The 57,239-nt window shown below is 65.0% G+C and carries 51 protein-coding genes (2 of these 51 only partly in view); 29 read left to right on the forward strand and 22 right to left on the reverse strand.

Annotated elements, in window-relative coordinates:
* The 7 genes from K410_RS0119660 to K410_RS0119690 form a co-directional block, all read left to right on the forward strand.
* On the forward strand, positions 1-41 hold the 3' portion of the coding sequence (locus tag K410_RS0119660) for a hypothetical protein (RefSeq protein ID WP_028136462.1). The gene continues 226 nt to the left of window position 1, outside the view; only the last 41 of its 267 coding nucleotides appear in the window; its start codon lies beyond the left edge, outside the window; it ends in the stop codon at positions 39-41.
* Positions 42-917 carry a tyrosine-type recombinase/integrase gene (locus tag K410_RS0119665; protein ID WP_028136463.1) on the forward strand — a complete coding sequence of 292 codons (876 nt, stop codon included), beginning with the start codon at positions 42-44 and terminating at the stop codon, positions 915-917.
* A 487-nt stretch (positions 918-1,404) separates the two neighbouring features.
* On the forward strand, positions 1,405-1,611 hold the full coding sequence (locus tag K410_RS0119670) for a hypothetical protein (protein ID WP_028136464.1): 207 nt from the start codon (positions 1,405-1,407) through the stop codon (positions 1,609-1,611).
* On the forward strand, positions 1,604-2,368 hold the full coding sequence (locus tag K410_RS0119675) for a hypothetical protein (protein WP_028136465.1): 765 nt from the start codon (positions 1,604-1,606) through the stop codon (positions 2,366-2,368). Before K410_RS0119670 ends, K410_RS0119675 begins: the two co-directional genes overlap by 8 nt.
* On the forward strand, positions 2,362-4,719 hold the full coding sequence (locus tag K410_RS0119680) for an integrase catalytic domain-containing protein (protein ID WP_028136466.1): 2,358 nt from the start codon (positions 2,362-2,364) through the stop codon (positions 4,717-4,719). The genes K410_RS0119675 and K410_RS0119680 overlap by 7 nt, the downstream gene beginning before the upstream one ends.
* 6 nt (positions 4,720-4,725) lie before the next feature.
* Positions 4,726-5,721 (forward strand): ATP-binding protein, encoded by a 996-nt coding sequence (locus K410_RS0119685; protein WP_028136467.1) that lies wholly within the window; start codon positions 4,726-4,728, stop codon positions 5,719-5,721.
* Positions 5,722-5,731: 10 nt separating this feature from the next.
* A complete protein-coding gene (locus K410_RS0119690; RefSeq protein ID WP_028136468.1) occupies positions 5,732-6,787 on the forward strand; it encodes a TniQ family protein in 1,056 nt (351 codons plus the stop codon).
* Here K410_RS0119690 and K410_RS39665 read toward each other — a convergent pair.
* Positions 6,708-7,022, reverse strand: coding sequence for a hypothetical protein (locus K410_RS39665; protein WP_151650248.1), 315 nt, complete (start codon positions 7,020-7,022; stop codon positions 6,708-6,710). The two genes, K410_RS0119690 and K410_RS39665, sit on opposite strands and share 80 nt — an antisense overlap.
* Before the next feature lie 451 nt (positions 7,023-7,473).
* Complete coding sequence (locus K410_RS0119700; RefSeq protein WP_028136470.1) at positions 7,474-8,340, reverse strand: ferritin-like domain-containing protein; 867 nt, start codon at positions 8,338-8,340, stop codon at positions 7,474-7,476.
* A 178-nt stretch (positions 8,341-8,518) separates the two neighbouring features.
* On the opposite strand from K410_RS0119700, the gene K410_RS0119705 reads away from it, so the two are divergent.
* Genes K410_RS0119705 through K410_RS0119735 form a run of 7 tightly spaced genes read left to right on the forward strand, consistent with a single transcriptional unit; the run spans position 8,519 to position 17,467 of the window.
* Positions 8,519-10,813, forward strand: coding sequence for a NosR/NirI family protein (locus K410_RS0119705; protein WP_080672180.1), 2,295 nt, complete (start codon positions 8,519-8,521; stop codon positions 10,811-10,813).
* Between the two features lie 22 nt (positions 10,814-10,835).
* A complete protein-coding gene (nosZ, locus tag K410_RS0119710) occupies positions 10,836-12,782 on the forward strand; it encodes a TAT-dependent nitrous-oxide reductase (protein ID WP_028136472.1) in 1,947 nt (648 codons plus the stop codon).
* Positions 12,783-12,824: 42 nt separating this feature from the next.
* Positions 12,825-14,165, forward strand: coding sequence for a nitrous oxide reductase family maturation protein NosD (locus tag K410_RS0119715; protein WP_049820126.1), 1,341 nt, complete (start codon positions 12,825-12,827; stop codon positions 14,163-14,165).
* Positions 14,162-15,082, forward strand: coding sequence for an ABC transporter ATP-binding protein (locus tag K410_RS0119720; protein WP_028136474.1), 921 nt, complete (start codon positions 14,162-14,164; stop codon positions 15,080-15,082). The genes K410_RS0119715 and K410_RS0119720 overlap by 4 nt, the downstream gene beginning before the upstream one ends.
* Positions 15,079-15,906, forward strand: a complete 828-nt coding sequence (locus K410_RS0119725; RefSeq protein ID WP_028136475.1) for an ABC transporter permease subunit — start codon at positions 15,079-15,081, stop codon at positions 15,904-15,906. The genes K410_RS0119720 and K410_RS0119725 overlap by 4 nt, the downstream gene beginning before the upstream one ends.
* On the forward strand, positions 15,903-16,475 hold the full coding sequence (locus K410_RS0119730; RefSeq protein ID WP_028136476.1) for a nitrous oxide reductase accessory protein NosL: 573 nt from the start codon (positions 15,903-15,905) through the stop codon (positions 16,473-16,475). The genes K410_RS0119725 and K410_RS0119730 overlap by 4 nt, the downstream gene beginning before the upstream one ends.
* Positions 16,472-17,467, forward strand: a complete 996-nt coding sequence (locus K410_RS0119735) for an FAD:protein FMN transferase (protein WP_028136477.1) — start codon at positions 16,472-16,474, stop codon at positions 17,465-17,467. Before K410_RS0119730 ends, K410_RS0119735 begins: the two co-directional genes overlap by 4 nt.
* 34 nt (positions 17,468-17,501) lie before the next feature.
* Here the strand turns inward: K410_RS0119735 and K410_RS0119740 are convergent, their stop codons facing one another.
* The 3 genes from K410_RS0119740 to K410_RS0119750 all read right to left on the reverse strand — a co-directional run bounded on the left by K410_RS0119740 (position 17,502) and on the right by K410_RS0119750 (position 20,746).
* Positions 17,502-18,329, reverse strand: a complete 828-nt coding sequence (locus tag K410_RS0119740) for a hypothetical protein (protein WP_028136478.1) — start codon at positions 18,327-18,329, stop codon at positions 17,502-17,504.
* Between the two features lie 89 nt (positions 18,330-18,418).
* Positions 18,419-19,708 (reverse strand): siderophore utilization protein FsrB, encoded by a 1,290-nt coding sequence (fsrB, locus tag K410_RS0119745; protein ID WP_028136479.1) that lies wholly within the window; start codon positions 19,706-19,708, stop codon positions 18,419-18,421.
* 219 nt (positions 19,709-19,927) lie between these two features.
* Positions 19,928-20,746: a helix-turn-helix domain-containing protein gene (locus tag K410_RS0119750; RefSeq protein WP_245269410.1), complete on the reverse strand. Its 819-nt coding sequence runs from the start codon at positions 20,744-20,746 to the stop codon at positions 19,928-19,930.
* 310 nt (positions 20,747-21,056) lie between these two features.
* Between K410_RS0119750 and K410_RS0119755 the strand changes: the two genes are divergently transcribed.
* The 5 genes from K410_RS0119755 to K410_RS0119775 all read left to right on the forward strand — a co-directional run bounded on the left by K410_RS0119755 (position 21,057) and on the right by K410_RS0119775 (position 27,105).
* The gene (locus K410_RS0119755; protein ID WP_028136481.1) at positions 21,057-22,277 is read left to right on the forward strand and encodes an amino acid ABC transporter substrate-binding protein; all 1,221 of its coding nucleotides are present in this window, start codon (positions 21,057-21,059) and stop codon (positions 22,275-22,277) included.
* A gap of 63 nt (positions 22,278-22,340) precedes the next feature.
* The gene (locus K410_RS0119760; protein WP_028136482.1) at positions 22,341-23,216 is read left to right on the forward strand and encodes a branched-chain amino acid ABC transporter permease; all 876 of its coding nucleotides are present in this window, start codon (positions 22,341-22,343) and stop codon (positions 23,214-23,216) included.
* Positions 23,213-24,892, forward strand: a complete 1,680-nt coding sequence (locus tag K410_RS0119765) for a branched-chain amino acid ABC transporter ATP-binding protein/permease (protein WP_028136483.1) — start codon at positions 23,213-23,215, stop codon at positions 24,890-24,892. Before K410_RS0119760 ends, K410_RS0119765 begins: the two co-directional genes overlap by 4 nt.
* Positions 24,885-25,616: an ABC transporter ATP-binding protein gene (locus K410_RS0119770; RefSeq protein WP_028136484.1), complete on the forward strand. Its 732-nt coding sequence runs from the start codon at positions 24,885-24,887 to the stop codon at positions 25,614-25,616. Before K410_RS0119765 ends, K410_RS0119770 begins: the two co-directional genes overlap by 8 nt.
* A gap of 37 nt (positions 25,617-25,653) precedes the next feature.
* Entirely contained in the window at positions 25,654-27,105 is a 1,452-nt protein-coding gene (locus tag K410_RS0119775; RefSeq protein WP_028136485.1) for an aldehyde dehydrogenase, read from the forward strand.
* Positions 27,106-27,209: 104 nt separating this feature from the next.
* Here K410_RS0119775 and K410_RS0119780 read toward each other — a convergent pair whose 3' ends face one another.
* The 3 genes from K410_RS0119780 to K410_RS0119790 form a co-directional block, all read right to left on the reverse strand.
* Positions 27,210-29,504, reverse strand: a complete 2,295-nt coding sequence (locus K410_RS0119780) for a TonB-dependent siderophore receptor (RefSeq protein WP_491136923.1) — start codon at positions 29,502-29,504, stop codon at positions 27,210-27,212.
* 381 nt (positions 29,505-29,885) lie between these two features.
* Positions 29,886-31,013 (reverse strand): hypothetical protein, encoded by a 1,128-nt coding sequence (locus K410_RS0119785; RefSeq protein ID WP_155253508.1) that lies wholly within the window; start codon positions 31,011-31,013, stop codon positions 29,886-29,888.
* 141 nt (positions 31,014-31,154) lie between these two features.
* Entirely contained in the window at positions 31,155-31,961 is an 807-nt protein-coding gene (locus K410_RS0119790) for an enoyl-CoA hydratase/isomerase family protein (protein WP_028136488.1), read from the reverse strand.
* Positions 31,962-32,082: 121 nt separating this feature from the next.
* On the opposite strand from K410_RS0119790, the gene nthA reads away from it, so the two are divergent.
* The 3 genes from nthA to K410_RS0119805 are packed head-to-tail and all read left to right on the forward strand — an operon-like array spanning position 32,083 to position 33,745.
* Positions 32,083-32,712 (forward strand): nitrile hydratase subunit alpha, encoded by a 630-nt coding sequence (nthA, locus tag K410_RS0119795; protein WP_028136489.1) that lies wholly within the window; start codon positions 32,083-32,085, stop codon positions 32,710-32,712.
* On the forward strand, positions 32,709-33,368 hold the full coding sequence (nthB, locus tag K410_RS0119800; protein ID WP_028136490.1) for a nitrile hydratase subunit beta: 660 nt from the start codon (positions 32,709-32,711) through the stop codon (positions 33,366-33,368). The genes nthA and nthB overlap by 4 nt, the downstream gene beginning before the upstream one ends.
* Positions 33,368-33,745 carry a nitrile hydratase accessory protein gene (locus tag K410_RS0119805; protein ID WP_028136491.1) on the forward strand — a complete coding sequence of 126 codons (378 nt, stop codon included), beginning with the start codon at positions 33,368-33,370 and terminating at the stop codon, positions 33,743-33,745. The genes nthB and K410_RS0119805 overlap by 1 nt, the downstream gene beginning before the upstream one ends.
* 167 nt (positions 33,746-33,912) lie before the next feature.
* Here the strand turns inward: K410_RS0119805 and queC are convergent, their stop codons facing one another.
* A complete protein-coding gene (gene queC, locus K410_RS0119810) occupies positions 33,913-34,626 on the reverse strand; it encodes a 7-cyano-7-deazaguanine synthase QueC (RefSeq protein ID WP_028136492.1) in 714 nt (237 codons plus the stop codon).
* Between the two features lie 74 nt (positions 34,627-34,700).
* Between queC and K410_RS39670 the strand changes: the two genes are divergently transcribed.
* A complete protein-coding gene (locus K410_RS39670) occupies positions 34,701-35,366 on the forward strand; it encodes a hypothetical protein (protein ID WP_155253510.1) in 666 nt (221 codons plus the stop codon).
* A 28-nt stretch (positions 35,367-35,394) separates the two neighbouring features.
* Entirely contained in the window at positions 35,395-36,249 is an 855-nt protein-coding gene (gene mazG / locus K410_RS0119820; RefSeq protein WP_028136494.1) for a nucleoside triphosphate pyrophosphohydrolase, read from the forward strand.
* A gap of 57 nt (positions 36,250-36,306) precedes the next feature.
* Here mazG and hflX read toward each other — a convergent pair whose 3' ends face one another.
* The 4 genes from hflX to K410_RS0119840 form a co-directional block, all read right to left on the reverse strand.
* Positions 36,307-37,689, reverse strand: coding sequence for a GTPase HflX (gene hflX, locus K410_RS0119825; RefSeq protein ID WP_028136495.1), 1,383 nt, complete (start codon positions 37,687-37,689; stop codon positions 36,307-36,309).
* 11 nt (positions 37,690-37,700) lie between these two features.
* A complete protein-coding gene (hfq, locus tag K410_RS0119830) occupies positions 37,701-37,949 on the reverse strand; it encodes an RNA chaperone Hfq (RefSeq protein ID WP_007591126.1) in 249 nt (82 codons plus the stop codon).
* Positions 37,950-38,262: 313 nt separating this feature from the next.
* Entirely contained in the window at positions 38,263-39,633 is a 1,371-nt protein-coding gene (gene ntrX, locus K410_RS0119835) for a nitrogen assimilation response regulator NtrX (RefSeq protein ID WP_028136496.1), read from the reverse strand.
* A gap of 17 nt (positions 39,634-39,650) precedes the next feature.
* Positions 39,651-42,053, reverse strand: a complete 2,403-nt coding sequence (locus K410_RS0119840; protein ID WP_028136497.1) for a sensor histidine kinase NtrY-like — start codon at positions 42,051-42,053, stop codon at positions 39,651-39,653.
* Between the two features lie 177 nt (positions 42,054-42,230).
* On the opposite strand from K410_RS0119840, the gene K410_RS40420 reads away from it, so the two are divergent.
* Complete coding sequence (locus K410_RS40420) at positions 42,231-42,377, forward strand: hypothetical protein (protein ID WP_196236024.1); 147 nt, start codon at positions 42,231-42,233, stop codon at positions 42,375-42,377.
* 168 nt (positions 42,378-42,545) lie between these two features.
* On the opposite strand, the gene ntrC is transcribed toward K410_RS40420, so the two are convergent.
* Genes ntrC through dusB form a run of 3 tightly spaced genes read right to left on the reverse strand, consistent with a single transcriptional unit; the run spans position 42,546 to position 46,117 of the window.
* Complete coding sequence (gene ntrC, locus K410_RS0119850; RefSeq protein ID WP_028136498.1) at positions 42,546-43,988, reverse strand: nitrogen regulation protein NR(I); 1,443 nt, start codon at positions 43,986-43,988, stop codon at positions 42,546-42,548.
* 9 nt (positions 43,989-43,997) lie between these two features.
* Positions 43,998-45,167 (reverse strand): two-component system sensor histidine kinase NtrB, encoded by a 1,170-nt coding sequence (locus tag K410_RS0119855; protein WP_028136499.1) that lies wholly within the window; start codon positions 45,165-45,167, stop codon positions 43,998-44,000.
* On the reverse strand, positions 45,164-46,117 hold the full coding sequence (gene dusB, locus K410_RS0119860) for a tRNA dihydrouridine synthase DusB (protein WP_049820128.1): 954 nt from the start codon (positions 46,115-46,117) through the stop codon (positions 45,164-45,166). Before dusB ends, K410_RS0119855 begins: the two co-directional genes overlap by 4 nt.
* Positions 46,118-46,136: 19 nt before the next feature.
* Here dusB and K410_RS40425 point away from each other — a divergent pair, with 19 nt between their 5' ends.
* The 3 genes from K410_RS40425 to K410_RS0119870 are packed head-to-tail and all read left to right on the forward strand — an operon-like array spanning position 46,137 to position 48,236.
* A complete protein-coding gene (locus K410_RS40425) occupies positions 46,137-46,385 on the forward strand; it encodes a hypothetical protein (protein ID WP_196236062.1) in 249 nt (82 codons plus the stop codon).
* Positions 46,386-46,445: 60 nt separating this feature from the next.
* Entirely contained in the window at positions 46,446-47,627 is a 1,182-nt protein-coding gene (locus K410_RS0119865; protein ID WP_028136501.1) for a bifunctional 2-C-methyl-D-erythritol 4-phosphate cytidylyltransferase/2-C-methyl-D-erythritol 2,4-cyclodiphosphate synthase, read from the forward strand.
* Between the two features lie 3 nt (positions 47,628-47,630).
* A complete protein-coding gene (locus tag K410_RS0119870) occupies positions 47,631-48,236 on the forward strand; it encodes a CinA family protein (RefSeq protein WP_028136502.1) in 606 nt (201 codons plus the stop codon).
* A gap of 6 nt (positions 48,237-48,242) precedes the next feature.
* Here K410_RS0119870 and K410_RS0119875 read toward each other — a convergent pair whose 3' ends face one another.
* The 3 genes from K410_RS0119875 to lipA all read right to left on the reverse strand — a co-directional run bounded on the left by K410_RS0119875 (position 48,243) and on the right by lipA (position 51,444).
* Positions 48,243-49,022, reverse strand: coding sequence for a mechanosensitive ion channel family protein (locus K410_RS0119875; RefSeq protein ID WP_028136503.1), 780 nt, complete (start codon positions 49,020-49,022; stop codon positions 48,243-48,245).
* A gap of 988 nt (positions 49,023-50,010) precedes the next feature.
* Positions 50,011-50,481: a type II toxin-antitoxin system RatA family toxin gene (locus tag K410_RS0119880; protein ID WP_028136504.1), complete on the reverse strand. Its 471-nt coding sequence runs from the start codon at positions 50,479-50,481 to the stop codon at positions 50,011-50,013.
* Positions 50,482-50,487: 6 nt separating this feature from the next.
* On the reverse strand, positions 50,488-51,444 hold the full coding sequence (lipA, locus tag K410_RS0119885; RefSeq protein ID WP_028136505.1) for a lipoyl synthase: 957 nt from the start codon (positions 51,442-51,444) through the stop codon (positions 50,488-50,490).
* Between the two features lie 130 nt (positions 51,445-51,574).
* Here lipA and K410_RS0119890 point away from each other — a divergent pair, with 130 nt between their 5' ends.
* A complete protein-coding gene (locus tag K410_RS0119890; RefSeq protein WP_028136506.1) occupies positions 51,575-52,177 on the forward strand; it encodes a DNA-3-methyladenine glycosylase in 603 nt (200 codons plus the stop codon).
* A gap of 110 nt (positions 52,178-52,287) precedes the next feature.
* On the opposite strand, the gene K410_RS0119895 is transcribed toward K410_RS0119890, so the two are convergent.
* The 3 genes from K410_RS0119895 to K410_RS0119905 all read right to left on the reverse strand — a co-directional run.
* Entirely contained in the window at positions 52,288-55,164 is a 2,877-nt protein-coding gene (locus K410_RS0119895; RefSeq protein WP_028136507.1) for a valine--tRNA ligase, read from the reverse strand.
* A gap of 129 nt (positions 55,165-55,293) precedes the next feature.
* Entirely contained in the window at positions 55,294-56,064 is a 771-nt protein-coding gene (locus K410_RS0119900; RefSeq protein ID WP_028136508.1) for a PopZ family protein, read from the reverse strand.
* Between the two features lie 304 nt (positions 56,065-56,368).
* On the reverse strand, positions 56,369-57,239 hold the 3' portion of the coding sequence (locus K410_RS0119905; protein ID WP_028136509.1) for a TolC family outer membrane protein. 515 nt of this gene lie beyond the right edge of the window; the window shows 871 of its 1,386 coding nt (coding positions 516-1,386); the start codon falls outside the window, past its right edge; it ends in the stop codon at positions 56,369-56,371.

Here is a 57,239-nt window from a genome sequence, read left to right on the forward strand (position 1 = left end):
TAGTGGACGCCATCGAAAGCGCCGATTTCGTGGAGCTCTGAATGAAAATCCGGTCGCCCACGACGTCGCCATTTGCTCCGGAGAGCTCGGCCTGGTTGAACGGCTTGAGAGATGCGGATGCATCGGCGTCGACGATCGACTGCTATTCGCGGGACATTCGGGATCTTGCAGCTGCGCTCGGCTCCGACGGGGTAGCCGCGATCGCGCGGATCGACCAGTCGGTCGTCGATGGCATCGCGGCCACCTGGGCTGCGACCGGGACGGCGCAGTCCACCATCTTTAGACGCTTCTCCGCATTGCGAAGTTTTGCCCGCTTTCTCAGCCTGGAGCGTTCCTATGACTGCTCGAAGCTGCTGAGCTGCCGCTTTCCGCCCTGCGGCAGGGTCCGCCGCGTGGCCGTAAGCGACGACGTCATCGAGATCATGCTCGCAGCGCCAACGGGGGATTGCGACGAGTCATGGACATACGCGCGCGATCACGCTGCGCTTCGCTTGGCTGCATCATCCGGACTCACGACCGCCGAGATGGTCGGCTTGAATCGAGGCGACTACAATCCGCGGCTGTCCACGGTCAGGGTAACGGGCTCCCATCTTAACGGGCGGCCTGGCATCGTTTCGCCGGAGGCCAAGGAGTGGCTGGAGCGGTACCTGCGAGCACAGCCCTTCGAGCTTACGCCGAGCGCACCTTTGTTCGTTACGTCGCGGGGGACCCGCTTCAGCGCGAGATCGCTTCAACTGGCTTGCCGCCGGCTGCGACAGGCGACTGGAGTCGGTCCGGACGCCGTGCCTACGTCACTGCGCAACGCTCTCGCCGCGAACCTGGTCCGCTCCGGTGCGGCGCCCGAAGTGGTGGCAAAGACCTTGGGCATCGGCGTCGCCGCGGCGTGGCGCTACTTCGACGCGCCGGAGATGCTGTGATGTGCGCAGCGGCACGAATGCAGGAAAAACGCAAGAGCGCAAAATCTGGCGACAAACGTAGAGCGGTCCTGAGAATTTCTAGGAAATGCTCCGAAACGGCTCGAAGAAATCCACGGGATTCATTTCGCTAGGATTCCGGAAGGCCGATGGTATTCAATGAGATACGCCGCAGCGGCGACATCACGGGGATAGCGGAATGATCTAGTCAACGGACTATGCGCGACCGGAGCGGACTCCAGTCGCGCAGGTATCGAAGGATCTTCGGACCACGCCCGCAAAGCCGTTCCGAGAGATCCAAGTCCGCAAATCCGGACGAAAGTCCGGCATCGCTCGGCAGTAACGACCAAGAAGAACTCTTGGACGACAGGAGAATCGCACGTCCGATTCCAAGTCGCAAGCCCTTCTTGAATCCTTTCCGCCGAACAAAAGTCTCGCTGGGTATCGCTGCGCGAGTCCTTCGGACACGGCAAGAAAGGTCTGCGACAAGGTGCGTTCCGTCCATAACCATCTCTCCCCGATCGTCGAGCGCATCTTCGGTGCCATCGATCACGCGTTCGGAATCCCGACGCGGGTCTATCGCGACAACTCGCGCGAATTCTACAGCCTCAGCACTCTGGACTCTTTTGTCCAAGAGCAGGTCGATCTCGTTTGCGCAGACCTGCGCAAACGCCCCGACGAGGACACCGATGCCTAAGAAGATCGAGCGCGTCTGGACCGCCCTCTGCGACGGCGTCGAGGTCTTCCGCCTCGAAGCCAATGAGGCGACGCGCCGCGTGATCACTGGCCGCCGCAATCACGTCGTCGGCGGTCACTATTCGATGAAGATGAACGCCCACATCGTCCACGAAGGCGGCATCGAAGAGCGCTTCGTCCGGGTCTGCGACTACGTGCTCGGCGTCAAGCGGATCTGGGCCCAGCCGGAGACGATCCGGATGAACGTCTTTCCTGAGTTCGCGAACGAGATCTACACGCCCGACTTTCTCGTCGAGCACGACGCCGGCTTCGTCCGCTACGAAATCAAAGAGTGGCGCGAACTTCGTCCGCCGCGGCCGGCCGTCGGCGACGAAAAGGCGCAGAGGCGCTGGGATGACGCGGTCCTGCTCCGCGCGCGCCTCCGTCGCATCCGCGAGGCCTACCGGCGGGCTGGCCTTCCTTTCCGCGTCATCACGGAGCGCGGCATCGGCTTGCGTTGGGGGGATCGCGACGTCGTCGACGAGATCGCGGCCAACGACCGCTGGGACATCGAACCGGAGGAGCTCGACCGGCTCGTCACGGCGCTGAACGATGCCGGCGGCTCCCTGCCCCTGTCGCGCTGCCAAGCCCTCTTCGAGGAGGCGCCGCATCCGCGCGGCGTCGTGCTGTCGCGCATCCCGGAGCGCATCGTCTACATCGACCTATTCGCCCCGATCCGCCCCGAGACGATCGTCTACAAGGGAGCGATCTCATGCTGAAAATTCTCGATGCGAGGGAGGCCGCCGCCTTGTCCACGCCCGTGGACGAGGAACCGCGTCCCACCATCGACTACCTTCTCTTCGATAACTTGACGCCCAACCAGACTGTTCTCATCGACAGCAAACCTCACCAGTTCTTCAAGAAGATGGAGGGCGAAGGCCCCCACCTCCTCATCAACCACCATACCGGCGAGACCGCGCGCTTAACAACGACCCGGCTGATCGAGCTATTCCAGGAGGGGCGCTACTACAACCCTCTGAGGAAGCCGCCTCTGGTCGACGAGAAGAAGAGTATCGACGAAACACGCGCGTTGATCGGCAAGGTTTACCACACCCTCAACGCCAAGCCGCGCGGACGCGCGGCCGGCATCTGGCGTTACGTCGGCGCGTTCATCAACGAGATGCTCATCGCGCCGCCCGGGAAGCCGTTCTACCAGAACCATGCAAACGCTGAAGCGATCATAGAACGGGTCGACGGTACGATCGACCTCGAGAACCGGAAGCGGCCGCAAGGGAAGCAGATCAAGAAGCCCAAGAAGACGACGCGAACGGTTCTTCGCTGGGTGGCCGCCGAACTGGTGCACGGCATGCAGGAAGCCACCTTCGTGCACAAGAATGCGATCAAGTCCCGCGAGCAGAAGCTGCCCAAGGAGGTGTTTTCCATCATCTCCGCGACCATCCGTTACCTGGTCGAAATCTCGGCCGAGTTCGGCCCGACGAAGATTCAAATGTTCGCGAACCAGAGGATCGATGGCCGCAACGCGGAGATCCGGATCCGCAACGAAGAGATCAAAACGCTCATCGAGAACGGCGAACTTTCGGAAAGGCAGTTGCTCGATGAACTTCCGACCGTCGGTTTGACGACGGTACAGGTTCAGTACCGTCGTTTCGACGCGTGGATCAGGCTCGCAAAGGAGCAAGGTGTACAGGCTGCAGATCTTCAGTTCGGCGGCCAGGGAAGTTTCGAGCGTCCCAAACGCATCCTGGACGTTGTCGAGTACGATCACCACCAATTCGATTTCGCGGGCATCTTGGGCGAGACCCCGTTCGGTCGTGTCTGGTCGAAGGCCGGAATCGACAGGTTCTGGATTTGCCTCGGTTTGGATACCTACAGCGGGTACCCTGTCGGATTTTTTCCGTCGTTCGAACCAGGCGGGCTTTACCCAGCACTGGCCGCGATCGATCACGGGATCAAGGTCAAGACTTACGTCGATAAGCGATTTCCGCAGATTCGCGGATCTCTCCTGAGCTACGGCAAGCCAAGAAAGATCCGGTACGACAACGGGAAGGAGTTCGTTTCGGAACAGATGGCGCTGGCCTTGGCCCGCGTCAGGATCGGGTTCGAGATGGCGGTGCCCCATCAGCCGGACACCAAACCCTATGTGGAGCGGTTTTTCGGAACGCTCGAGTCGGATTTCGTGTCGTGGCTTAAGGGATCGACCGGATCCAGTCCGCAAAAGCGAGGCGCGCGCAAACCACTGCTCGACGCGTGCATCACGATCGACGACTTCATCATGCTGTTCCACCTCTGGCTGATCGAGGTCTACGCCCGGCGCAAGCAGGAAGGAATGGACTGGGACACTCCGGAAGAGCGGTGGCTCCGAGGTGCGTCGAGCGATTCTAGCCGCCCGCAGCCGCTCACCGCGGACGAAGCCAAGAAGTGGGACTTGATCCCGAGTTTGGAGTTGAAGCTTACCGCGGGCAAGGACGGCATCCTCTGGAACAACCTCGTCTATCAGTCACCGCAAATCCAGGCGATGCGAGCCCGATCGGGCAGCATGGGAAAGAGAAAGCGCACGAACACGCCAGTCACCGTGCGCATTCCGCTGGCGAACGTAGGCCGCTGCGTGGTGATCGATCACACTAGCCGCTTCCCCGGTAACGAACACCTCCCGGAGGAGTTCGTGGTGATGTCGACCGACGAGGAGGCGCACGGCCTCACAAAATTCCAGTGGGAGGCGCTGAGCAAACTGCGCCTCGCAAAGAAGCATGCCCCCACAGAGCATCCCTCCCACAGGGTCGGATTCAACCACCTCCTCGAGGAAGCACTGAAAGCTATGGGCGCGGTCCCGACCGGCGAGCGGCCTCCGGCGAAAGCCGTGCTCTCGAACGGGTACTATCCCCGTATAGCCGGTGTCCTCGGTCGAGGCGCCGAGGAGCATGCGCTCGCCGTCACCGATGAGTTGATCGAGAGGACCGGAATCTTCAGGCCGGCCTCCGCGACCGAAGAGGTTGTCCCGCCGCCTCCCGTTCATGCTGCTCGCGCAGAAGAGACATCCGCAAAGGATACGTCCGCACCGCGCAAGAAGCTCCGGTTCGGGGTGGACGCGCCGATCATCAGGTCGCAGTAAGCGCAAATGTCCGATCTGGAAAATATCCTCAATTCTCCGCTTGTTTTGAGCAAGCTCGACGACATTAGAGGCATCTTCGTGAGGCATACGAAGGCCGAAGAAGCGCGGGAGATGGTCTTGTTGTCGCTCGCGTTCGCCAAGCGCTTGCGCGAAAACTCGAGCACGTATCTCATCGGCTGGTCGCGTTGCGGAAAGAGTGAGATCGTCAAGCGAATGCTCACAGAACGCACCGGCAAGCCCGTATCGAAGGAAAAAATTCAGCTGCTTCAGGGCAACGGAAAGCGCTACCTGTACGTCGACCTCATGGGCGGATCGACGCCGCGGATATTGGCCCGGAAGATCAACTTTAAGATCTTCAACGATCGGCTCAGCCTGCGACTCGGCGAGGAGGAAGGCACCGACGCGCTCATCGCTAATCTCAATGACAACGAAGTGGACGCGGTCTTCCTAGATGAGGCGCAGAATCTCGCGGAGGACGGTGTGAAGAAGCTGGCGAGGTTCATTCTGGCGTTCGAGAACTCCTGCAACGCGCCCTTGTTCGTCGTGGGGCCCCCGGTCCTGACGAAGATGATGGTCAAGGCGGACGCGATGGGGCAGCGGTCCGGCGGCATGAAGATCCTTTCGCCCTTCGGCTTCGCGAACGACGCCCAACGGGAGGAACATGCGGCGTTTGTGGCCGCCTTCTCGGATGAGCTTCCCTTCGAATCGAACTGGTTTAAGGAGAACGAAGACGACCACCACATGCTGCGTGCGACGTTCTTCGCACAGCGCGGACGTCCCGGCCGACATTCGCTGCTGGTGGAGGCGGCGGTACCTCACGCCTTCATGCGGACCGGCGGGGTCGAGCCGAAGGAACTGACGAAAGAAGACATCGCCGCGGGTTTCGATCGCGTCTTTCTCAGCCAGGAGATCATGCAGGGCCGTAACCCATTTCGAGGCGAAGACTACAGCAGGCTTCCTTCGTTCCCGCTCAGCGTGGAACTGGAAGCGACCACCGAGTAGGTCCGACACGATGATTCCGAACACGCCGTGGCTCAAGACCGTATCGCAGTTCGACGACGAAGCCATCGCTTCCGTCGCGGTCCGGTTGGCTCCGATGGGGCGCATCGACGCCGACAAGCTGCTCCGGCTTCATCTCGACATGCCCTGGGAGTCAGTCTCGGCGATCGCCGGCAAACCCGAGGCAGTCGCCGAACTGGCAGCCTTGGGTTCGTTCGATCTCCAAAGGCTCTCGATCGGCGCTTATAAAATATTCAAAGATCGCATCGAATTCCTTGGTCGCGAACTGCCCGTGGGTTGGTTCTTGCCAGAGCGTCGTAGGGTCGCGCCCGCTCGTTTGGCCGCGGACGGCAACGATGCTCGCATCAGGAACCGCTGGCTTGTCTCGGCCTTTCCTTGCGACGTCGAGAGCGGCGAGGTGCTGCTCGACAGATGCCCGTCGTGCATCAACCTGTTGGGCTGGAGAAATATGACCAACGTTTGGTCCTGCCAGATCTGTGACTTCGACATGCGGACTGCGAGGCCAAAGGCCTGTCCGCATGAAATCGTCGCCGCTGCCAAGGAGCTGGCCGACTACATCTTTGACTATGATCTTAGATTGCCGGGTCCTCTCGGCGACCTGTCGTCGGTGGACATTCTCAAGCTCAGCGGATGGATGGCCTACTTTAGAGCTATTCCTCAGGAGCTCTTCCTCGGCATCACCGTGAAAAACGCCGCCGCAGGATTTTCGCAACTCAAGCGATGGCCTTGCTCGTTCGATGAGATTGTCCTCGACCTCCTCGGGGCCTCGACCGCAGCCGACCTGGCTGTCGGGGATACGATCTCGCGCTATAAGGCCGCCGCGGGGATCATGGCCTCCATCGACCGCCTGCCCTCGCTCAATGCCCGCGATATCCTGAAGTCACGCCTGATGGAACTTCTGCACCTCGGTCACGGCTTCGCCGAAGCCTTCCTCAACGTAACGGAACCGGTGCTGCCGCTCGGGCTCGCTATTTCAGGGCTCGACCGTCGACGATCGAGTAAAGCCGCTCGAGCCAAGACCGACCGAGGTCTAATCCCGTCGGATTGAACACGTAAACTTTGCCCTCGCGCGTCTCTTTCTCCGCAACCAGCCCGATGGTGTGCAGGATTTCCATCACCTCGACGATGCGAGCGGTGGAGGTGTCCAAGACCAGCAGCAGATCCCCACGCGAGCAAGGACCATGGGCCAAGGTTTCAAGGATCTTGCGGGTATTGACATTGGCGAGGGCCTGGAACACCCGCGTCAGAAAAAGCTGGTTGTTAGGATCGTCAAAGTCGACCATGCCAAACCTCTGTCGGTTAGCACGCCACGACTTCCGAGCGCGCTGCGGCCTAGCGAGACCGCGCTCTTAACCCGACCCTAAAGCGCCCGAAAGTCAACGGAACGGCCATCCGGGAGCCGGGAAAACCCACCTCTTTTGGACGTGTCAACAGTGCCAAAATGGAGTTTCAGAAATGACGGCAGTGCCAAATTTGAGTCTTGAGTGCCAAAATCTGCTAACTGCATGAAAAAAAAGACTGAACAAACCTAGGCACATAGCGTGTGGATAAATCGGCTCTAGTGCCAAAATCTAGCGCGGATTACACAGTGCCTGCCAAGACCTCGTGTCAAGACCTCGCGTGATGTCCCCCGCGGTTATGGACGTGCTCTGAATCGCAGGCTCCCGCTCCACTGCTCGGCCGCGTCGCTGTGCGACGACCAGCGCAGCAGCAGCCGCGGTTACCGCAAGCGCGTCACTCGGCCGCAAGCGAGCGCAGCCAGGCCAGTCTTGAGATCGCGCGCTCGGCAAATTGCTGCAGGCGTTCGAGGTCGGCCGCCGCGCTCGACCGCTCGGCGCCTTCGAGGTAACCGTCGACCAGCGCTTCGGCGATCTCCAATGGGCCTCTGCGGTCCATGGACGCCGGAAAGCTCCCAACGCCCGTGGTGGCGTCGGCCATCTCGACCGTCTGTTGGCGAATGTCCCGGATCCGGAGCGCCGCCGGCCCGCTCAGGCGTTGTTCCATCTCGCCGAGTTGTGCAACCAGGCGGCGCTCGAGCCGTGCCGCGTCGATGTCAGGCAACGCCGTCTCGGCATTGCTCCGGTCATGCTCGTGATGATAAGCGCGCCGCCGCTCCTTTCGCAGTGCGGCGACATGACCGAGTTCCTCCTTGGCCATTGCCTCCGACGCCTTCTTGACCTCAGTGTCGTGCGAGTAGGCGGCCAGATAGGACCAGAAAGCGAAAGCACGCTCCTCGTTGCGCACCGCGATGGCGAGCGCGCGGTATGGCGTCATCAATTGTGACGTTTTCACCTCGGCGGCAGCTTCCGGGGCGAGTGCTTCCGGCGCCTCCCAGCGCACCATGGCAGGATCCGGGCGTTTGCCGCGGCGCGATTGCGACCACTGCGTCACGCTGTCCACGTGCTCGCGCTCGGCGGCCGCGAGATGTGTGAACACCCCCGCCAGATCATCCTTGCCCTGCCCGCGCATCTCCTTGGCAAGAGAATCGTACTTGTCGGCGGCCTCCTGCTCCATTGCATGCGCTAGCGCAAAGAGCTCGTCGAGAGACTCCAATACACCGGCGGGCTCAACGCTGAGCAATGAAGTGCGCAAAAGCGGCATAGCAGGGTTCCCGACACAAACGGATGAGTAGGTTCCACGAGGAAACAAATATCTTGGTTCGGCTTGACACAGGTAGACGTGCGCGATGAGTGTGGCACGTCAGCGGCGACAAATCATCGAAGAAGAATCACAAAGCATGCGCAGCCCGGTTGGTCGCGCAGATGGCATTTGAATCGAGATGTCGAAGCGCCCGTATAACGAGATCACCCTAGCGAATCGTGCCGCGCTGGCGTTTGCCGGCCTGCTGCTGATATGCCTGACATATATTTCACCTGCGTACGCCGCCGGTGATTTGTCGACTTTCCTGCCGAAGCTAGCGCCTGCGGACTTCTTCGCGGGAGCGGATCGCTTCGGCCCCCCGCAAGGCGATCCGCCAATCGTCCCGGTCTACCGCGGCGACCAACTGCAGGGATTTGTCTTCCTCAACTCCGATTTCGCGAACTCAGTCGGCTATTCCGGCAAGCCGATCCACCTGCTGGCCGGGATCGACCCGAAGGGGGTCATCACCGGCATCAAGCTGGTCGATCACAAGGAGCCGATCGTGCTGGTCGGCATCCCGGAAGCGCGCATCGTCGCGGCCGTGAACGGGCTGATCGGCAAGGACATGAAGCCGGTCGCAAGTGGTGCCGAGCGGCCGCCGCAGGTCGACATCGTGAGCGGCGCAACCGTCACCGTGCTGGTGATGGGCGACAGTATCGTCCGCGCCGCATCCAAGCTCATCCGAAGCGGTCGCATCGGCGGCGGCGACGGCGCGGCGGTTTCGGCAGCCTTGCCCCCCGTCATCAAGACGCTCGATCTCGAACGCAGTGAAGTCCGCGACTGGGAAAGCCTCGTCGGCGACGGATCGATACGCCGGCTTCATCTCAGCATCGGCGACATCAACGATGCCTTTGCAAAGTCCGGAAGCGCCGCGGCGATCCAGTACCCCGAGCCGGGCGAGGCCGACGACACCTTCATCGACCTCTACGTCGCGCTCGTCAGCGCGCCCACGATCGGCCGCAGCCTGCTCGGCGAAGACGGCTACCGGCGGCTGAAGGACGGCCTGAAGCCCGGGCAGCAGGCGATCGTCGTCGCCGGCAACGGTCCCTACTCTTTCAAGGGCTCGGCCTATGTCCGCGGCGGCATCTTCGATCGCATCGAGATCCTGCAGGAAGGCAACAGCACCCGCTTCCGCGACCGTAACCACACCCGCCTTGGCGCACTGGACGCGGTCGGCGCGCCGGAGTTCAGGGAGGTCGGTCTGTTCGTCACCCCTCCCGAGTTCACCCTGGATCCGACGCAGCCGTGGCAGCTTCAGCTGCTGGTGCAGCGCAGCCTCGGCGGCCGCGACAAGGCATTCCTGACTTTCGACCTCGGCTACGCCCTGCCCGACAGCTACATCCGCCGCGAGCAGCGCGCGGTGACGGTGCCGGAGAGCGCGGCGCCGCCGGCCTCAAAGGCAAGTGCTGCGGCCGCACCGGCCGCGGACGCAGACGAGCCGCTCTGGATGCGGATCTGGCGGTCGAGCACGGTGTCGATCGGCATCACCGCATTCATGCTGGCCGCCCTCACCGGCATCTTCTTCTTCCAGAACCTCTTGGTGCGGCGGCCGGTATTGTACACATGGGTGCGACGCGGCTATCTCGCCTTCGTTCTGGTCTGGCTCGGCTGGTACGCCAACGCGCAGCTCTCGGTCGTCAACGTCGTCACCTTCACCAACGCGCTGGTGACAGGCTTCCGCTGGGAGTTCTTCCTCGCGGCTCCCCTGATCTTCATTTTGTGGGCTGCGACGGCCGGCGGGCTCCTGTTCTGGGGCCGCGGTCCCTTCTGCGGTTGGCTGTGTCCCTTTGGCGCACTCCAGGAGCTCACCAACACGGCCGCGAAATGGCTCAAGGTTCCGCAAATAACGGTGCCGTGGGGACTGCACGAGCGGCTGTGGCCGATCAAGTACATCATCTTCCTCGGTTTGTTCGGCCTGTCACTCTATTCGGTCGAGATGGCCGAGCGATTTGCCGAGGTCGAGCCGTTCAAGACCGCCATCATCCTGAAGTTTTCGCGGAGCTGGCCGTTCGTCGCCTACGCCGTCGCCCTGCTCGTTATCGGCCTGTTCATCGAGCGCTTCTTCTGCCGCTACCTCTGTCCACTCGGCGCGGCGCTTGCCATTCCCGGCCGCATGAGGACGTTCGAGTGGCTGCGGCGCTGGGAAGAATGCGGATCTCCCTGCCAACGCTGCGCCAAGGAATGCCCGGTGCAGTCGATCCATCCCGAGGGTCACATCAACGTCAATGAGTGCATCTACTGCATGCACTGCCAGGAACTCTATTACGACGACCATCGCTGCCCGCACATGATCCAGGTGCGGCTGAAGCGCGAGAAGTTCGCGGCCATGTCCTCGCCCTCGATGCGCGCGAGCGGCAAAGGTCCCGCAACCGTCATCACCGCCGGCGGCAAGCCTGTCGGCGCGTCGGCAGTCAACTCTCCACCACCAAACTGAACCGGAAGCCGAGGAGGTAATCATGAGCGAGAACGAAAAAACCAAGGGCGTCAGCCGACGTACCGTGCTGGGAACGACGGCGGCCGCAGCGGGCGTGGGCCTGGCCGGCGGAGTGACACTGAAAGATGGCGGCTTCGTCACACCTGCGGACGCGCAGACCAAGACGGCTGCACCGAAAGCGCCGGCGGCGAGGCCAGCCGTGCAGAAGACCGAGGTCGCGCCGGGAGAGCTCGACGAATATTACGTGTTCTTCTCCAGCGGCCAGTCCGGCGAGATGCGGGTCGTCGGCCTTCCGTCGATGCGCGAATTGATGCGCGTGCCGGTGTTCAACCGCTGCAGCGCGACCGGCTGGGGCCAGACCAACGAGAGCATCAAGGTCCTGACGGAGGGGATGCAGCCCGCGACCCGCGAATTCCTCAAGAACCGCGGCGGCACCTACCTGAACGGCGATCTCCACCACCCGCACATTTCGTTCACGGACGGCACCTATGACGGTCGCTATGCCTTCATGAACGACAAGGCCAACAGCCGCGTCGCGCGCGTGCGGCTCGACATCATGAAATGCGACAAGATCATCGAGCTGCCGAACCAGCACACCGTCCACGGCCTGCGCCTGCAGAAATATCCGCGCACCGGCTATGTCTTCGCCAACGGCGAGGATGGCGTGCCGCTGCCCAATGACGGCAAGGTCCTCGACGATCCCAAGCAGTATCGCTCCATCTTCAGCGCGATCGACGGCGACACGATGAAGGTGGCCTGGCAGGTGATCGTCAGCGGCAACCTCGACAACGTCGACGCCGACTACCAGGGCAAATACTGCTTCGCGACCTGCTACAACGGCGAGGAAGGCGTCACCCTCGCAGAAATGACCGCCAGCGAACAGGACTGGGTCGTCATCTTCAACATCAAGCGGATCGAAGAGGCCGTGAAGAAGGGCGACTTCAAGGAAATGAACGGCGTGCCCGTCATCGACGGCCGCAAGGGCTCGGCCTACACCCGCTACGTTCCGGTCTCGAACAATCCGCACGGCATGAACACCGCTCCCGACGGCATCCACATCGTGGCGGCCGGAAAGCTGTCGCCGACCGTGACCGTGATGGACGTCCGCAAGTTCGACGATCTGTTCGACGACAAGATCAAGCCGCGCGACGTCGTCGTAGCCGAGCCCGAGCTCGGCCTTGGTCCGCTGCACACCGCCTATGACGGCAAGGGCAACGCTTACACCACGCTGTTCCTCGACAGCCAGGTCTGCAAGTGGAACATCGAAGCCGCCAAGCGCGCCTTCAAGGGCGAGAAGGTCAATCCCATCCTCCAGAAGCTCGACGTGCACTATCAGCCCGGTCACAACCACACCTCGATGGGGCAGACCAAGGAGGCCGATGGAAAGTGGCTCATCTCGCTGAACAAGTTCTCGAAGGATCGCTTCCTGAACGTCGGCCCGCTCAAGCCGGAAAACGACCAGCTGATCGACATCTCAGGCGATCAGATGAAGCTGGTGCATGACGGCCCGAGCTTCGCCGAGCCGCATGACGCCACCATCGTCCACCGCTCCAAGATCAATCCGATCTCGATCTACGACCGCGCGGATCCGATCTTTGCGGATGCGGTCAAGCAGGCCAAAGCCGACGGCATCAACCTCGAGGCGGATTCGAAGGTCATTCGCGACGGCAACAAGGTGCGAGTCTACATGACGTCCACCGCCCCCGCCTATGGTCTCGATCAGTTCCAGGTCAGGCAGGGCGACGAGGTCACCGTCTTCGTCACCAATATCGATGCGGTCGAGGACCTCACGCACGGCTTCTGCATCGTCAACTACGGCATCAACATGGAGATCGGGCCGATGGCCACGGCGTCGGTGACCTTCACGGCCGACAAGCCAGGCGTCTACTGGTACTATTGCTCCTGGTTCTGCCACGCCATGCACATGGAGATGAAGGGCCGCATGTTCGTCGAGCCCAAATCCGTTTGAAGTCGGTCTGATCGGAGCGACCTCGTGGGTCCATTGTTACGCATGTTTCCGGCGGCGCTGGTCGCCGCCGGATTGTCGGGCTTCGCCAGTGCGGAGACGGTGACGGCTGCGCCCGGCCAGTCACTGCAAGCTGTGCTGGACGGCGCACGCGCCGGCGACGTCGTCGAACTCGCTCCGGGGCACTATCGCGGCTCGATCCGCATCGAGCGTCCCCTGCAGCTGGTCGGGAGCCGCGAGGCGGTGCTCGACGGCGACGGTGCCGGCAACGTCATCACGGTCAGCGCGCCCGACGTCACCATCCGCGGTCTGACCATCCGCGCCTCCGGCCGCGACCTGCAGGCCATGAATTCGGGGATCTTCCTGCAGAAGACGGCCGAGCGCGCGACCATCGAGAACAACCGGCTGGTGGACAACCTGTTCGGCATCTATGTGCACGGCGCCCAGGGCTCGCGGGTCGCCGGCAACGAGATCGAGGGACTGCGTGGCGGGCGGCTCAGCGAGGCCGGCAACGGCGTCTCGCTGTGGAATGCGCCCGACGTCACCATCGCCAACAACAATTTCCGCTACGGTCGCGACGGCATCTTCACTATTTCAAGCCGAAAGGACCGCTTCGTCGGAAACCGCTTCGAGCAGGTGCGCTTCGCGATCCATTACATGTACACCAACGACAGCGAAGTGAGCGGCAACGTCTCGATCGGCAACCATGTCGGTTACGCCATCATGTACTCGAACCGGCTGGTGATCCGCGACAACGTCTCCGATCACGATCGCGACTATGGGATGCTCTTCAACTACGCGAACTATGCCCAGATCGAGAACAACCGGGTGACGGGCGGCCCGCTGAACGCGCCGATGCAGAGCATGCAAGACAGCCCCGACGACGAGCGCGGCATGCTCCCGCAGCAAAAGCGGGAGAGCACTCTGAAGAGTGGCCCGGAGAAATGCGTGTTCATCTACAACACCAATCACAACAAATTCCGCGACAACTGGTTCGAGCGCTGCGCCATCGGCGTGCACTTCACGGCCGGGTCCGAAGGCAACGAAATCGCCGGCAATGCCTTCGTCGGCAATGCCAACCAGGTGAAATATGTCGGCACAAGGCACCTCGACTGGTCAACCGGCGGGCGCGGCAATTACTGGAGCGACAACCCGGCCTTCGACCTCAACGGCGACGGCATCGCCGACACGGCCTACCGGCCGAACGACCTCATCGACCGCGTGCTGTGGACGGCGCCCGCTGCGAAGGTCCTGATCAACAGCCCCGCCGTCCAGGTGATCCGCTGGGCGCAGGCGCAGTTTCCGGCGCTGCTGCCGGGCGGCGTGGTCGACAGCCGTCCGCTGGTATCGCCGCCGCGGAGCGCGGCTCCGAAGGAGACGCGATGACCGGCACGGTACGCGTCAGCGACGTCACCAAGCGGTATGGCCGGGTCGAGGCCGTGCGCGATGCCTCGTTCTCGCTTGCGCAGGGCGAGCTGGTCGCCTTGATCGGCCACAACGGCGCCGGCAAGACCACGCTGATGAAGCTCATGCTGGGGCTGATCCGGCCAACCAGCGGCTCCATCGAGGTTCTCGGAGACAATCCGGCCGCCGGCGAATTCGCCGGCCGGCGCCAGCTCGGCTACCTCCCAGAGAACGTCTCCTTCGACCCTGCCCTCACCGGCCGCGAGACACAGGCCTTCTACGCCCGGCTGAAGCGAGAGCCGACGGCCAAGGCGCTGGAGCTGCTCGATGCCGTCGGGCTGGGCGCCGCCAGCCGGCGCCGGGTGAGCACCTATTCGAAGGGCATGCGCCAACGGCTGGGGCTCGCGCAGGCGCTGCTTGGCACCCCGCGCGTGCTGCTGCTGGACGAGCCGACCACCGGCCTCGATCCGGAATTGCGGCAGACCTTCTACGACATCATCGCACGGCTCGCGGCCGGCGGCGCAACGGTGCTGCTGTCGTCGCATGCGCTCACCGAGCTCGAGGAGCGCGCCGGCCGGGTCATCATCATGAACCGCGGCATCAAGGTCGCGGACGGATCGATCGACGAGCTGCGTCGTCTCGCCCGGCTGCCCACCAGGATCCGTCTCAAGGTGGCAGGCCTCGCCCCGAGCGAGATGCCGGGCTGGGCTCCGCAGGATGCGACCTGCCGCCGCCTCAACGGCCACATCGTCGAGATCGACGCCGCGCCGGAGCGGAAGATCGAGCTGCTGCACCGCGCGACGGCCGCCGGCAATGCCGTCGAGGACGTCGACGTGGTGCCGCCGACCCTCGACGAGCTCTACGCTCACTTTCTTCGGCAATCGGAGCAGGCGCCATGAACGTCCTGATCATCGCCGCCAAGGAAATCCACCAGGCCATCCGCAATCGCTGGGTGCTTGCCGCAACGCTGCTGCTCGCCGGGCTTGCCCTGTCGCTCACCTTTCTCGGCAGCGCACCGACCGGGAACGTGGGCGTTCGCACGCTGGACGTGGTCGTCGTCAGCCTGTCGAGCCTGACGATCTTTCTGGTTCCGCTGATCGCGCTTCTGATCTCCCACGACGCCATCGTCGGCGAGATGGAGCGTGGGACGATGCTGTTGCTGCTGAGCTATCCGGTGGCGCGATGGCAGGTGCTGCTCGGCAAGTTCCTGGGCCACCTCGCCGTGCTCGCCTTTGCGACCTGCCTCGGTTACGGCGCGGCGGTCGGTGCGCTGGCGGCGACCGGCAGCCAGATCGATGGCGACAGCTTCCTGGCCTTCGCGGCCATGGTGGGTTCCTCGGTGCTGCTCGGCGCCGCTTTCGTCGCGATCGGATATCTGGTCAGCGCGCTCGTGCGCGACCGCGGCACGGCCGCCGGCATCTGCATCGGATTGTGGCTGCTGCTGGTGCTGATCTACGACATGGCGCTGCTCGGCGTGCTGGCGCTCGATCAGGGCCGCAGCATCTCGGCAGCGGTGCTCAACGCCATGCTGCTGGCGAACCCGACCGACGCCTACCGGCTGATCAACCTGACCGGCTTTGCCAATGTCAGTACCTTCGCCGGCATGGCCGGTCTTGCCCAGACCACGTCCCTGACGATTCCGGTCCTGCTGACCACCCTGCTCGGCTGGACGCTGCTGCCGCTGGGCCTGGCCGCGCTCGCCTTCTCGCGGAGGGAGCTATGAAGCGCCGAACGTTGCTTCTCGCCCTGCTCGTGCCGCTGGCGCTCGCCGGCTGCAACGAGAAGCAGGCTGCGCAGGTCCCGCCGCCGCATCGGATGACCGCGGAGGACATCGGTCATTACTGCGGCATGAACGTGCTCGAGCATCCGGGGCCGAAGGGCCACATCTTCGTCGCGAGTCTGATCCAGCCCGTCTGGTTCTCGTCGGTGCGCGACACCATCGCCTTCACCATGCTGCCGGACGAGCCCAAGGACATCCAGGCGATCTACGTGTCCGACATGGGCAAGGCGGCCGACTGGGACAAGCCCGGCGCCGACAACTGGATCGAGGCGCGCAAGGCGCTGTTCGTGATCGAGAGCCGGGTCAAGAGCGGCATGGGCGGCGACGAGGCCGTTCCGTTTTCGGAGCGGGCGGCGGCGGAGAAGTTCGCCGGTGAGAACGGCGGCAGGATCGTCGGCTTCGACGAGGTGCCGCGGGACTACGTCCTGGCGTCGGCACATGCCACCGGCGGCGCCGTGGCCGACCAAACCGCCGAGGGCTCGCCAAGCGGCCCACCGAGGAGGACGCCATGACGCGCAACCTGACGCGACGACGCTTCATCCGGATCAGCGCGGCGGCAGCGGGCCTCGGCGCATTGGCCGCCGGCCATCCCGTTCGTGCGGAGGTCGCGCCGGTGACCTGGCGCGGCACGATGCTGGGCGCGGTCGCGACGATGGAGATCCACGACGAAGATCGCAGCCGGGCGGAGCGGCTGATCGCGCTGGCCTGCGCCGAGGCGCGGCGACTCGAGCGGCTTTTCAGCCTTTACCTCGAGGATTCCGCCCTGATCGCGCTGAACCGCACCGGTGTCCTGATCGATCCCGCCGCCGAGATGGTCGATCTGCTGTCGGTCGCGCAGCGTTATGCCACGCTGACCGGCGGCCTGTTCGACGTCACCGTCCAGCCGCTGTGGGAGCTCTATGCCGGCCATTTCGCGCGAGATGACGCCGATCCGGCGGGGCCTCCGCCAGCCGCGGTCGAGGCCGCGCTGGCGCGCGTCGGCAGCCACCGGCTGTCGGTCAGCCGCAACCGGATCGTGATGCCCAGGGGCATGGCCGTGACCCTGAACGGGATCGCGCAAGGCTACGTCACGGACAAGGTCGTGGACCTGCTCCGGGCACATGGCGTCTTACACAGCCTGGTCGACATGGGCGAAGCGCGCGCGATCGGCTCGCGTCCGGACGGACACCCCTGGGAGGTCGGCATCGCCGATCCGGACGTCGTGGGTCAGACGAAAACCGTGCTGCCGATCGTCGATCGCGCCGTCTCCACCTCGGGCGGCTACGGCTGCCAGTTCGATTCCGGGGCGCGCTTCAACCATTTGTTCGATCCCAAATCGGGTGGCTGTGCGCGCCGCTATCGCAGCGTGACGGCGATTTCCCGCAGCGCGACCGCCGCGGACGCCTTGTCGACGGCGTTCAGCCTGATGCCGCAAGACGGGATCCGATCGTTGCTGCCGCGCGTCGATATCGACCGCGTGCACCTGATCGATTCGGCTGGCCGGGCTATCGAATTGTCGGCGTAAGCTGCGCCTGTTGTTTGCGTATGATCGTCACGCTTCAGCGCAGCGGCAGCAGATCCAGTTGGCTCTGCGCCTTCCTGACCGCGGCCGCGTACCAGCTCTGGCTCGGCGCTTCCTTGGCGAAGCATTTCGTGTAGGCGTCCATCGCCCGGTCCTCCCTGGCCATGTCGCCGCGCGGATCCTTCTTGTTGACGGGTTTCGCCATCATCTGCGTCCACACGCGTTCGCAGGCCGGGATCTCCGCCGTCTTCACGCCATCCGACGTGGCGAGGAAGAAGACCTTGTCGCCTTTGATCGCGACGACATCGATTTCATCCGGAGGCCCCTTCAGGCCGCCATTGCCGCGCAGGCCGAGCACCGCGACCGCCGCATTCGCCGATGCGGGCGCGGTGACCGGCAGCTCGGCATATTTGGCGAATGCCGCGTCCTGGATGGCATGGTAATAAAAGCGATCCGACTTGAACGCCGCGCCCGTTTCCTGCGGCATGCCGTCGTCGCGGTGCTCGCGCAGCCAATGGGTCAGCAGCGTGGTGGTCGTCACCACGGCCTGCGTTTTGTAGTCTTCGGTCGCGAAGCTCAGTCCGTCGAGATGGCCGAAACCGATGTCGCTCCGGAACAGCGTGTCGACGTTCGACCTGCCGTCCGCGGAAAATCCCTTGATCGCGACTGGTCCCACCAGGCCGCGCAGCACGCCTGCCAGCTCCTTCAGGGCGGCATCGTGCTGCTTGTAGATCACCTCGCTCTCCTTGGCCTTCGAGAACTTTGCGATGTAGCGATCGCGCAGGTCGAGATAGTGCCGCTCCGGCGGGGCCGCGTGGACGGGCATCGCGAGGAGGAGCAGGCAGAGCAAGGCAGGCAATCTCATTCAACGTCCGCGGATTGGAGGCGATCTGCCATCTTTGTGCGGCTGCGAGGCGCGAAGGTTCATCCGCAACGAACCGCGCTCTTCGCGCCCTACTCCGCCGGCGTCAGCTGCCGGGTCAGGCGCACCGCCGCGGTCTCGCGGACACGGACCCGGGCGCGGCGCTTGCGCCACCAGATCACGACGCCGGTGACCGAGAGCGCGGCGACCACGAGGCCCATGATCGAGATCAGGATGCGCCCGAACAAGCCGACGATGCGGCCCGAATGCAGCGGGAACTGCGCCTGGACGAAGATATCGGCGGCGGTGCCGACCCAGGGCAGCCGCTCGCCGATCGGGCGGCCGTCCTCGCTGTCGTAATAGAGCTGCGCCGGGCCGACGCCGCCGGCGCCGTGATCGTCGCCGGGATGGAAGAACGCGGCGGCATAGACGCCGTGGGCCGGGCCGTAATTGATCGAGCCGACCGGGATCGTCCAGCCCCGCGCCTTGCCGTCGGCGGCGGCGCGCGCGGCGATCTCGGCGAATGTCACCTTGGGCTCGATCGGATTGTCGAGATCGCGATAGGGCCGCTGCTCATAGGGCGTCGGCGTATAGTTCGACACCATCTTCATCAGCGGCGAGAACACCTCGAAATAGAGGTTCAGCGAAAACGCGGTGAAGGCGATGATGAAGAGCACGCCCCAGGTCCACAGGCTGAAGGCGCGATGGATGTCGAAATTGATCCGGTAGGCGCTGCCTGAGGTCTTGATGGTCCAGGCCGGTGCCCAACGCGCCCAGAAGCCACGCTCGAGCTGGCGCGTGACGCTAGGTGCCCGCGCCGCCTTGGCGCGCCTGCGCGAGGGCAGCGTCAGATAGAAGCCGACAAAGCAATCGATGGTCCAGATGATGGCGATGATCCCGAGCACGCGCATGCCCCAGCGATCGCTGCCCCAGAACTCCGGAATGTGCATCGTGTAGTGCAGCTTGTAGAGGAAGGAGACGAAATTCTCCCGCGTCACCGGCCACACCGCGCCCCAATAGCGCCGGCCAAGCTCCGCGCCGGTGTTGGGATCGAGAAAGACCTGGTTGTAGTCGAGCGCGTAGCGCTTGCCGGTCGCAGGATCGATCCGCGGCATGACGAAGAACCAAAGCGAGTGACCCTCCTCCGGCGTCATGAAGAGGTAGACGACCCGCGCGCGGGGATCGCGCTGCTCGATCGTCTTGGCGAGCTCGATCGAGGGGATCGCCGGGCCCTTGCTGGTGACGTCGAACAGATGGCTGTTCAGGATGTCGTCGAGCTCGTGATCCCAGGAGATGATCGCGCCGGTGATGCCGGAGAAGAACAGGAAGGCGGCCGTCAGCAGTCCCGCCCAGCGATGCAGTTTGCCGAATATCGCTCTCATCGCTCAGATCTCATTCCAACCGGGATCCGGGCCCTCAATTCCCGGAACCGTCTTCGCTCGAACCACCGGCAGCCGGTCTGCCTGCTGATGGCCCTGCGTCCATCGCCTAACGTACGGATCGCGTCAGTGCGAGTGCGGCAACATTAGAATCTATCGAGACTGGAAAACGAGCCCTGCGACAAGGCGCTCGGCGCGATCGGCCGCTCGCTTCTCAATCGCTCACGGCCAGTCGGCGAAATTCAGCGTCGGTCTCGATCGCCCGGCTCGCGCCCGTGCCACGACGCGCCGACGCCATACGCCCGGTGCCTCGCCGGTATGCTTGCGGAAGAAGCGGCTGAAATACGCGGTGTCCGTGAAGCCGAGCGCGAATGCGATCTGCTTGACGGCAATGGTTCCCGCCTCGAGCCGCGCCGCCGCCTCCTTGACGAGACGCTGCTGGATCAATTCGCTCGGCGAACGCTTCAGTTCGCGGCTGCACAGCGCGTGCAAGCGATCGGGCGTCATGCCGAGCAGCCTGGCGTAATCGCTGACGCGGAGGTGCTGCTGGTAGCGCTCCTCGAGCAGCCGGCGGAAGCGGCTCAGGATCTCTGCGCTGCTGCCCTCCTCGCTCCGATTGCCGTCGCCGGCGAACAGGCGCCAGAAGCGCAGCACGCACAGTGTCAGCTCGGCCGACATGATCGAGGCTGCACCACTGCGGGCGGGCGAGGCGATCTCGGCGGCGATCGCGGCGATGGAACGTGCCATCGTGGCGGCGAGGTCGGGCTCGACCAGCAGCGCCATGATGCCGCCGGCGCCCTCGAGCGCGAGATACGGCGCCTCCGCCGAAGGCGGGAGGTAGCGATGCCATGTGCCGGCCCGCAATTGCAGCAGCTCCGCGGTCGTCCCCGCCGAAACCTCCAGATAGTCGGCCGATCCCGCCGGGAGCCAGACCATTGCGGGCCCGGCCAACGCAATCGTCTTGCCGGCCCGAGCGATCTCGACGGTCCCGCCGCCGTGAAGGCAGAGCAGATGAATGAACGGCAGGGCCGCGTTTGACATCAGCATCCAGCGCCGCGCCGCATAATGCGATCTGATCAGCTCGGCACCGACGGGCACAGCCCCGCTCGCGCCGGCTGCCGCGGGCGGTCGGGTGGCCGCGACGCCTCGACGCAGCTGGCCATCGGGACCAGAAACGTCCAATCTTTCCCCGGATTTGTCCATTGTGCGAACAAAGCCCGGGATGCTTGCTAGGTCAAGTCCTGGTCGCGGTCGGCGCGATGACGCCATTCCGAAGAAATCAGGGCCAGAGGAAACGACCACTCACATCGATGCCGACAATCGCTTGAGTGCCACAGGAGGGAGACACGACATGTTTTCGACCAACCGTCGAACGTTACTTCGCGCCACCGGCCTTGCCGCTCTGACCGCGGCGCTGGGGATCTTTCCGCTTACCGCCGATGCGCAGGAGAAGATCCGGATCGGCTATGCCATCTCCAAGACCGGTCCCTATGCCGGCGGCGCCGGCATCACCACCCTGCCCAATTACGAATTGTGGGTGAAGGACGTGAATGCCGCCGGCGGCATCAAGCTCGGTGACAAGAAGCTGCCGATCGAGATCGTCGAATACGACGACCGCAGCAGTTCCGAAGAAGCCGTAAAGGCGATCGAGCGGCTCGCCAACCAGGACAAGGTCGACTTCATCCTGGCCCCCTGGGGCACCGGCCTCAACCTCGCGGTCGGACCGACGCTGAACCGTCTCGGCTACCCTCACCTCGCGGTCACGTCGGTGACGGACAAGGCGCCGGAACTCGCCAAGCGCTGGTCCAACGCGACGTTCTGGCTCGGCACCTCCGCGCAGATCTCCGAGGCGCTGGCCGATCTGCTGGGCAAGCTGAAGAGCGAAGGCAAGATCGGCGGGACCATCGCGATGGTCAGCATCGCCGATCAGTTCGGCATCGAGCTGTCCGCCGCCGCCCGCGCGGCTTTCAAGAAGCACGGCTTTACGCTCGGCTATGACAAGACCTATCCGATGGGGACGCAGGATCTCCAGCCGCTGCTGAAGGACGCCGTCGCATCCAACCCGGATACGTTCATCGCCTTCAGCTATCCGCCGGATACGATCGCGCTCACCGAGCAGGCGCAACTGCTGAAGTTCAACCCGAAGATCTTCTATGTCGGCGTCGGCACCGCCTTCCCGCTCTACAAGGGCAAGTTCGCCGCCAACAGCGACGGCGTGATGGGAATCGGCGGCTGGAACGCGGACTCGCCGCAGCTGAAGGACTATCTCGCGCGCCACAAGGCGGCGACCGGCAAGGAGCCGGATCGCTGGGCCAGCTCGATCACCTATGCAAGCCTCCAAGTGCTGCAGCAGGCGATCGAGAAGGTCGGCAAGCTCGATCGCGCCGCGGTCGCGGCGGAAATCCGCGCGGGCACGTTTGAGACCATCATCGGCAAGGTCAAGCTCAAGGACGGACTGCTCCAGGAGGTCTGGAGCGTCGGCCAGTGGCAGAACGGCGAGTTCTACGCGCTCGCGCCGACCTCGCAGCCGGGCGCGCGCGCCGCGGTCGTGCCCAAGCCGCAGTGGCAATAAGACCGGCCGGCAGGCCTTCGATCGCAAGGCCTGCCTGCCGTCCGCTCCGGGGGATGCCGCTTGATGCTGCTCGTCGATATCGTCCTGCCCGGCCTCGTGCTGGGCGGCATGTACGCGCTGATCGCGCTCGGGCTGACGCTGCAATATGGCGTGGCGCGGATCATGAACCTTTCCTACGGCGAGTCGCTGGTTGCGGCCGCTTTCGGCGCATTTTCGCTCTACAGCGGACTTGGACTGAGCCCGCTCGCGGCGCTGCTGCTGGCCGTTCCGGTCGCGATGGTGCTGAACTGGCTGCTCTATCGTTTCCTGCTGGAACGGCTGATGCGGCGGGGCAAGGATCGGGGCGCGCAGGAAATCGACAGCATCCTCGTCACCTTCGGCGTGTTGTTCGTCATCCAGGGGGCGATGCTGGTCGCCTTCGGAGGGCAGTATTACAGCTATAGCTATCTCTCGATTCCGTTGACGATCCTCGGATCGACGCTCGCGGTCAATCGCCTGGTCGCGCTGCTGTTCGCAGCCCTGGTCGGCGGCGCCGTCTATCTCGCTCTCACCCGCACCCGGATCGGCACGGCCGTCCGGGCCATCGCGGTCGACCCGAACGCGGCGCGTCTCGTCGGGATCGACGTGGCCGCGCTCTCGGGGCTGGCGTTCGCGTTCGGTGGTGGCCTCGTCGCCATCGGCGGCGTGCTCGTCAGCATGTTCCTCACCTTCAATGCCGCCATGGGGGTGGTCTTCACCATGAAGGCGCTGGTCGTCGTCATCATGGGAGGCGTCGGCAACGTCATGGGCGCGCTGGTCGCAGGCCTGCTGCTGGGAGTGGTCGAAACCGCAGTGGCGCGGCTGATCGATCCCGGCCTGACGCTGGCTGCCACCTACGCGCTGTTTCTCGGCGTGCTCGTGATCAGGCCGACCGGCCTGTTCGGGCGGGCCGCGTCATGACCTTGCCCGTCCGGATCCTGCTGTGGTGCGGCGGCCTCGCCCTCGCCGCTTGTCTCATCACCTACCCGCTCTATGCCAACGGCTATTATCTCGCGCTCGGCATCAGCGTCCTTTATTTCACGATCCTGGCGACCGCGTGGGCGATGTTCTCCGGCCCTACCCGTTACATCTCGCTCGCGACGGTCGCGTTCTTCGGCCTGGGTGCGTACACCGCCGCGGTGCTCGGCGAGACCATGTCCTGGCCGATCGTGCTGCTGGCCGCGGCCGGCATGGGCGCACTCACGGCCGCGATCACCGGACTGTCGACACTGCGCCTCTCCGGCATATATTTCGTGATCTTTTCCTTCGGCCTTGCCGAGCTGATCCGCCAGCTGGTGATCTGGTACGAGGTCAACATCCACAAATCGGTCGGCCGCTACCTGTTCAGCGCGGTCACGCAGGACATTCTTTACTGGCAGCTTCTTGGCCTCGCCGCGCTTGTCTTCCTGGTCGGCTGGCTGCTTGGACGATCCCGCTACGGGCTGGCGCTGCGCGCCATCGGCGCCGACGAGACCGCGGCCAGCCATTCCGGCATCGACGCCACGCGGGTCAAGCTCGGCGTGTTCATGCTGAGCGCGACCTTCATGACGATGACCGGCGCGGTGATGGCGCCGCGATGGACCTATATCGATCCCGCCATTGCGTTCAATCCGGCGATTTCCTTCCAGGTCGTGATCATGGCCTTGCTGGGCGGCGCCGGCTCGCTGTTCGGGCCCGTGCTCGGCGTCATCCCGCTGGTCCTGCTGTTCGAGGTGCTGACCGCGACGCTGCCCAACCATTTCAGCATCGTGCTCGGCATCATCTTCGTCCTCATCGTCATGGTGCTGCCGAACGGGGTGATCGGACTGCTCGGGGTTGGACGCCGGCGCGTCCCGGCCGACAGGCCCGCCACCGCGTCGGCCCGCACCAAGGATACACCGCTCCTCGCGGTCGACGGCGTCAGCAAGTCGTTCGGCGGGTTGCGCGCCGTGGACGGGGTCAGCTTTGCGATCGCCCCCGGCGAAATCGTCGGCATTATCGGCCCGAACGGCTCCGGCAAGACGACGCTGCTCAATACGCTGTCCGGTGCCTTGAAACCCTCGTCAGGCACGATCCGGCTCGCCGGCACCTTGCTCAACGGCCTGCCGGCGCATCAGATCGCGCGCCTCGGCCTCGCCCGCACCTTCCAATTGGTGCGCATCATGCCGGACCTGACCGTCGCCGAGAACGTGGCAGCCGCGCGGCTGTTCTCCGCAGCGCCCGGTCTTTCGACCGGTTCGGAGGCGGAAGCCGAGCTGCTCGACCTGGTCGGGCTCGGTGCGATGCGCGAGGCACCCGCGGGCGAGCTGACCTATATCGACCAGAAGCGTCTGGAGCTCGCCCGTGCGCTGGCGCTGCAGCCGCGCCTCGTGCTGCTCGATGAATGGTTGGCTGGCCTCAATCCGAGCGAGCTCGAGACAGGCATCGCGCTGATCGCCAAGCTGCGCGAGCGCGGCCTCACCGTCATCATGGTCGAGCATGTCATGGATGCGATCCGCGCGCTGTGCGGCCATTGCGTCGTGATGAATGCCGGCAAGGTGATCGCGCGCGGGACGCCGGACGCGGTGCTGTCCGATCCAAAGGTCGTCGCTGCCTATCTGGGGGACGACGATGCTTGAGGTCGCCGCGCTCTCCCATTTCTATGGCAAGCACCAGGCCCTGGCCGACGTCTCGCTGGGCATTAGTCAAGGCGAGATCGTCGCCATCCTCGGTGCCAACGGCGCGGGCAAGTCGACCCTGCTCAAGAGCATCGCCGGCCTGATCAGACCGGCACCCGGCGCGATAATCGCGTTCGACGGACAGAGCATCGCCGAGTTGCCGGCCCATCTGATCGTGGAGCGCGGTATAGCGCTCGTGCCGGAAGGCCGCGGCGTCTTCGGCGACCTCACGGTCGCGGAGAACCTGCAGCTTGGCGCTTATCCTGCCCGCGCCCGTGACGGCGAAGCGGACCGGCTCGCGCAGGTCCTGCAACTGTTCCCGCGCCTCGCCGAGCGCATGAGGCAGTCCGTCCGCACCATGAGCGGCGGCGAGCAGCAGATGGTGGCGATCGGCCGCGCGCTGATGTCGAACCCACTGCTGCTCCTGCTCGACGAGCCCTCGCTCGGCCTGTCGCCCCTGCTCAGCCGCGAGGTCTTTCGCGCATTGAAGCAGATCCGCGCCGGTGGCGTTGGCGTGTTGCTGGTTGAGCAGAACGCGCGCGCCAGTCTCGACATCGCCGATCGGGTCTACCTGATCGAGTCTGGTCGCAACACCGGCAGTGGAGCTGCTGATGCAATGAGGAACGATCCCGAGATCCAGCGCGCCTATCTCGGCAAGACGCGCGCCGCATCGTCCCCACAATGAACCCCAGCAACCCCTCCCGCAATTCTTGGAGAGCTCCATGAACGCCATCGACCTTCTGATCGCCGGCAAGGACCAGGCGGCCAGCAACCAGCGCACCTTTCAGCGCCACAACCCGATCTCGGGCGAGATCGCGACCATCGTCGCGGCGGCCTCGATCGACGACGCGATGCGCGCCGCGGACGCTGCGGCGGCCGCGTTTCCTGCCTGGTCGCAGCTTGCTCCGTCCGAGCGCCGCAAGCGGCTCAATGCAGCCGCCGACATCCTGGCGCGCCGGGCGGCGGAATTCACCGCTCTGATGGTGGCCGAGACCGGCGCCACCGCGGGCTGGGCCGGCTTCAACGTCCATCTGGCCGAGGGCATGCTGCGCGAAGCCGCGGCCATGACGACGCAGATATCAGGCGAAGTCATTCCGACCGACAAGCCCGACAACCTCGCCATGGCGTTTCGCCAGCCGGTCGGTGTCGTGCTCGGTATCGCGCCGTGGAATGCCCCCGTGATCCTCGGTGTGCGCTCGGTCGCGATGCCGCTCGCCTGCGGCAATACGGTGGTGCTGAAGGCGTCGGAAATGAGCCCCGGCGTGCATCGGCTGATCGGGAGCTGCCTGACTGAGGCCGGCCTCGGCGACGGCGTCGTCAATGTCGTGACCAACGCACCCGAAGATGCGCAGGCGGTGGTCGAAGCGTTGATCGCCCACCCCGCGATCCGCCGCGTCAACTTCACCGGCTCGACCCGCGTCGGCCGCCTCATCGCGCTGGCATGCGCAAAGCACCTGAAGCGCGCACTGCTGGAGCTTGGCGGCAAGGCCCCCCTCGTGATCCTCGACGATGCCGATCTCGACGCCGCCGTGAACGCGGCAGCGTTCGGCGCTTTCATGAACCAGGGCCAGATCTGCATGTCGACCGAGCGGATTGTCGTCGACGACAAGGTGGCGGACGCCTTCATCGCCAGGTTCGCCGCCAAGGCGAACAGCCTTCCCCATGGCGATCCCCGCAAGGGCAATGTCGTGCTCGGATCGCTCGTCAGCGGTGCGGCCTGTGACCGCGTCCGGGGCCTGATCGACGATGCGCTCGCCAAGGGCGCCGTGGTCGCGGCCGGCGGGCACGGCAGCGGCACCATCATGCCGGCCACGATCGTCGATCACGTCACGCCGGCAATGCGCATCTATGGTGAGGAGAGCTTTGGTCCGGTGGTGACCGTGGTCCGAGTCAGCGGAATAGACGAGGCGGTGCGCGTGGCCAATGACACCGAATACGGCCTCTCCTCGGCCGTGTTCGGCCGTGACATCGCCCGCGCCCTCGGCGTTGCCAAGCGGATCGAGGCGGGCATCTGCCACATCAACGCCCCGACCGTGCATGACGAACCGCAGATGCCGTTCGGCGGCACCAAGGCATCAGGTTACGGCCGCTTCGGCGGCAAGGCGGCAATCGACGAATTCACCGAGCTGCGCTGGATCACGGTGCAGACCGGGCCGCGGCACTATCCGTTCTGATCGCCGACTGGCCGCCTCCGTGGCAGTGCGGGCTGCCGGTCCCTCCTGCCGCATGGGCGGTACCGGATGGTCCGGCTCGTACGCCGGACCATCCGCATCCGACCTCACCAGCGGTAGGTCAGCTTGCCGATGGCTTTCCGTCCTTCGGCATACATGCAGCTGGACAGGCCGTAGCAGGCGGCGACATAACGCGTGTCCGCCAGATTGGTGACGTTCACCGACAGACGCCAATTGTCCCTGGTATAGGCAAGCAGCGCGTCCAGCACCGTGGCTGATCCCACCTTGAACGTGTTGGCCTCATCGCCCCAGGTGGCGCCGACGTAGCGGATGCCGCCGCCGAACTGCAAGCCCGCCAGCAGCCCGCTCTGGAGCGTGTAGTCGCTCCACAACGAAGCGCGGTTGAGCGGCACGGTGACCGGCGCCTTGCCGACATTGACCGGATCCTGCGTGACGACGGCATCGACATAGGCATAGGCGGCCCGCAGGTTCCAGCCGTCGGCGAGCGACATCGAGCCTTCGAGCTCGATGCCGCGCGATTTCACCTGCCCGATCTGTTCGTAGTAGGCGGCCGCAGGCACGTAGACGCCGACGTTGTCGCGCGTCAGGTCGAAGGCGGCGAAGGTGAACAGCGCGTTCCAGCCGAGCGGCTGGTACTTGACGCCGACCTCGTACTGCACGCCGGTCTCGGGATTGAGCAATTGTCCGGCCGGACCGGTCGCCAGCACCGGCAGGAACGATTCCGAATAGCTGAAATAGGGCGCGATGCCGCTGTCGAAATTGTACATGACGGCGGCACGGCCGGTGAAGGCCGAGGCATCCTTCGTGACCGACGACGGGGTGAATACATCGGTATCGACCTGGGTCGTCACGAAGTCCTCGCGACCTGCGAGCAGGAACGAGAGCCGGCCGAGCTTGATCTGATCCTGCGCGTAGAGGCCGAGCTGCGACTGCTTGACGCCCTTGTTGTCGTACATGCCGCCCATGGTCCAGTCGTAGCTGTAGACTGGGTTGAAGACGTTGATCTCCGGCGACGAGGTCGTGACGGCAAAGGCGGTGTCGCGGAACGTGGTGTTGCGATAGTCGAGCCCGACCAGGGTATTGTGGCTGAAGATGCCGGTGACGAACTTGCCCTGGAGCTGGTTGTCCACCGCGAAGGAGTTGATGTACGAGTTGCTGTAGCTGCCGAAGCGCCCGAGCTGTCCCGCCGCTTCATTGGTGTATCCGGTGCCGTAGAAGACCTTCTCCTCGTTGTGCTGATAGGCGTAGCGCAGGTTCTGCCGGAACGTGATGTTGTCGGTGAAATTGTGCGACAGCTGATAGCCGGCGGTCGCGATCTCGGTGTTGAACGCGTCGAAGCTCGGCACGCCCGCGAAGAACGAGACCGGGATGGTGCGGCCGTTGTTCGGCCAGACGGTGCCCGAGGCCGGCAGGAACTGAAGGCCCCACCCTGCCCGGTCGCGCTGAAAATTGGCGAGCAGGGTGATCGTCGTGTCCTCGTTCGGCTTGAACGTGACCGCGGGCGCGATGAAGACGCGGTTGTCCTTGGTGAAGTCGACCTGAGTCTCGCCGTCGCGGACGACGCCGGTCAGGCGCCACAGCACGGTGCCCTCCTTGTTGGCGGGACCGCCCATGTCGAACTGCCCCTGGTAGCGGTTGAAGCTGCCGCCGGAGATCGAGGCCTCGCCGAACTGCTGTGCGGTCGGCAGTTTCGTCACGTAGTTGAGGATGCCGCCGGTGCCGCTGCCGCCATACATCGCCGAGGACGGCCCCTTCAGCACTTCCAGGCGCTCGGCGCCGTAGGGATCGAGGCCGTTGAAGTGCACGTAATTGCTCGAGGGAATCCGCAGGCCGTCGATGTAAAGGCCGGACATGGTGGTGTCGAAGCCGCGAATCTGGAGCGCGCCGAAGCGAGTGTCGGAACCGCCATTGACGTCGCCGCTGACGCCGGCCGTGTAGCGCAGCGCCTCGCCGATCGAGACCGCGCCCTGGTTCCTGATCTGGTCGGTGGTGATCACAGAGACCGACTGCGGCGTTTCGATCAGCGGAATATCCGTCTTTGTGGCGGTACCGCTGCGCGTGGCAACGAAGCCGCGCACCGGACCATTGGCGCGTTCGCCCGTTGCACCGTTCGATGCTGCCGACTGTGTTGGCGCGGCCTGCTGCGCGGGAGACCGGCGATTGGCGCGCGAGGTCCGCGTCGCCGCCCTTCGCGACGAAGCGATCGCAGCGGGACGGGCCCGCTGAGCCGGCGCATCGACGGTGACGGCCGGAATCTGGGTCTGGGCCTCCGCGGACCCGACGGGAATGGCGAGACAGAGCGTGCTGACCGCTCCGAGGCAGAGAATCTGGATCTGGCGAGAACGCGTGTTGCCACGCGAAGAAGATTGGAAGTCGGTCACGTCGTTCGAAGCCCCCACGCACTGCCGGCTTTGCCGGTATCGTTCTTGATATTCCGCCCTAGCTCAGGCGGTTTCGGAGTGCGATAGGAACGCGGTTAGAATTTCTCCAGACCTGTGCGCAGCACCTGCGGTGAATGCGCTCAGCCGCGGCGAGAGGCGCGCAAATTTGGAATCTTTCTAGACGACGGTGGTCGACCGGCAAGGCGCGAGCACCAGGACATCGAAGGCGGACGCGGAGAACAAATCCTCTGCCATGACGCCGGCGCAACGCCGTCTGGTACTTCGACGCTCTGCTCAGCCAGCCTCGTGGCAACGGCCCCGCTCCAGCTTCAATACGCCAAGCTCAGGTTGGCGGCACGCTCGGGATCCGGCGGCTTTCTCTCAATCGTCGGTCTTCCAGAACGTGAAAGTCTCTTCCGGAATGTCTTTCATCGGAATCTTGACGGCGCGATTGAGCCACTCATATTCGCCGGTCTTGCTCTCGTACTCAGCGCGCCTCTTCTTGCTCAGGTTCTTCGGGCTGGCCCAGTGGTTGGCACCGTGGGTCGGATCGCTCTTCGGTTCATCCAGACGCGCGCGAACGGCCTCCAGACTCTCGGCCACGCTTCTGATGTACTTGACCTGATCGCTTTCTTTGGGATCATCGAATCGCTTCTCGCTCCGGGTGAAATCGCTGATCTCGGCTCCTCGTGGAGGCCGCAGGTCACCTTTTGTCAAATTGAGATAGGCGTAAGCGAGGCACTTCTTGATGTAGGGGTCCTCTCCCCTGGCTTCGTTCATGACGACGTCGGCAATCAGCTCCACCTTCTCGGGGTCACTCCGTCCCGCAACGGCGGCCGCGTGGGCCGCTGCGAGTCTGGCCGCAGCCTCCCCGTAGCGCGCCTTGTTGCTCTCGAGTTTGTCCAACGCCGCCTTGCGCCTCTTGATCTGGCCTTCATCGAGCTTGCCGCTTTCGTCCGTCTTGCCACCCTCGAGACGCACGAGGTCGTCGCTGTCGGTCTTGTGCTGCGCAGCCATCGACTGGAGCTTCTGATAGAGATTGTTGTATTGGACTTTGAGTGATGCGAGCTTTTCATTCTCCTCTGCGGTGCGGTTCTTGTTGCTCTCCAGAGCCTTGCGCTCGTTTGCGATCTCGTCAAACTGCGTCTCCAAGTGCCCATAGGCGTCCTCCCGCGCGCGGGCAGCATCGCGCTTGGCGGTGAGCTTTTGCAGCGCTTCGGCCTCCTTCTTGCACGCCGCTTCGCCCTGCGCCTCTTGTTCGGACAGCCAATTGTCATAGTGGCCGTAACCGTGCTTGGCGCACTGCGCACAGAGCGACCGGCTGCCGATGTCACCGCTGCTCCTGTTCTTCGCGAAAATCTTCGAGCCGGTCGGGCAATCATCCTGATTGTGATAAACGTCGCGATCTTCATCGGTGGTCGTGAAGTAGGGCGTCGTTCGTGCCATCTGCGCCTCCCCAAAAGAGGCGTGCCACGCGCGCCTCGGATAGACGAGCATCACGAGACGCACACAATTTTTCGTTGATTTCGATCAATGCCGGCGCGAGAACGCCGAACAGCGTCGTTCGATCCGGCGGATTTTACCTCCACCGGAGTCGAACATGCTGCCGCGGCGCGCCAGATAGTCGACGGCGCGCTGGACGAGCCTGAGCTATCGCCCCTTGAAGCGCGGCTTGCGCCGGCCCAGGAACGCCTCGACGCCCTCCTTGTGATCCTCGCTGAAGCTGGCGAGCGCGAACTGGTCGACGTCCATGTGGCTGGCGAGATCGTCCAGCGCATGCGCGAGCCGGTTGACGGTGAGCTTCGTCATCGCAACCGAGAGCGGCGGCTGCGCGGCGACCTTGCGGGCGAGCTCCATGGCGGCATCGAAGGCATGGCCGGGATCGGTCACCTGTTCCACCAGCCCCCATTCATAGGCCTCATCCGCCGAGATGCGCTGGTCGGCCAGGATCACCGCCTGCTTGGTGCGGGCGGGTCCGATCAGATGCAGCATGCGCGGGATGCTCTGCCAGCTCATGTTCATGCCGAGCCCGATCTCGGGCACGCGCAGATGCGCGTCGTGTCCCATCACGCGGAAATCGAGCGCCACGGCCAGCGCGACGCCGCCACCGACGCAAAAACCCTCGATCGCCGCGATCGTGATCTGCTCCATCTCCTGCCAGGCGTGCGTCAGGCGCGGCCCGAGCTTGAGGTGCCGGCGCAGCGTGCCGAGATCCATCTCCTTGCGCGAGCGGCCCTCGTCGTCCTTCAAGTCGAAGCCGGCGCTGAAGGCGCTGGTGCTGCCGGTCAGAACCACGACCGAGGTCGCCGCATCGTCTTCGAAGCTGCGCGCCGCCGCCGTGAGCTGGCGCAGTGCTTCCGGAGAGAGCGCGTTGATGCCATCGCCGCGGTCAAATCGCACCACCGCGATCCGTCCCTCCGGCCCGAGGCCCTTTTCGATCTTCACATAGTCGGTCACCAGCATCTCCCAATCAGCTTTGCGGCGACCCTAGCCTACATCCGGCCTCACGAACATGGGACCCGGCCGCGCTGTCCGGCATACTCGACAGGCCCAGGCCATTGCGCCTATCCTTGGCCCCATGAGCCACGATCACGACCATCATCACGATCACGACCATTCCGATCTGTCGGAGACCGAGCTGCGCGTGCGCGCGCTCGAGACCATCCTGACGGAAAAGGGCTATGTCGAACCTGCCGCGCTCGACGCCATCATCCAGGCCTACGAGACCAAGATCGGCCCGCACAACGGCGCATGCGTCGTCGCCAAGGCCTGGACCGATCCGGGCTTCAAGAAGGCCCTGCTGGAGGACGGCTCCAAGGCGATCGGCACGCTCGGCCATGTCAGCCGCGTCGGCGACCATCTCGTCGTTGTCGAGAATACGCCCGAGCGCCACAACATGGTCGTCTGCACGCTATGCTCCTGCTACCCCTGGGAAATGCTGGGACTGCCGCCGGTCTGGTACAAGGCCGCGCCCTACCGCTCGCGCGCGGTGAAGGACCCGCGCGGCGTGCTCGCCGATTTCGGCGTCACCCTGCCGAAAGACATTGAAATCCGGGTGTGGGATTCCACCGCCGAGACCCGCTTCCTGGTGCTGCCGATGCGCCCCGCGGGCACGGAGGGGTGGAGCGAGGAGCAACTCGCCGAGCTCGTCACCCGCGACTCCATGATCGGCACAGGCTTTCCCAGGACGCCGGGAGCGCCGTCATGAACGGCGTGCACGACATGGGCGGCATGGACGGGTTCGGCAAGGTCGAGCCCGAACCGAACGAGCCGATGTTCCACGAGGAATGGGAGTCACGTGTGCTCGCGATGGTGCGCGCGATGGGCGCGGCCGGCGCATTCAACATCGACACCTCGCGCTTCTATCGCGAGACCCTGCCGCCGCACGTCTATCTCTCGAGCTCCTATTACAAGAAATGGTTTCTCGGGCTGGAGGAGATGCTGATCGCGAAGGGCTACCTCACCCGCGAGGAAGTCGCCGCCGGCCACGCGATGCAGCCCGCAAAGGCGCTCAAGCACGGCAAGTTCGATCTTGGCCAGGTCGAGCGCATCATGGTGCGCGGCAAGTTCGACCGCCCGGCGCCCGCACCTGCCAGGTTCAAGATCGGCGATCGCGTGCGTGCCAAGAACATCCACCCCAAGACGCACACGCGGCTGCCGCGCTATGTCCGCGGCCATGTCGGGATCGTCGAGCTCAATCATGGCTGCCACGTGTTTCCCGATACGGCGGCGATGGAGCTCGGCGAGCATCCGCAATGGCTCTACACGGTCGTGTTCGAAGGCCGCGATCTCTGGGGCGAGGACGGCGATCCGACCCTGAAGGTCTCGATCGACGCCTTCGAGCCCTATCTGGATCCGGCGTGATGAGCAGCGCGCTTGCCGCTGCCGCGACGGCGGCCATTCCGAGCATTCCGCGCGACGACGACGGTCCGGTGTTCCGCGCGCCCTGGGAGGCCCATGCGTTCGCGATGGCCCTGACGCTGCACGAGCGCGGCGTGTTCACATGGCCGGAATGGGCAGCGGCCCTGGCCTCGGAGATCAAGCGGGCGCAGGCCGCGGGCGACCCTGATACGGGCGAGACCTATTACCTGCACTGGCTCGCCACGCTGGAAGGCCTGGTGGCAAGCAAAGGCGTCGCCTCATTGGACACGCTGCACCGCTACCGCGACGCCTGGGACCACGCCGCCGATCGCACGCCGCATGGCAGGCCGATCGAGCTGCGCCCGGAGGATTTCAGCTAGCTTGCGTACGCCCGTGTCCCGGACAAGATGCAACGCGTAAGCGTTGCTGCGCAGTGCCGGGACCCAGCCGGCGAGACGATGCCTTACCGAAACATGGGCCCCTCTGCAGCGCACCGCTGAAGGAGCGCTGCGCTGCGTCCGGGGCACGAGCGGAGTACGGCGCGGCCTCAGCGCACCGCCACGAACTCCCGCCACCCCTTTGCCCGCAGGCTGCACGCCGGACACTCGCCGCAGCCATAGCCCCACTCGTGCTGCGCGCCGCGCATCCCGAGATAGCAGGTGTGGGAGTGCTCGCGGATCAGATCGACCAGCCCCTCGCCACCGAGATCCTGCGCCAGCTGCCAGGTCGCGGCCTTGTCGATCCACATCAAGGGCGTATGGAGCTCGAACGTCCGGGCCATGCCGAGCGAGAGCGCCGTCTGCATGGCGCGGATGGTCTCGTCGCGGCAATCGGGATAGCCGGAATAATCCGTCTCGCACATGCCGCCGACGATGTGGGTGATGCCGCGCCGGTAGGCCAGCGCCGCCGCAAAGGTCAGGAACACCAGGTTACGCCCGGGCACGAAGGTGTTCGGCAGGCCGTCGGCGCCCATTGCGATCTCGACGTCGCGCGTCAGCGCGGTCTCGGACACCGCCGCCAGCGTCGGGATCGACAGGGTATGGCTGTCGCCGAGCTTTGCGGCCCAATCCGCGCGCAACGCCTTCACGCCGTCGAACAGCCGCTCGCGGCAGGCGAGCTCGATGGCGTGGCGCTGGCCGTAGTCGAAGCCCAGCGTCTCCACGTGCGAGAAGCGGCTGAGCGCCCAGGCAAGGCAGGTGGTGGAATCCTGCCCGCCGGAGAAAAGCACCAGGGCCGCTTGTGATGTAGATGTGTCCTTCATGGGCCTCAGGTAGTCCAGTTCGTCGACGCCATCAATTGCAAGGATCACACGTGACGTTCGCGCCGGAGGGATAGTTGCAGCTGCATGCTCGCGCTGGTAGCGTAGCGGAACTGCCATACGATGTGGAGATGGGCGGTGACATGGGTTATTTTCAAGGACTGACCAGCAGCAGTTTCAAGACCACCGAGGACGGACGCCGGCTGTTCTTTCCCTGGGGCGTTCTCGGCCGCGGCTACTTGGTCGGCTCAGAGGAGAAGTATGGGCGGCTCCGAAAGCAGATGAAGACCTATATCGTGGTTTCAGTCCTGCTGATCGTCGTCGCACCAAGCCTTTTTCGAGGATACAATCTCGGCGTCTCCGCGGCGCTGGCCGGCGTCTGCTTGGCATTTTATCTCACTTGGATGTGCATTCTGCTCCCCAGCTTGAACCCGACAGACGAAGGGCTGTCTTTTGAAGGAGAGCATGACGTCCCAGGCACGCGCCCATGGCCCGATCGTGCTCTGGCTCCTGACAATCGTGTCTTTGGTGCTCGTCGCCGGCGGAGTCCTGATGTTCGTCGCCCAGCCGGGCAGCAGACTAATTGCGCTCGCGCCAATCCTGTTTTTTGGATTTTGCGCGGCGATGTTCATTCGCATGCTCCTGCTTCGGCGGACGGTAGTCTGATCCCCATCAGGCGGCCGGTGGAAATTAGCCCACTTTCTACTTGTTCCGCTGGGATCGACGCGGTGCTTTTGGCATAAAGCCGGAAACGCGCAACTCCGGTGCCCAATGACCCCTTCCTGCGACATTTCCCGCCTGATCGAGATCATGGCCGCGCTGCGCACGCCGGTGACCGGCTGCCCCTGGGACCTCGAGCAGAATTTTGCGACCATCGCGCCCTACACGATCGAGGAAGCCTATGAGGTGGTGGACGCCATCACGCGCGGCGATCTCGACGATTTGCGCGAGGAGCTCGGCGACCTGCTGTTGCAGGTCGTGTTCCACGCCCAGATGGCGTCGGAGCAGAACGCCTTCGCGTTCGGCGACGTCGTCGAAGCCATCACGAGAAAGATGATCCGGCGCCATCCCCACGTCTTCGCCGACAAGGACGGCAACCTCGCCTCCTCTCACGTCAAGGAAGTCTGGGACCGCATCAAGGCCGAGGAAAAAGCCGAGCGCGCCGCGCGCCGGCCGCCGGAGGAGACACCGGCGCAGAAATCGCTGCTGTCAGGCGTGAAGGCGGGCCAGCCCGCGCTGACCCGCGCCATGGAGCTGCAGCGCAAGGCATCGACCGTCGGCTTCGACTGGAACGACCCGCGCGCGGTGCTGGCCAAGATCCGCGAGGAGGCCGACGAGATCGAGGCCGCACTCGACCGTGGCGACAAGCAGGAGCTGGCGGAGGAGACCGGCGACCTCATGTTCGCCCTCGTCAACCTCGCCCGTCACGTCGATGCCGATCCGGAAGCCGCGTTGCGTGCGACCAACGCAAAATTCGAGCGGCGCTTTGCCTATATCGAACGTGCGCTGGAGGCGCAGGGCCGCACGCTGGAGCAGGCCTCGCTGGCCGAGATGGACGCGCTGTGGAACGAGGCGAAGGGCGAGACGATGCCAACGTCGGACGGACGCAAGGAAGCCAGCCGCTAACTCCGCCGTCGTCCCGGACAAGCGCCTCAAGCGCGTGCAGATCCGGGACGACACCGCCTATGTCGCAAGATGCGGCACGGCATCGAACCTCGACACCACGATGTCCCGCTTGGTCTCGTCCACCCGCACCGTCATGTCGAAGCGGCCGTCGTGCAGCTCCTTCGACAGCACCTCGGCATTGCGGTGCAGCCAGCTGATGCCGGCGCCGTCGGCGGCGTCGATGGAGAGGTCGAGCGTGGTGCGCTTGGCGGCAAGGCGTTCCTCGATCGCGGCGAGCAATGCATCGACGCCCTCGCCCGTGACGGCGGAGACCAGCATGGCGGGGTGGTCCGCAGGCCGGCGCGCCGCGATGTTCAGCAGCTCCTCGCGCTGCTCGGCATCGTAACGGTCGATCTTGTTCCAGACCTCGATGATACGGCCTGAATCATCGGGGTTGATGCCGAGCTGGCGCAGCACTGCGTCGACGTCGCTCTGCTGGGCCTCGGCATCCTCATGCGAGATGTCGCGCACATGGAGAATGACGTCGGCCTCGAGCACCTCCTCCAGCGTGGCGCGAAAGGCGGCGACCAGCTGGGTCGGCAGGTTGGAGATGAAGCCGACCGTGTCCGACAGCATCGCCTTGCCGCCATGCGGCAGGTTGAGCGCGCGCAAGGTCGGATCGAGCGTCGCAAACAGCATGTCGGCGGCCTGCACGTCGGCGCGGGTCAGGCGGTTGAACAGCGTCGACTTGCCGGCATTGGTGTAGCCGACCAGCGCGACGACGCGATACGGCACGCGCTGACGTCCCGCACGATGCAGCCGCCGCGTCGCCTGCACCTTCTTCAGCTCGCCCTCGAGCTTGGAGATGCGCTCCTGGATAAGGCGGCGGTCCGCTTCGATCTGCGTCTCGCCGGGACCGCCCATGAAGCCGAAGCCGCCGCGCTGGCGCTCCAGATGGGTCCACGAGCGCACCAGGCGCGAGCGCTGGTAGTTGAGATGCGCGAGCTCGACCTGGAGCGAGCCTTCGCGCGTCTTGGCACGGCGGCCGAAGATTTCCAGGATGAGGCCGGTGCGATCGAGCACCTTGGCGTCCAGCTCCTTCTCGAGATTGCGCTGCTGGATCGGCGCCAGCGCGCAATCCATCACCACGAGCTCGACGTCGAGGGTCTTGATCAGGGCGGCGATCTCCTCGACCTTGCCCTTGCCGATATAGGTGGCGGGGCGGATCTGGCTGATAGGCGCGATGATGGCGTCGGCGACGACGAGATCGATCGCGCGCGCGAGGCCGGCGGCTTCCTCGAGCCGGGCCTCGACGTCACGCAAGACATGAGCTTCCGATTGCGCGTCGGCACTGCCAGCGCGCACTCGCAAATAGGGGCCGACGACAAGCACCCGCCCCGTTTGCTTAGCCCCTGCCGACCGCGGACGGTCGGCATCCCCGTCGAAATTCCGGGGTTCCAATCAGATCACTCTCAAGCCGGCTGATCCTCGCCGCCTTCGAACAGCTGGATCGGAGCGCCAGGCATGATGGTCGAGATCGCATGCTTGTAGACCAGCTGCGAATGACCGTCGCGCCGAAGCAGCAAACAGAAATTGTCGAACCAGGTCACGATGCCCTGGAGCTTCACTCCGTTGACCAGAAAGATCGTCAGTGGCGTCTTGGTTTTGCGAACGTGATTGAGGAAGGTGTCCTGTAGGTTTTGTGCGCGGTCTGCCGCCATTGTTCTTTTCTCGCTTTGAGTTTCTTTTTATTGCGCCGGTCGCGGCCCTCTTTGTGAGGTTCGGGGCCTCGCCCGGTTGCCGTTCCGTCATGAGATCCCCCTCGGACGGAACAGCTGTGCAATTAGAGGACAGGTGGGCCTATTAGGCAAGCCGCTTCACGTGGCAGCCCCCGCCTGATTGTCCCGAAAAAATACGGAAATCGATGATTTTTGCGCTTATCTCTCAGCTACCGCCGGCATGTTACGGCGCTAGATTCTTGTTTTCATGTCTCTTTCCGCATGTAAGCCGGCGGCCGCTTCGCGCGAAGAGGCGCTAGCCGACACCGAGCGCCTTCAACTTTCGATGCAGCGCCGACCGTTCCATGCCAACGAACTCGGCCGTACGAGAAATATTTCCTGAGAAACGGCTGATCTGTGCAATCAAATAGTCGCGCTCGAACACTTCGCGCGCCTCACGCAGCGGCAGGCCCATGATGTGCTCGCCATTGTTGCTGGTCGGCATCGCCGGCACCATGGAGCCGACGTCCTGTGGCAACATGTCCGCCGTGATGATGACCTCCGGCCCGCCTGCCGCGAGAATCATCACCCTCTCGACGTTGTTGCGGAGCTGGCGGACATTGCCTGGCCAGACATGCGATTGCAGCACGGCCATCGCGTCCTGCCCGATCTGCCGCTTCGGCAGGCCGCTGCCGGCCGAGATCTGCTCCATGAAATAGTCAATCAGTTCCGGGATGTCCTCGCGCCGTTCCGAGAGCGCGGGCACGCGGATCGGCACCACCGAGAGCCGGTGGTAGAGGTCCTCGCGGAAACGGCCGGCCGCGATCTCCTCTTCGAGGTTGCGCGCGGTCGAGGAGATGATGCGCACGTCGACCTGCACCTTGGCGGTGCCGCCGACGCGCTGGAACGACTGCTCCACCAGCACGCGCAGGATCTTGTTCTGGGTCTCGCGCGGCATGTCGGCGATCTCGTCGATGAACAGCGTGCCGCCGTGGGCTTCCTCGAGCGCGCCTGGCTTGCGCGGCTGCTCGCCGTTGGACTGCTCGATGCCGAACAGCTCGTGCTCCATGCGCTCGGGCGTGATCGCGGCGGCGTTGATGACGACGAAGGGACCGTCGGCACGGCCCGAGGCCGTGTGCAGCGTGCGTGCGGTCAATTCCTTGCCGGCGCCGGCGGGCCCGACGATCAGGATGCGGCTGTTGGCCTTGGCGGCGCGCTCGATGGTCTGGCGCAGCTGGTTCATGCTGGGCGAGCGGCCGACGAGTTGGCTCGCGCTCGGCGCGAGCTGCTTCAGCTCCTTGACCTCGCGCTTCAGCCGCGAGTTCTCCAGCGCCCGGGTCGCGACCAGGATCAAGCGGTCGGCCTTGAACGGCTTCTCGATGAAATCGTAGGCGCCGCGCTTGATCGCAGCGACCGCGGTCTCGATGTTGCCGTGGCCGGAGATCATCACGACCGGCAGGTCGGCGTTGTCTTTCTTGACCTGCTCCAGCAGCTGCAAGCCGTCGAGCTTGGAGCCTTGCAGCCAGATGTCGAGGAACACCAGGTGCGGCCTGCGGTTGGCGATCTCGGCGAGTGCCGTATCGCTGTCGCGTGCGGTTCGGGTCACGAAGCCCTCGTCCTCGAGAATGCCCGCAACGAGATCGCGAATATCGGCCTCATCATCGACAATCAGAATTTCACTTGCCATGGATCGCGCCTGTCATGTCAGCTGCCTGTTGAGGCTTCGATTTTCGTTGATTCATTGGTCTTTTCAGCGGGCTCTTTGGTTTCGGCCGCCGGCCCTTTTGTTTCCGGCGCCGCCTCTTTCGCCGGCCCCGTCACGGTGTCCTTGGTGATGTCCTTGGTGATGTCCTTGGCCGCCGACGCCTGCTCGGCGCCCTCGGTTTTGGCGGGTTGCCCGGAGATCGCAAAGCGCATCCGCATCCAGGCACCGCGCTGGCCCTCGCGGAAGTCGGAGGCATCCTTCAGCTCGATGCGTCCGCCATGGTCTTCCAGCACGCGGCCGACGATCGCAAGGCCAAGGCCGGTGCCCTTGGCCCGGGTCGTGACGTAGGGTTCGAGCAGCCGCGAGCGCGCGACCTTGGGCAGGCCGATGCCGTTGTCGATGACGTCGATCAGCACGTCATCGCCCTCGCGGGAGACGACGACGTCGATCCGGCCTTTGCCGAGCTCTTCCGGCGGGACCTGCTCGATCGCCTCGGTGGCGTTCTTGACGATGTTGGTGACCGCCTGCGAGATCAGCCGGCGGTCGAACTGGGCCCGGAGCGGATCCTGCTTGAACTCGGCCTCGATGTCGATCTCGGGATGGGCGACCTTCATCAGGAACACGGCCTGCCGCACGGTGTCGGCGACGTCCTCGCCCTCCATCACCGGCTTCGGCATCCGGGCAAAGCGCGAGAACTCGTCGACCATGCGGCGGATGTCGTCGACCTGGCGCACGATGGTGTCGGTGCACTGGTCGAAGATCTGCTTGTCCTTGGCCTCGGTGATGTCCTTGCCGAACTTGCGGCGGATGCGTTCGGCCGAGAGCTGGATCGGCGTCAACGGATTCTTGATCTCGTGGGCGATGCGGCGCGCCACGTCGCCCCAGGCCGAGGTGCGCTGCGCCGAGACCAGCTCGGTGATGTCGTCGAGCGTGATGATGTAGCTGTCGTGCGGCTGATTCTTCTCGGCGCTGACCCGGACCGACAGATTGCGTTCCTGCCCGTCGCGCGTGATCGTGATCTGGCCCTGCACCAGGCGCTGGGTCCCTTCCCGCGCCGCCTTCATCATCTCGTCGAGCTCGGGCAGCACGTCGGAGAGCGGATGGCCGAGCGTCTCGGATTCGGCGTGCCCGATCAGCTTCTCGGCCGAGCGGTTCAAAATGCCGACGCTGCCGGAGGCGTCGACGCCGATGATGCCGGCGCTCGCCGAGGACAGCACGGCCTCGATGAAGCGGCGGCGGCTGTCGATGAGGTCGCTGGCGTTGACGAGCTCGTCGCGCTGGCTGCGCAATTCCTGCGTCATCTTGTTGAAGGTCTCGCCAAGCTGGGCCAGATCGCCTTCGGACTGGTGCACCGGCACCTGGACATGGAGATCGCCGGTCGAGACCGTGTGGGCCGCGTTCATCAGCCGCCGGATCGGCGAGACCAGCGAGTTGGCGAAGTTGAGGCCGATCAGCACCGAGGCCATCAGGATGGTCAGCGCGATCACGGCGAACATCAGCGCGAAGGCGACCTGGATACCGAGCCGGCGCGACTCGATCTGGGCATATTCGGCGACGCTGACCTCGGTCTGCTTGAGCTGATTGACGACGTTGGGATCAAGCGGGCGGGCGACATAGAGGAAGGTGTCGTTGAACGCGCGCAACCGGATCACCGCGGCGACGAAGCTCGCATCGGGGAGCACCGCGATCTCGGGCTCGTTCTCGTTGACGTTGCTGAGGAAGTCGGGCGCCGGCGGCGAATAAGCCAGCCGCATGCCGGTGTCGGCGGATTCCAGGATGTTGGTGTTCTTGTCGATGATCATCGCGCCCGGCAGATTGCGCGAGCCGGCGCTGGCGGTCAGCATCTCGCGGAACGTGCGGCGATCCTGGTCGTAGAGCGGCCGGGCATGCGCGATGTCGTTGGCCATGCCGAGAATGTCGCCGCGGATCAGCTGGGCATGGTCCTGCATGTAGGCCCGCGCGATCGTCAGCGAGTTCTGGATCACCTGCTTGGTCGGCCCGGAGAACAGCCGGTCGAGGCCACGCTCGATGGTGACGTTGGCGACGATGGCGACCAGCACGGCCGGCAGCACCGCCACGATCGAGAACAGGCTGACGATCTGGACATGGAGGCGCGCCGCCGCCCGGCCCCGCCGCCGCGCCAGGATCAGCTGCCAGAGCTCGCGGACGATGATGCCGACCAGCAGCAGGATCGTGGCCGCGTTGATCAGATAAATCGAGCGGACGACCTCGGGCGTCGGCTCGATCCTGGTGAGGCCGGTCAGGACCAGGAAGGTCAGGAAGGCCGACAGCAGCGCCAGCGCCACGGCAAACGGAGCCAGCCAGCGTCGCGCCGACCAACGCCGGGGCTCTTCCGCTGGGGCCGTGTCAAAGTGTGCGGCCGAGGTCTCTGCGCTGGTCATTCCGGCAATGGCGATGCTGAAAAGGGGTCCGCGGGCGCGCGGATACTGATGTATTCGTACCACATTGTTGCCGAATTGCGACAATTCCGCGGCGCTTCCCAGCGACCGACATCTGCCATCCACAACCACATGCGGCCTGAACGGGAACGGAATCCGGCCATTCCGGCTTGACCCGGCATGGATAGATATTTTCTAGCGACGATGGTGTCGGCCGTTCTGCTGCTGATTGTGGCCGCCGACCTCTTGGTCAACGGCCTGGGCCTCCAGCCGCCGCTGCTGAATGTCGCCAGCGTCACGCCGGCATCGGCCCGGCTGGTCAGATAGTGCGACGCTGCGCCATGCGGCCGGATGACCAATTGATCAGGTCCGGCGGAACATTTCGGCCCCGTCCCGACTTCTGCTCACCGCGTCAGCCACAACGGCCAGCGCGATCCGGACAGGCTCAGCTCTGCCTTGGTAGGGGGAGCTGAGCCACCGTCGGTTCCGCGATGATTAGCCCCCGCTGCGATAGACCTGGATGTCGAGATCCCGGATCTTCTTGCGCAGCGTGTTGCGGTTGAGGCCGAGCAGGTCGGCGGCGCGGATCTGGTTGCCGCGGGTGGCCGCCAGCGCGGCCGTGAGCAGCGGCACTTCGATCTCCTTGAGGATGCGGTGATAGAGGCCGGGCGGCGGCACGCCGTTCGGAAAGCCTTGGAAGTGCGAGGACAGATAGGCCTCCACAGCGCCGCCGAGATTATCGACGCCCTGCTGGACCGCGGCGCCCGGGCTGACCGAGGGCGGCGCAAGCTCGCCGTCGATGACGGATGCCGTGATGACGTCCTGCGGATAAAGCGCGGCGAGACGCCGGGCGAGATTCTCCAGCTCGCGCACGTTGCCGGGCCAGCGGTGCTGCTTCAGCCGCTCCAGCGCCAGCGTGTCGAGCTTCTTCGGCGGCAGGCCGTCCTTCTCGGCCAGCGCAAAGAAGTGCCGCACCAGATCCGGCAGGTCCTCGATGCGCTCGCGCAAGGGAGGCAGCCGCAGCGGCACCACGTTGAGGCGGAAGAACAGATCTTCCCGGAACAGGCCCTGCTGGATCAGGACGCGCAGATCCTTGTTGGAGGCCGCGACGATGCGGACGTCGGTCTTGATCGGGGTGCGGCCGCCGACGGTGGTGTATTCGCCCTGCTGCAAGACGCGCAGCAATCGCGTCTGCGCCTCCATCGGCATGTCGCCGATCTCGTCGAGGAACAGCGTGCCGCCTTCGGCCTGCTCGAACCGGCCGGAGGCGCGCGTGTTGGCGCCGGTAAAGGCGCCGCGCTCATGCCCGAACAGCTCGGATTCGATGAGGTCGCGCGGGATCGCGGCCATGTTGACGGCGACGAACGGGCCGTTGCGGCGCTTGCCGTAATCATGCAGCGCGCGCGCCACCAGCTCCTTGCCGGTGCCGGACTCGCCCGTGATCATCACGGTGAGGTCGGTCTGCATCAGGCGTGCGAGCACGCGATAGATTTCCTGCATCGCCGGCGAGCGGCCGACCAGCGGGATCGCCTCCATCTCGGCGTCCTCGTCCGGCGTCGAGACACGCTCCTTCGGCTCGGCCAGCGCGCGGCCGACGATCGCGATCAGCTCCTTGAGGTCGAAGGGCTTCGGCAGATATTCGTAGGCCCCGCGCTCGGAGGCGCGGATCGCCGTCATGAAGGTGTTCTGCGCGCTCATGACGATGACGGGCAGATTCGGCCGCATCTTCTTGATCCGCGGCAGCAGGTCGAAGGCGTTTTCGTCCGGCATCACCACGTCGGTGATGACGAGATCGCCCTCGCCCTGGCTGACCCAGCGCCACAGCGTTGCGGCATTGCCGGTGAGCCTGACCTCATAGCCGGCCCGAGACAGCGCCTGATTGAGAACGGTGCGGATGGCGGTATCGTCATCAGCTACGAGAATGCTACCTGCGGGCATCGTTAATCCTCATTTCGCCCCCTGTGACACAGGCGACGACTTCCCGGCAGAGTCGGCGCGACTGCTTTGATCGGCATGTTTCGCCGATGTGGAATACATCGGCATCAGCACGCGGAAGGTGGTCCTGCGCGGCTGAGATTCGCATTCGATGATGCCCCCGTGATCGCCGACGATCTTGGCGACAAGCGCAAGACCCAGGCCCGAGCCGGTCTGCTTGGTGGTCACGAAGGGGTCGAACAGATTGGGCAGAAGATCGTCCGGCACGCCCGGTCCGTTATCCTTCACGCAGAATTCGAGCGGCAACGATACCCGGGATTTTTGACCGGGGACTGACAGGCGCACGCCGGGGCGGAACGCGGTGGTGAGCTGGATCTCGGCGTCGGGCACGTCGATCAGCGCCTCGGCGGCGTTCTTCACGAGGTTGAGGAACACCTGGATCAACTGGTCCTGGTTCGCCAGCACCGGCGGCAGCGAGGGGTCGTAATCTTCGATGAAGCGGATGTTGCGGGCAAAACCCGACTGCGCCAGCCGCTTCACGTGGTCGAGCACCGAATGGATGTTGACGGGACCGCGCACCACGGGACGCTCGTCGCCGAACACCTCCATGCGGTCGACCAGCGTCACGATGCGGTCGGCCTCGTCGCAGATCAGGCGCGTCAACATGCGGTCCTCGGACGAGGCCTGCTGCTCCAGCAACTGCGCCGCGCCGCGGATGCCGGACAGCGGATTCTTGATCTCGTGCGCCAGCATCGCGGCCAGCGCGATCACCGAGCGCGCCGCGCTGCGATGGGTGAGCTGGCGGTCCATCTTGTCGGCGATGGTGCGCTCCTGCAGCATCACCACGATATGGCCGGGGCGCTCGGTGAGCGGGGCGACATGGAGGTCGACTTGGCGGTCGCCGCCCATGCGCGGCGTGCCGAGATCGACCTTGTATTCGTTCACCGGCGAGTTCGACGCGCGCACCTGGTCGATCAGCGCCAGCAAGGGGCTGCCGAACGGCACCAGCTCCTTCAGCGACTGCCGCTTCAGGAATTGCGTCGAGATCTCGAAGAAGGCTTCGGTGGCGATGTTGGCTGCGACGATCTTGCCGTCCGGCCCGATCATCAGAACGGGATTGGGCAAGGCATCGAGCATTGCGTCGCTGTCGGATGGCCCGCGATGTTCGGCGGCTGTGCTCATGCAGCAGCGCTCCATGCGAAGTCGTCGAACGCATCCTGCAGCGACTGATGAACGAGGCGCGGATCCTCCGAGGTGAGGATCGTCTGCCGCCACCCTTTCAGCTTCTCGACGGACGCGCCGCTCGCCGCGGCTGCCACATCGAGCGCCCAGCCGAGATGCTTGCGGGCATGTCGCAGCCCGACGCGGAGACCATAGAGCGTGCAGACGCCCTCATAGAGCGTGCGGACGTAATGCAGCTGGGTTTCGAGCGCGGGCACAGCTTCTTCCGCCCCGCCCTTCAGGCGGCGGCCGATCTGGCCGGGCAGCCAGGGCTGACCCTGCGCGCCGCGGCCGATCATCACGGCGTCGGCGCCGGAGGCCTCGAGCGCCGCGCGCGCCCGCTCATAGGAGGTGATGTCGCCGTTGACGACGAGCGGAATGGCGATGGCCTCGCGCACGGCGCGGATGGCATCCCAATCGGCCTCGCCCTTGTAGAACTGGCTGCGGGTGCGGCCGTGGACCGTCACGAGCTTGACGCCGGCGGCCTCCGCGCGCCGCGCCAGCTCCGGTGCGTTGCGGCTGCGGTCGTCCCAGCCGAGCCGCATCTTCAGCGTCACCGGCACCTTCACCGCCGCGATGGTGGCATCGATCAGGCTGACGGCATGGTCGAGGTCGCGCATCAGGGCCGAGCCGGACTGGCCGCCGGTGACGTGGCGGGCCGGACAGCCCATGTTGATGTCGATGATGTCGGCGCCTTCGGCCTCGGCGATCCGGGCGCCCTCGGCCATCCAATGGGCCTCGCAGCCGGCGAGCTGGACCACGTGCGGACCAATTCCGGTGGCTTCGCAACGCAACCGGGACATCCAATGGCCGTTGGCGAGCTCGTCGCTGGCGGTCATTTCGGACACGACGAGACCGGCCCCAAGCTCCGCGGCCAGCCGGCGGACGGGCGAGTCGGTCACCCCCGACATCGGCGCCAGGAAGACCGGGATGGCGACATCAATATCGCCTATTTTCAACGGCTTAGAGCCGGATATTGCCGAACCGGTCACAGGGGTCTCGTGGACTGGGCAGGGCCTCATCGCGCCTGCCATGACCTATCTTGCGCACAATTCTTGTGCAGTCAAGCGCCATGCCTACAGTTTAGACAATTCTGGAGATCTTTCAAGTGCAGTGCAGCAAAATGCCGTTGCGAACAATCCGGGGAAACCCCCTTTTTTTGCGGGCCTGCCGTGCTAGAGGCATGCGGCAATCACCCCACTCCTCCGACTCCCATCACCAACTGAGTATTTGAGTCCTATGGCGAAATCACAGCGTACCGCGGTCGTCCTCGTCGCAGCCGGGCGTGGACTGCGTGCGGGCGCCGGCGGACCGAAGCAATATCGCGAGATCGGCGGCGTGCCCGTGATCTATCGCGCCATGGAAGCCTTCAGCCGCCACGCCGACGTGTTTGCGGTGCAGCCGGTGGTGAACCCCGACGACAGTGCCATGTTCACGGCTGCGGTCGCGGGACTCGAGCACGAGCCGCCGGCCCATGGCGGCGCGACGCGGCAGGCCTCGGTGCTTGCAGGCCTCGAAGCGCTCGCACAGCACAAGCCCGACATCGTGCTGATTCACGACGCCGCGCGGCCCTTCGTTTCGGAAGGATTGATCTCGCGCGCGATCGAGGCAGCGGGCCGAACCGGCGCCGCGATTCCCGTCGTCCCCGTCACCGATACGATCAAGGTCACCGGCGCCAGCGGGAATGTCGAGGGCACGCCGGACCGCGCCTCCTTGCGGATCGCGCAGACGCCGCAATCCTTTCGTTTCGACGTCATCCTCGAAGCGCATCGTCGCGCGGCGAAGGACGGGCGCAGCGACTTCACCGACGATGCCGCGATTGCCGAATGGGCGGGATTGACGGTTGCAACCTTTGAAGGCGATGTTGCCAACATGAAGCTCACCACACCCGAGGATTTCGTGCGCGAGGAAGCCCGCCTGGCGGCCCAGCTCGGCGATATCAGGACCGGCACCGGCTACGACGTGCACGCCTTCGGCGAAGGCGACCACGTCATGCTCTGCGGCGTGCGCGTGCCGCACACCAAGGGTTTTCTCGCCCATTCCGACGGCGATGTCGGCCTCCATGCGCTGGTCGATGCCATCCTCGGCGCGCTCGCCGACGGCGACATCGGCTCGCACTTCCCGCCGAGCGATCCGAAGTGGAAGGGCGCCTCCTCCGACCAGTTCCTGAAATACGCCATCGAGCGCGTCACGGCGCGCGGCGGGCGTATCGCCAATCTCGAGGTCACCATGATCTGCGAGCGGCCGAAGATCGGCCCTTTGCGCGACACCATGCGCGCGAGCATCGCCGAGATTTCCGGCGTCGACATCTCGCGCGTCGCGGTGAAGGCGACGACCAGCGAGCGGCTCGGCTTCACCGGTCGCGAGGAAGGCATCGCCGCCACCGCGAGCGCCACCATTCGTCTGCCCTGGAGCGTCTAGGCCATGGGCGGCAGCGACGCACGCGCCCTCTCCCGCTCGCTGCTCGATCTGTGCCGGATGCGCAAGCTGACGGTCGCGACCGCTGAATCCTGCACCGGCGGCCTCGTCGCCGCCGCGCTGACCGACATCCCCGGCTCGTCCGACGTGATCGATCGCGGCTTCGTCACCTATTCCAACGACGCCAAGCGCGCCATGCTCGGCGTCGAGGCCGGCACGCTCGCCACTTTCGGCGCGGTCAGCAAGGAGACCGCAACCGCCATGGCGATCGGCGCGCTGGAGCGCGCCGATGTCGACCTTGCAGTCGCCATCACCGGGATCGCCGGCCCGGGCGGCGCCACGCCCGGCAAGCCGGTCGGCCTCGTGCACTTTGCCGCCGCCGCGCGCGACGGCCGCATCATCCACCGCGAGCACCGCTTCGGCGCGATCGGTCGCACCGCCGTGCGTCAGCGCTCCGTCGTCGAGGCGCTGCGCATGCTCATGGATCTGGCCCGCGGCCCACAGGCCCAGACCAAGCCGCGCGCCGCCGCGACCCGCCTGCGCCCGCGCGTCACCCGCTCGCCGCGCCGGCACGTTGTGAAGCGCAGGCCGCCGCGCTCGCCGCGGGGCTAATGCGGCTCATGCCGCCGCGAGCAGTGCGCTCGCCCGATCGAGCACACACTGCTTGACCGCGTCAGCGTGCGACGGTTTTGCCTTTGCGCTGACCGTCAATTCCAGGATCGGTGCCGCGGGATTGGCGACATCCAGTACCTTCGTGACGGAAACGGCAGGTTGCGAATGATCTTCGATGCGCGAGTCGTTGCGTAATTCCTCGAGGATACGATCGGCCAGCGCATTGGCCGCGCCCGCCGGGACCGGAAACACCACCTTGATATCGCCGGTGCCGGGATAGGCGCTGTGGTTGATGATGGCCGCGCCCCACACCTGTCCGTTCGGCAGCAGGATCTGCGTGTTGTCGGACGCGACCAGCTCGGTCATGAACAGCGACAGCGACTGCACCTTCCCGGCCTTGCCGGCCACCTCGACGTCGTCGCCGATGTGAAAGGGCCGGAACAACAGCAGCATCACGCCGGCGGCGAGATTGGACAGCGTGCCCTGGAGCGCGAGACCGATGGCGAGCGATGTGGCGCCCAGCACGGCAACGAGGCTCGCGGTCTGGATGCCGAACAGCTGAAGCACGGCGATGCCGACCACGGCGAGCACGCCATAGCGCGCCACACTGCCGACGAACAGCGTGACCAGCGGGTCGACGCGGTGCGTGACGCTCAGCAGGCGCGTGACGAAACGCTGCATCGCGCCGGACAGATACCAGCCGATCGCGAGCAGCAGGATCGCGTAGATCGCGTTGAGGCCATAGAGGACGAGCGAGGCTTTCAGCGTGTCGAAATTGATGGTCATGGCGGCTCCGACCCGGACAATCCGGAGAGAACGCGGAGCGCCAGGAATTGATCCCGGTGAAACAAGCTCTCGTAGGGCCGATTAGCGAAGCGTAATCCGCCTCTTTGGCCTGCGAGGCGGGAACGGCGGATTACGCCTTCGGCTAATCCGCCCGACGGTGCACAATCTCTTGCGTTGCCCGACGGGCAAAACACGCTAGCCGTGGGGCAAGGCGCACGGACAAAAATATTCGCCTTTACAGAAGTTCGGATTTATCGCATCGTCGCGCCACCTCATCCCGGTCAGAGGGGCGTATCGCGATCGTCACGAAACGTGGGGTGAGCTGCGGTGGACGCAAGTCACATCGGCGCGAGAGGCATCGCAGGGCGGGCGACCGTGAGCGACAGCCGGCGCGCACACGACCGGTGTGACATGCGTACGGCAAAACCGTGTGGTCCTGACGCCCGGGGTCTGTGCGTCAAGTCTTGCGGTGATGCGGCGGCCCAACCGGGTGCGCGCATCAGCGATCTGCAAGGCGACGGGGGCAATAGTGCAACGCTCCCCGGGGAGAGCTCGGCATAAGCCGTCAAACCACTGCGCAGGGAAGGCCGGCTGTTCGGCTTCACCTGTATGCCGCTGTGCAGTTTCCTGACACGCAGGTTTCGCACAGTGGACCGCGGGTGCCCAGCCGGCATCCGGCCTTCCCTGCGCCCTCTGACAAAAGGGGCGACATGACCGCGCAAGACTCGGACAGGACCTGTCGCGAGAGCGCTGCGTCATATTCAGATCTCAAGAAGCCCGAGGATGACTTACTCCGTTTCGCAGCCATCGGACGTCGCGGTGGATTGATGTGTGAGTTTCGTGCCCCGGACGCAGCGCAGCGCTCCTTCAGCGATGCGCTGCAGAGCCGGGGCCCATGCTTCCAAGAGGTGTGCTGCGATCATGGGTCCCGGCTCTGCGCAGCAACGCTACGCATTGCGGCGCGTCCGGGACAGGAGAGCCGGGGCAGCTAAGTCGACGCCAGCTTCGGCCGGCCGTAGATCGCGTCCGCCCGCTTCTCGAACGCGGTGGAGAAGCGCGCGAAGGCGGCATCGAACATCGAGCCCATCAGCAACGCCAGCATACGGCTCCTGAATTCGTAGGACAGGAAGAAGCCGACGTCGCAGACGCCCTCACCTTTGGGCTCGAACGTCCAGCGGTTCTCCAGATTGCTGAAGGGGCCTTGCAGATATTCGACGAGAATCTTCAGATTGGCGCGGTCGAGCGTCACGCGGCTGGTGAAGGATTCCCTGACCAGCTTGAACGACACCGTCATGTCGGCGACCAGCACCTCGGTGCCGTCGGGCTTGGCCATCCGCTGGCGCACCTTCAGCGCGCTGCAGAGCGGCACGAATTCCGGGTAGCGCTCGACGTCGGCGACCAGATCGAACATCTCGGATGCGCTGTGATTGACACGGCGCTTGCTCGAAAACTTGGGCATGGCGATTCAGCGGGCGTGCGCTGCCCGCGCGGCCTTCAGTCTCGCAAAATCCTCGCCGGCATGATGCGACGAGCGGGTGAGCGGGCTCGCGGACACCATCAGGAAGCCCTTGGTGTAGGCCACCTTCTCGTAGGAGGCGAACTCGTCCGGCGGCACGTAGCGCATCACCGCATGGTGCTTGCGGGTCGGCTGCAGGTACTGGCCGATGGTCAGGAAATCGACGTCGGCGGAACGCAGATCGTCCATCACCTGCTGCACCTCGTGGCGCTCCTCGCCAAGGCCGACCATGATGCCGGACTTGGTGAAGATGGTGGGATCGAGCTCCTTGACCCGCTGCAGCAGCCGGATCGAGTGGAAATAGCGCGCGCCCGGCCGCACCGTGAGATAGCGCGAGGGCACGGTCTCGAGATTGTGGTTGAAGACGTCGGGCTTGGCAGCGACGACGATTTCGAGCGCCCCCTCCTTGCGCAGGAAGTCCGGCGTCAGGATCTCGATCGTGGTCGAGGGGCACGCGGCCCGGATCGCGCGGATGGTCTGGGCGAAGTGCTCGGCGCCGCCGTCGGCGAGGTCGTCGCGGTCGACGGAGGTGATGACGACATGAGCGAGGCCGAGCTTAGCGACCGCCTCGGCGACGTTCCCGGGCTCGGCCGCATCCAGCGCATTCGGCAGGCCGGTCTTGACGTTGCAGAAGGCGCAGGCGCGGGTGCAGGTGTCACCCATGATCATGAAGGTCGCGTGCTTCTTGTCCCAGCACTCGCCGATGTTCGGGCAGCCCGCTTCCTCGCACACCGTGTGCAGACCGTTGGACCGCACGATGTTGCGGGTGTCGGCATAGCCGCGGGTGTTGGGCGCGCGCACACGGATCCAGTCCGGCTTCGGCGGCGAAGCGGAATCGGGCCGGTTCACCTTTTCGGGGTGGCGCGGGCGCAGCGGGTTCGAGATGGTATCGACGATTACGACCATGGGGTGTCCGGTCTGTTCAGGTCCTACCTAGTCGGTCTGGCGGGGCATCGCAACCCGGCTCGCCCCGCTTCAGGGAACATGGCAGATATGGGCAATATCCTGCTCTGTCCTCTGGCGATTCTCATCTCGAATGGCTCCAAGATCGAACGCCTCATCCCCGCGGCTCGGCAAGCCGCTGAAGCGTGCCTTTTTCAGCCGCAGCGTCCACGAGGTCGCGCCGGACCTGATCGGAGCGACGATGCTGGTCGACGGAATCGGCGGCATCATCGTCGAGGTCGAGGCCTATCATCATACCGACCCGGCGGCGCACTCCTACAACGGGCCGACGCCGCGGAACCAGGTGATGTTCGGCCCGCCCGGTTATGCCTACGTCTATCGTTCCTACGGCATCCACTGGTGCGTGAACTTCGTGTGCGAGGAAGAAGGCTCGGCCAGCGCCGTGCTGGTCCGCGCGATCGAGCCGACGCATGGTATCGCCAAGATGCGCCGCCGCCGTCATCTCCAGGAGCTGCATGCGCTGTGCTCGGGTCCGGGCAAGCTGACCGAGGCGCTCGGGATCACCATCGCGCACAATGCGCTGCCGCTGGACCGGCCGCCGATCGCACTGCATGCGCGGACCGAGGATGTCGAGGTCGCCACCGGCATCCGGATCGGCATCACCAAGGCAGTCGAGCTGCCCTGGCGCTACGGCATCAGGGGCTCGAAGTTCTTGAGCAAGCCGTTTCCGAAGTAGCTGTCGTTCCGGGGCGATGCGCAGCATCGAACCCGGAACCTCGAGATTCTCAGGTGCGCAATTGCGCACTGGAGTTCGGCTCTGCGAGCCGCCCCGGAATGACGATGAACTCACGACGCCTGCTTCAGCCGCTCCAGCGCCTCGAGCAGCTTGGCCTTGCGGGCCAGCGCGGCCTCGCGCTTCTCGCGCTCCTCCTCGACGACCTCCTCGGCCGCGTTGGCGACGAATTTCTCGTTCGCCAGCTTCGACTCGGCCCGCTTGATGTCGGCGTCGGCCTTGGCCATCTCCTTGTCGAGACGTGCGCGCTCGGCAGCGACGTCGATCACGCCCTTCAGCGGCAGCGCAGCCACCTCGCCGCGCACGAGCAGCTGGACGGCACCGTCGGGTGCGCGGTCGGCGAAGGAGATGTCCGACAGCCGCGCCATGCGCTTGATGACGTCGGTCCAGCGCGGCGCGCGCTCCTTCGTCCCGGCCGAGGCGCCGGCGAGCACCAAAGCCGTCAGCGTCGCCGGCGGAATGTTCATCTCGGCGCGCACCGAACGGATCTGCGTGATGAGGTCGATCACCCAGCCGATCTCGGCCTCGGCCGCAGGGTCGGTGAAGTCGGCATGATCGAAGATCGGCAGCACCCAGGCCGGGGAGACCAGCGGATCGGTCGTCCCCGTCGTCGCAGCGAGCATCGCAAGCTGCTCGGGCGTCGGCTCAGTCCGCTGCAGCGGCCATGGCGCCAGTGCGAGCAGGCCGTCGCGCTTGGCCGTCACCTCCCACAGCTCTTCGGTGATGAAGGGCATGAACGGGTGGAGCAGCTTCAGGATCTCGTCGCGCGCCCAGGCGACCACGGCGCGGGTCTCGTCCTTGGCGGGACTGTCCGGCCCGAGCAGCACGGGCTTGGCGAGCTCGACATACCAGTCGCAATAGACGTTCCAGACGAAGCGGTAGATGCTGCCGGCCGCATCGTTGAAGCGGTAGGCTTCGATCGCCTCCGTCACCTCGCGCGTGGTGTGCGCGCTCTCATGGGCGATCCAGCGGTTCAGCGTCTCCTTCGCCTTGGCCGGCTCGAAGCCTTCAGGCACGGCGCACTGGTTCATTTCGGCGAAGCGGCAGGCGTTCCAGAGCTTGGTCGCGAAATTGCGGTAGCCTTCGACGCGGCTGGTGGCGAGCTTGATGTCCCGCCCCTGTGCCGCCATCGCGGCCAGCGTGAAGCGCAGCGCGTCCGCGCCGTACTCGTCGATCAGGTTGAGCGGATCGATGACGTTGCCCTTCGACTTCGACATCTTGGCGCCCTTCTCGTCGCGGACGAGGGCGTGGATGTAGATGGTCGAGAACGGCACTTCCTTCATGAAGTGCAGGCCCATCATCATCATGCGGGCGACCCAGAAGAAGATGATGTCGAAGCCGGTCACCAGCGCATTGGTCGGGTAATAGCGCTGCACCTCCGGCGTGTCATCCGGCCAGCCCAGCGTCGAGAACGGCCACAGCGCCGAGGAGAACCAAGTGTCGAGCACGTCCTCGTCGCGCGTGATGAAGCCTTCGCGCTTGTTGCGGTCGAGCGCCATCTCGCGGCCCTGCTCGGCCGTGATGACCTCCTGCTCGACGTAATAGCCGAGGGCGTGGCTGATCGCCTCCTCCTCGGTCTCGGCGACGAACACCTTGCCGTCAGGCCCGTACCAGGCCGGGATCTGGTGGCCCCACCAGAGCTGGCGCGAGATGCACCAGGGCTGGATGTTCTCCATCCAGTCGAAATAGGTCTTCTCCCAGTTTTTCGGCACGAACGTCGTCTCGCCCGAACGCACCGCCGCGATCGCAGGCCTCGCCAGCGTCTTGGCGTCGACGTACCACTGGTCGGTCAGATACGGCTCGATCACGGTGCCGGACCGGTCGCCATGCGGCACCATGTGGGTGTGCGGCTCGATCCGCTCGACGAAGCCGAAGCTCTCCAGCCGCTCGACGATGCGCTTGCGCGCGGCGAAGCGGTCGACCTTGTGGAACTCCTCGGCGAACTGCCCGGCGCCTTCAGGCAGGTCGCGCAGATAGTCCTCGTTGTCGACGAGATCGAGACAACCTTCCCTGTCGATCACGCTGATGCGGGCGAGGCCGTGGCGATTGCCGACCTCGAAGTCGTTGAAGTCGTGCGCCGGCGTGATCTTGACCGCACCCGAGCCCTTTTCCGGATCGGAATAATCGTCGGCGACGATTTTGATCTTGCGGCCGACCAGCGGCAGGATCACGTGGTGGCCGACCAGCTTCTGATAGCGCTCATCCTCGGGATGCACGGCGACGCCGGTATCGCCGAGCATGGTCTCGGGGCGCGTGGTGGCGACGACGATGAAGCTCGAGGGATCCTCGGGGCTGAACGTCCTGCCCTCGATCGGATAGCGCAGATACCAGAGGTGACCCTTGACCTCGGTCTGCTGCACCTCGAGATCCGAGATCGCGGTGAGCAGCTTGGTGTCCCAGTTCACCAGCCGCTTGTCCTTGTAGATCAGCCCTTCGCGGTGCAGCTCGACGAACACCTTGACGACGGCCTTCGACAGGCCCTCGTCCATGGTGAAGCGCTCGCGCGACCAGTCGCAGGACGCGCCGAGCCGCTTGAGCTGGTTGATGATGGTGTCGCCGCTCTCGGCCTTCCACTGCCAGACCCGCTCGAGAAATTTGGCGCGGCCCATCTCGCGGCGGCCGGGCTGCTGGCGCTCCATCAGCTGGCGCTCGACCACCATCTGGGTGGCGATGCCGGCATGGTCGGTGCCGGGCTGCCACAGCACGTCGCGGCCGCGCATGCGCTCGAACCGGCACAGGATGTCCTGGAGCGTGTTGTTGAGGGCGTGACCCATGTGCAGCGAGCCGGTCACGTTCGGCGGCGGGATCACGATGGTGAAGGGCACGGCGTCACGGCGGTCGGGACGACCCGCCTTGAAGGCAAGGCTGTCCTCCCACACCACGGACATGCGGGCTTCGATATCGGCGGGCTGGTAATTTTTCTCGATCATGGGGCTGCTAGAAAGCCGCGTGCGCGGGTCAAGTCAACGGAAAGCTCAGCGGCAAAAGGGCCTTCCAGCCCGGTCCGCAGGCCCAACATGCCCTGGGAGCAGGGCTTTATCGGGGCCGCAGCGCCCCTCTCAGCGGCCGCCGCGCGAGACCCGCTCGATTTCGGCCTTCACGATGCGTTCGACGAGGCCCGGCAAATTGTCGTCGAGCCAGGATTTCAGCATCGGCCGCAGCATCTCCTTGACCAGATCCTCCAGTGTCCGTGCATTGCTGCTCAGTACCGTATGGGCCAGGGAGTTGAAGGCGGATTCCACCGCCGAGACCGTCGATTGCGCCAGCATGGGCTGCTGCGGCGGCAGCGGCGGCGCATCAAAGTCCACCGGCGCGTAGGAGGGCGGCGGCGGCGTCGGGCGCGGCGGCGGCGATTCGGCGAATTCGAGATCGTCCCGTGGCTCGACCTTGCGGAAGCTCGGCGGCGGCGGAGCCGGCGTCGGATCCATCGCCATCTCGTCGGTCAATTCGAGCACGTCGGGTTCAGGCTCGGGCTCAGGCTCCGGTTCGGGCGCGCGAACCTCGGGCGCCGGCGTGGCCGCGTCGAGCCCCGCCAGCAGCGCGTCGATATCGTCCTGGCTGTTTGGCGATGCATCCGCGGCAGGCGCGGGAGCCGGGGCTGGGGCGGGAGGTGGAGCGGGCTTCTCGGCGGCCGGTTTGGCCGGTGCGACCTTGGAGGGCGGAATGTCGTTCATCGCCTGCGGCTTCGGCGGCGCTGCGGGGGCCGCGGCCTTCTCAGGCTTGGCGGCCTCGGCCGCCGGCGGCTTGGCCTCGTCGTCGGCAATGATGCGCCGGATCGAGGCCAGAATCTCCTCCATCGAGGGTTCTGTGACCTTTGCAGGCTGCGTCATCTCCGACTCCACATCATCAACGCCCTCGCATGCGTTGTTTTACACCAAGCAAGGCAGGATTGGCCCGGTTCCGGGCGTGCGGCCTGCCATTTTCGTCGCGGCAGCCCGACTTGTCCCCAGATCACGGCTCAACGTGCGGCGGTGCGCCCCTGCCCCCGGCACTCAAGCTTTACGCATACGGCATCAATACGAGGCGAATCGACCCGCATTGTCTCGGCAAGGCTATGTCAGGGATTTTGATGATTGCAAGCAAAGTGCCGGTCGGCTTCGCCTGTTCGCGAGGCCGACCGGACGATTACGGGGATCAGCGCCCGTCAGGTGTGCGCACGCCGGCCCAGCTGTCGCGGACCTGATGGTAGTGAACGCTGGGATCGTAGACATTGGTCGACAGGCCAAGCACCTGCGGCGCCAGACGGCCGACGGCGGCGAGGACATTGTAGGATGCGACGACCCGGTCGTGCTGCGCGGTCACGAGTGCGACGCGCGCATTAACCAGCGCCTGCTGCGCGTTGAGCACGTCGAGGGTGGTGCGCTGACCGGCCTTGGCTTCCTCGCGCACGCCGTTCAGCGCGATCTCGGACGCCGTCACCTGCGCCTGCGCCGACTGCACCTGCGCCTTGCCGGCCTGCAACGAACCCCACCATTGCACGATGGTCGCGCGGGTCTGGTCCCGCGTGTTCTCGAGGTTGAGACGCTGCTGCGCCAGGTTTTCCTTGGATTGGCGGATCAGCGAATACTCGCTGCCGCCCTGATAGATCGGCACCGAGATCTGCGCGAGCGCGGACGCGTTGAACGCGCGGTACTGGATTAGGGATTGTTCGTAGGCCTGGGTCACGCTGGTTTGCAGGGTGACCGTCGGCAGCAGCGCGCCCTCGGCAACCTTGACCTGCAGGAAATTGACGTCGATGCCGAACATCGCGGCCGTGACATTCGGATGCTCGACGAGGCCGAGCTCGACTGCGGCAGCGAGCGTTGCGGGCAGGAAACGGTCGACCGGCGAGCCGGGCGCCAAGTTCGTCGGCTCGTTGCCGATGATGCGGCGGAAGTTCGCACGGGTTGTGTTGAGATTCGATTCGGCGGTCAGAGCCTGCGTTCTGCCGGCCGCCAGCTGTGCTTCCGATTGCGCAACGTCGGTGCGGGTCACCTCGCCGACATTGAAGCGGTCACGGGTCTGC

Origin of the sequence: Bradyrhizobium sp. 22 (assembly GCF_000482425.1) — a bacterium.
Classification (GTDB): domain Bacteria; phylum Pseudomonadota; class Alphaproteobacteria; order Rhizobiales; family Xanthobacteraceae; genus Bradyrhizobium; species Bradyrhizobium japonicum_B.

Excerpts from the sequence above, each read along its gene's own strand:
- K410_RS39665 (WP_151650248.1), bottom strand. The coding sequence starts at position 7,022 with ATGGTCGACTTTGACGATCCTAACAACCAGCTTTTTCTGACGCGGGTG.
- hfq (WP_007591126.1), bottom strand. The coding sequence starts at position 37,949 with ATGGCGGCAGACCGCGCACAAAACCTACAGGACACCTTCCTCAATCAC.
- K410_RS0119895 (WP_028136507.1), bottom strand. The coding sequence starts at position 55,164 with ATGATCGAGAAAAATTACCAGCCCGCCGATATCGAAGCCCGCATGTCC.
- nthB (WP_028136490.1), top strand. The coding sequence starts at position 32,709 with ATGAACGGCGTGCACGACATGGGCGGCATGGACGGGTTCGGCAAGGTC.
- queC (WP_028136492.1), bottom strand. The coding sequence starts at position 34,626 with ATGAAGGACACATCTACATCACAAGCGGCCCTGGTGCTTTTCTCCGGC.
- K410_RS0119890 (WP_028136506.1), top strand. The coding sequence starts at position 51,575 with ATGGCTCCAAGATCGAACGCCTCATCCCCGCGGCTCGGCAAGCCGCTG.
- K410_RS0119725 (WP_028136475.1), top strand. The coding sequence starts at position 15,079 with ATGAACGTCCTGATCATCGCCGCCAAGGAAATCCACCAGGCCATCCGC.
- K410_RS0119720 (WP_028136474.1), top strand. The coding sequence starts at position 14,162 with ATGACCGGCACGGTACGCGTCAGCGACGTCACCAAGCGGTATGGCCGG.
- nthA (WP_028136489.1), top strand. The coding sequence starts at position 32,083 with ATGAGCCACGATCACGACCATCATCACGATCACGACCATTCCGATCTG.
- K410_RS0119840 (WP_028136497.1), bottom strand. The coding sequence starts at position 42,053 with ATGACCAGCGCAGAGACCTCGGCCGCACACTTTGACACGGCCCCAGCG.
- K410_RS0119680 (WP_028136466.1), top strand. The coding sequence starts at position 2,362 with ATGCTGAAAATTCTCGATGCGAGGGAGGCCGCCGCCTTGTCCACGCCC.
- K410_RS0119880 (WP_028136504.1), bottom strand. The coding sequence starts at position 50,481 with ATGCCCAAGTTTTCGAGCAAGCGCCGTGTCAATCACAGCGCATCCGAG.
- K410_RS0119855 (WP_028136499.1), bottom strand. The coding sequence starts at position 45,167 with ATGAGCACAGCCGCCGAACATCGCGGGCCATCCGACAGCGACGCAATG.
- K410_RS0119690 (WP_028136468.1), top strand. The coding sequence starts at position 5,732 with ATGATTCCGAACACGCCGTGGCTCAAGACCGTATCGCAGTTCGACGAC.
- K410_RS0119705 (WP_080672180.1), top strand. The coding sequence starts at position 8,519 with ATGTCGAAGCGCCCGTATAACGAGATCACCCTAGCGAATCGTGCCGCG.
- K410_RS0119875 (WP_028136503.1), bottom strand. The coding sequence starts at position 49,022 with ATGACCATCAATTTCGACACGCTGAAAGCCTCGCTCGTCCTCTATGGC.
- K410_RS40420 (WP_196236024.1), top strand. The coding sequence starts at position 42,231 with ATGGATAGATATTTTCTAGCGACGATGGTGTCGGCCGTTCTGCTGCTG.
- K410_RS0119715 (WP_049820126.1), top strand. The coding sequence starts at position 12,825 with ATGTTTCCGGCGGCGCTGGTCGCCGCCGGATTGTCGGGCTTCGCCAGT.
- lipA (WP_028136505.1), bottom strand. The coding sequence starts at position 51,444 with ATGGTCGTAATCGTCGATACCATCTCGAACCCGCTGCGCCCGCGCCAC.
- K410_RS0119675 (WP_028136465.1), top strand. The coding sequence starts at position 1,604 with ATGCCTAAGAAGATCGAGCGCGTCTGGACCGCCCTCTGCGACGGCGTC.
- K410_RS0119665 (WP_028136463.1), top strand. The coding sequence starts at position 42 with ATGAAAATCCGGTCGCCCACGACGTCGCCATTTGCTCCGGAGAGCTCG.
- K410_RS0119735 (WP_028136477.1), top strand. The coding sequence starts at position 16,472 with ATGACGCGCAACCTGACGCGACGACGCTTCATCCGGATCAGCGCGGCG.
- K410_RS0119750 (WP_245269410.1), bottom strand. The coding sequence starts at position 20,746 with ATGTCAAACGCGGCCCTGCCGTTCATTCATCTGCTCTGCCTTCACGGC.
- K410_RS0119760 (WP_028136482.1), top strand. The coding sequence starts at position 22,341 with ATGCTGCTCGTCGATATCGTCCTGCCCGGCCTCGTGCTGGGCGGCATG.
- K410_RS0119765 (WP_028136483.1), top strand. The coding sequence starts at position 23,213 with ATGACCTTGCCCGTCCGGATCCTGCTGTGGTGCGGCGGCCTCGCCCTC.
- K410_RS0119755 (WP_028136481.1), top strand. The coding sequence starts at position 21,057 with ATGTTTTCGACCAACCGTCGAACGTTACTTCGCGCCACCGGCCTTGCC.
- K410_RS0119775 (WP_028136485.1), top strand. The coding sequence starts at position 25,654 with ATGAACGCCATCGACCTTCTGATCGCCGGCAAGGACCAGGCGGCCAGC.
- ntrC (WP_028136498.1), bottom strand. The coding sequence starts at position 43,988 with ATGCCCGCAGGTAGCATTCTCGTAGCTGATGACGATACCGCCATCCGC.
- nosZ (WP_028136472.1), top strand. The coding sequence starts at position 10,836 with ATGAGCGAGAACGAAAAAACCAAGGGCGTCAGCCGACGTACCGTGCTG.
- K410_RS0119805 (WP_028136491.1), top strand. The coding sequence starts at position 33,368 with ATGAGCAGCGCGCTTGCCGCTGCCGCGACGGCGGCCATTCCGAGCATT.
- K410_RS0119870 (WP_028136502.1), top strand. The coding sequence starts at position 47,631 with ATGGGCGGCAGCGACGCACGCGCCCTCTCCCGCTCGCTGCTCGATCTG.
- mazG (WP_028136494.1), top strand. The coding sequence starts at position 35,395 with ATGACCCCTTCCTGCGACATTTCCCGCCTGATCGAGATCATGGCCGCG.
- fsrB (WP_028136479.1), bottom strand. The coding sequence starts at position 19,708 with ATGAGAGCGATATTCGGCAAACTGCATCGCTGGGCGGGACTGCTGACG.
- K410_RS0119740 (WP_028136478.1), bottom strand. The coding sequence starts at position 18,329 with ATGAGATTGCCTGCCTTGCTCTGCCTGCTCCTCCTCGCGATGCCCGTC.
- K410_RS0119700 (WP_028136470.1), bottom strand. The coding sequence starts at position 8,340 with ATGCCGCTTTTGCGCACTTCATTGCTCAGCGTTGAGCCCGCCGGTGTA.
- K410_RS0119865 (WP_028136501.1), top strand. The coding sequence starts at position 46,446 with ATGGCGAAATCACAGCGTACCGCGGTCGTCCTCGTCGCAGCCGGGCGT.
- K410_RS0119900 (WP_028136508.1), bottom strand. The coding sequence starts at position 56,064 with ATGACGCAGCCTGCAAAGGTCACAGAACCCTCGATGGAGGAGATTCTG.
- K410_RS0119685 (WP_028136467.1), top strand. The coding sequence starts at position 4,726 with ATGTCCGATCTGGAAAATATCCTCAATTCTCCGCTTGTTTTGAGCAAG.
- dusB (WP_049820128.1), bottom strand. The coding sequence starts at position 46,117 with ATGTCGGGGGTGACCGACTCGCCCGTCCGCCGGCTGGCCGCGGAGCTT.
- K410_RS0119770 (WP_028136484.1), top strand. The coding sequence starts at position 24,885 with ATGCTTGAGGTCGCCGCGCTCTCCCATTTCTATGGCAAGCACCAGGCC.
- K410_RS40425 (WP_196236062.1), top strand. The coding sequence starts at position 46,137 with ATGGCGACATCAATATCGCCTATTTTCAACGGCTTAGAGCCGGATATT.
- K410_RS0119730 (WP_028136476.1), top strand. The coding sequence starts at position 15,903 with ATGAAGCGCCGAACGTTGCTTCTCGCCCTGCTCGTGCCGCTGGCGCTC.
- ntrX (WP_028136496.1), bottom strand. The coding sequence starts at position 39,633 with ATGGCAAGTGAAATTCTGATTGTCGATGATGAGGCCGATATTCGCGAT.